This is a genomic window from Rhodococcus sp. MPR-R1B (assembly GCF_058793255.1).
The window spans coordinates 25,808-82,401 of sequence record NZ_JBXAFO010000010.1; the positions used below are offsets into that span (position 1 = coordinate 25,808).

A 56,594-nucleotide genomic window follows, 5' to 3' on the forward strand; every position below is an offset into this window, starting at 1 on the left:
AAAGGAGTCAGCCGGCGTTGTCTTGTGCTTTGGATGGACGGCCTGCTGTGTCAGCCGACGTTCCATTCCTGATGCTTCTCGGCTTCGGCCGCAGCGATCCGGCGTTGCTCCTCGGCGGCGAGCTGAATGTTGGTTCGTGTCCAGACCACCTTGAGCCAATGGAACGTCAAGAACACGACGGCAAACCATCCGATGATCAGCCCGATCGACGGTCCTGCCACATTGAAACCGGCGGGAATGGTCTGACGCGACCAGACGGCCATCATGCCGAGAGCGCTCGCCACGGCACTGCCGGCGAGTGCGACCCAGGCCAGACTCCAACGCCGCGTGACCAGCGCGAGCATCGAGAATCCGATGCCGAAGATGACGACGAACCACACGAACAAGCGTGAGAACAGTGCAATCCGTTCGGTTTCCGCGTCCTGGTTGTACGCGAGCACATCCCAGCCGTTCGCAACTCCCGCATGGGGCAGGGCAAGGGTGCCGACCAGCACGAGCACCGCAACCGCGACAACCATGGCGCGCACACCTGGATCGATTTCTCCCGCGACCTTGCGTTCCGCGTCGTCGAGATCCTTGCGGTAGCCCTCGAAGGCGTCGTCGCCCGGCTGTGGTGTCGTGTTCTCGTGTTGCGAGGTCATGCGTTGCATCCCATCTGGACGGGTTGTGGGGCCGGGGCACCGATCTTCGGTAGTCCGAGACCTACACCGATGGGCGGGGTCTTGGGTGTGATGCCCTTTTCGAACGAATCACCGGCGCGGGTCCGACGGTGCGTGAGCACTCCGTCATCTGCCACGAGGTGATGAGGGGCTCCGTGGGTGACGACGACCGTCACCACGTCACCGGGTCGGATTGTGCCGTCGAGGTTTCCCTCGGGGCGGAAATGCACCAGGCGGCCGTCTCGCGCGCGACCACTGAGTCGTTGAGTCGCCGCGTTCTTCCGACCCTCCCCTGCTGCCACCAAGAGTTCGACCTCGGTGCCGACGAGCTTGCGATTTTCCTCGATGTTCACTTCTTCCTGAACGGCGAGCAATCGCATGTAGCGTTCCTGGACAACCTCTTTGGGAAGCTGATCGGCCATCTCCGCCGCCGGCGTCCCCGGGCGCTTGGAGTACTGGAAGGTGTAGGCGTTGGAGAATCGCGCCTTACGCACGACGTCCAGCGTCTCCTCGAAATCCTCCTCCGTCTCCCCCGGGAACCCGACGATGATGTCCGTGGTGATGGCGGCGTGCGGCATTGCGGCGCGCACCTTCTCGATGATCCCGAGGTACTTCGACTTGCGGTACGAGCGCTTCATCGCTTTGAGAACCTTGTCCGAACCGGACTGCAACGGCATGTGCAGCTGCGGGCAGACGTTGGGAGTGGTTGCCATCGCTTCGATGACGTCGTCGGTGAATTCTGCCGGGTGCGGCGATGTGAACCTCACCCGTTCGAGGCCGTCGATGTGTCCACATGCCTTCAAGAGGGAGGCGAAGGCTCCGCGATCGCGCGGTTGTTCCGGATCGGCGAACGACACGCCGTAGGCATTGACGTTCTGTCCGAGCAGGGTTACTTCCGAGACACCCTCGTCGACGAGTGCCTGCACCTCGGCCAGGATGTCGCCGGGACGTCGATCCACTTCCTTGCCACGCAGGGCCGGAACGATGCAGAACGTACACGTGTTGTTGCAGCCCACCGATATGGAAACCCAACCTGCATAAGCAGATTCGCGTTTGGCTGGCAGTGTCGAGGGAAACGCCTCGAGCGCGTCGAGGATTTCGACCTCGGCGCGCTGATTGTGACGCGCACGATCGAGCAGCGCGGGAAGCGAGCCGATGTTGTGAGTGCCGAAGACGACGTCGACGAACGGCGCCTTCTTGACGACGGTGTCACGATCCTTCTGCGCCAGGCACCCGCCGACCGCGATCTGCATGTCGGGGTTCGCCTCCTTGTTCGGGGCGAGCTGGCTGAGGTTGCCGTACAACTTGTTGTCCGCGTTCTCGCGGACCGCACACGTGTTGAAGACGACAAGATCAGGATCGGTTCCGGTCTCCGCCTTCGAATACCCGGCGTCCTCGAGCAGACCGGACAGTCGCTCGGAATCGTGGACGTTCATCTGACATCCGTACGTCCGCACCTCGTAGGTGCGAACAGACTTCGCAGTCGGCTCCGGAACTGCAGTCGGCTCCGGAAGTGCAGGGGACATTTCGTCGATCAGTGACACGCTTCAGCCTAGCTCACGTCCACTACGACGTGTAATAACGCCCTGATAAACAGCCGAAACGCGACATAAACGTCGTCACAGTAAAATTTCCATTACATATGGCAAGAACCATGGCGAAATCACGGGCGTCGACGCAAACTACGCCTAAGGTTCTCGTTTATGACCCAAGCCGACGATGCGACGACGCCGACCACCTCCGGCGATTCCACATCCATGATTTCGATGACCTCGGTGAACAAACACTTCGGGGAACTTCACGTCCTGCAAGAGGTCAATCTCGAGGTACCCAAGGGCCAAGTGGTGATCGTCCTTGGTCCGTCGGGCTCCGGTAAGTCGACTCTGTGCCGCACCATCAATCGCCTGGAACCCATCGACTCGGGCACTATCGCCGTCGACGGCAAGACGCTCCCCGAGGAGGGCAAAGCACTTGCCGCACTTCGTGCCGACGTCGGGATGGTCTTTCAGTCCTTCAACCTGTTCGCACACAAGACGATCCTCGAGAACGTCATGCTCGCACCGATGAAGGTCCGCAAGGCGAAGAAGGACGAAGCCAAGAAGACGGCGCAGGCATTGCTCGAGCGCGTCGGTATCGCCAATCAGGCCGACAAGTACCCGGCGCAGCTTTCCGGCGGTCAGCAACAGCGTGTCGCGATTGCTCGCGCTCTTGCGATGCAGCCGAAGGTGATGTTGTTCGACGAGCCCACCTCCGCTCTCGACCCTGAGATGGTCAACGAAGTCCTCGACGTCATGACCTCCCTCGCGAAGGAAGGCATGACCATGCTCGTGGTCACGCACGAGATGGGATTCGCCCGCAAAGCCGGCGATCGTGTGCTGTTCATGGCTGACGGCCAGGTCGTCGAAGACACCACGCCCGAAGAGTTCTTCACCCATCCCAAGTCGGATCGGGCCAAGGACTTCCTCGGCAAGATCCTCACTCACTGATCACAGTCCCCTCCGACAGTCCTGTCCTCGTCCACAAGACAACTTGCTCGACTGCACCGTTCACCTCGGCTGCACCGTTCATCTCGACTGCACCGTTTGCATGTCGACAACTGAGAGGATCTTCATGAAGATCAATCGCTCCGTCCGTTTCGGAATCGGAATCATGGCTATCGCGTTCGCTGCCACGGCTTGTGGTGGAGGAGAAGAAAAGAGCGCATCGCAGAGTGCTGCCGACGGAACGCTCACCGTCGGTATCAAGTTCGATCAGCCCGGCCTCGGTCAGCGCAATCCGGACGGCACCTTCTCCGGCTTCGACGTCGAGGTAGCCCGGTACATCGCCAACGAACTCGGCGTGAAGCCCGAAGGAATCACCTTCAAGGAATCACCGTCAGCCCAACGCGAGACCCTGATCCAGAACGGCGAGGTCGACTACATTGTGGCCACCTACTCGATCACCGACGCACGCAAGGAAAAGGTCGGCTTTGCCGGTCCGTACTTCATCGCCGGCCAATCGCTGCTCGTTCGCTCCGACAACACCGACATCACCGGTCGCGATTCTCTCAGCGGCGGCAAGAAACTCTGCTCGGTGACTGGCTCCACTCCGGCTCAGAAGGTCAAGGACTCCGTACCTGACGTCCAACTTCAGGAGTTCGACACCTACTCTGCTTGTGTCGAAGCACTGCGCAACGGCGCTGTCGACGCAGTCACCACCGATGACATCATCCTCGCTGGTTTTGCCGCACAGTACCCCGGCCAGTTGAAGGTCGTCGGAGAACCGTTCACAACGGAAAACTACGGCGTCGGCCTGGCCAAGGACGATTCCGAGACCCGCGGCAAGATCAACGACGCCATCGAGAAGATGATCTCCACCGGCGCATGGGAAGAAGCCTTCAACAACACCGTTGGCGCTTCGGGCTACCCCATCCCGGCGCCGCCCACCGTTGATCGTTACTGACCTGCTTTTTTCACCGTCAATCTCGCTGCGGCTCCCACTTCGGGAGCCGCAGCGCGTGACGCCACCAACGGAGATCCCGTGATCTGGGGAGACGGCAAGTGAACCTTCTGAGCAAGTACGGCGACCAGCTTCTGGAAGCCTTCTGGACCACGATCCAGCTGACATTTTTCTCCGCGATCGGCGCTGTCATCATCGGTGTGCTGATCGCGGCGATGCGCGTGTCACCGGTCCCGGTCGCCCGATTCCTGGGCGCCGCGTACGTGACCGTGTTCCGCAATACCCCCCTCACACTGATTCTGTTTTTCTGTCTGTTCGGTCTTTCGCAGACGCTCGGAGTCAACCTCGCCAAGTCGGATTCGCCGACTTTTCTGGTGGACAACAACTTCCGACTCGCCGTACTCGGCCTCAGTGTCTACACCGCCGCGTTCGTGTGTGAGTCACTTCGATCGGGAATCAATACCGTTCCGGTCGGCCAGGCCGAAGCGGGCCGATCACTCGGTCTGTCGTTCGCACAAAATCTTCGGCTGATCGTCCTGCCTCAGGCATTTCGCGCGGTCACAGCACCGCTGGGTAGCGTGCTGATCGCACTGACCAAGAACTCGACCATCGCCGCGGTGATCGGCGTATCCGAAGCCTCAGCGCTGATGAAGAAGATGATCGAAAACGAAGCGGCGATCTTTGTCGTCGGTGGAATCTTCGCTGTCGGTTTCGTGATCCTGACACTTCCCATGGGCTTGATCTTCGGCAAGCTGAGCAAGCGATTCGAGGTTTCACGATGAGCAACCGCGCAACAGTCCTCTACGACGCGCCAGGTCCGAGAGCGCGAAATCTCTACCGATTCGCGTCCCTTGTCGTCGCTGCACTCATGGTCGCAATCGGTTACGTCATCTACCGCGCACTCGACGAAAAGGGCCAGCTGACAGCAGCGAAGTGGGATCCGTTCCTCGAATCCACGTCGTGGACAACGTATCTGATACCCGGCATCCGGGGAACGCTGATCGCGGCTGCGATGTCCATCGTCTTCGCGCTCATCCTCGGTTCTGCCCTGGGTATCGGTCGACTCTCCGAGCACAACATCATTCGGAAGATCTGCGGCGTCATCGTCGAATTGTTCCGCGCGGTACCGGTGCTGATTCTGATGATCTTCTCGTATCAGGTGTTTGCCGAATACGAAGTCTTCAAGTCGAAGTACCTCGCACTCGCCGCAGTCGTGGTGGGCTTGACCCTGTACAACGGTTCCGTGATCGCCGAGATCGTCCGCGCCGGAATCAACTCACTCCCCCGTGGGCAAAGTGAGGCCGCCAAGGCACTTGGCATGCGCAAGACGCAGATCATGGTGACAATCCTGCTCCCCCAAGCGGTTACCGCCATGCTCCCGGCCCTGATCTCGCAGATGGTCGTGGCGCTGAAGGACTCCGCCCTCGGTTACCTGATCGGGTATGTCGAGTTGGTGCGTCAGGCCCAACAGCTCGGCACCTTCTACGGAAACTTCTTGCCGGCGCTCATCGTGGTCGCAGCGATCATGATCGCTCTCAACTCGGCTCTGACCTTCCTGGCAACCAAGGTGGAGAAGCGCCTGCGTTCGGGAAAGCGAAAGGGCAAGGGCCCCATCGCGGCGCCGTCCGCCGACCCCGCCGTTTCGGTTCCGGGCATGGACTTGACCAAGCCGTGAGCTGATCGACCTGCTGTTGTACTGACACGAGGAGCGGGGTGCGTCACCGAATTCGGTGACACACCCCGCTCCTGGTATTAGTTGCCTACGGCATTGTTTGCCTACGACTCGGAGGCAGCCATCTCGGCCTTGACCACCTCGTACGACATCCCAGCTGAATATCCCTTGCGTGCCAGCATCGAGACCAGTCGACGCGTGGCCTTGTCGCGATCATCGACGGGCTTGTTCTTCAGCTTCCGCCGAACCAGCTCCGCTGCTCGCTCGCGTTCATCTTCCGGATCGATCTGTGACAACGCTTCGGAAGCGGTGTCCTGGTCGATTCCTTTGAGCCGCAACTCGACTGCAAGCGCACGCTTTCCCTTGCCCGAGTACGTATGCCGCGAATGAACCCACTGGTTCGCGAAGTCTGCGTCGTCGATCAACCCGATTTCTTGGAGTCGATCGAGGACCTTGGCAATGATCTCGGGCTCGAAGCCGCGCACGCTCAGCTTTGTTTCCAGCTCGGAACGACTGCGCGCCCGGTCGGTCAGGAGGCGTAGGCAAGCATCTTTGGCCTGCGCCTCCGTCCCACCTTCTGCGCGTTGCGACGGCTTCTCGGATCGTTGACGGGATCGACGCCGAGGAGCGCCGTACTCTTCACGAGCATTCTCGCCGTTGTCACCGTCGTCGAAGCTCATGACTGAACTCAGAAGTCGGCGGGAGCTTCGTCGGTTGCAGTGACGTCAGCACCGATACCGAGCTTTTCCTTGATCTTCTTCTCGATCTCGTCACGGATATCGGTGTTCTCCAGCAAGAACTTACGAGCATTTTCCTTGCCCTGACCCAACTGGTCGCCTTCGTAGGTGTACCAGGAGCCGGACTTGCGGATGAACCCGTGCTCGACACCCATGTCGATGAGCGAGCCTTCCTTGCTGATGCCCTGGCCGTAGAGAATGTCGAACTCGGCCTGCTTGAACGGCGGCGCGACCTTGTTCTTGACGACCTTGACGCGAGTGCGGTTACCCACTGCGTCGGTACCGTCCTTGAGAGTTTCGATACGACGGATGTCGAGGCGGACCGAAGCGTAGAACTTCAGTGCCTTACCACCGGTGGTGGTTTCGGGAGAACCGAACATCACACCGATCTTCTCGCGAAGCTGGTTGATGAAGATGACGGTGGTGCCCGAGTTGTTCATGGCACCGGTGATCTTGCGCAGCGCCTGGCTCATCAGTCGAGCCTGCAAACCGACGTGGCTGTCACCCATCTCGCCTTCGATCTCGGCGCGAGGAACAAGAGCGGCCACGGAGTCGATCACGACGATGTCGAGGGCGCCTGAACGGATCAGCATGTCGGTGATTTCGAGGGCCTGCTCACCCGTGTCCGGCTGCGAGACCAGGAGTGCATCGGTATCGACGCCCAGCTTGGCTGCATAGTCGGGATCGAGTGCGTGCTCCGCGTCGATGAACGCCGCGATGCCGCCGTTGGCCTGAGCATTGGCAACTGCGTGCAGTGCCACGGTGGTCTTACCCGAGGACTCCGGGCCGTAGATCTCGATGACGCGGCCACGCGGCAGTCCGCCGATACCCAGCGCGACGTCGAGCGCGATGGAACCGGTGGGAATGACGGCGATGGGCTGGCGGACACCCTCACCCAGGCGCATCACCGAACCCTTGCCGAAGTTCTTGTCGATCTGCGCCAACGCGAGGTCGAGTGCCTTGTCCCGATCAGGTGCCTGTGGTGCCATCGTGATCCCCATCCTTGTTTCAGTCTTCAGTGCCTGCCTGAGCAGACTCCGTCTCTTCAGCGCCTGCCTGAGCCGACCCTGTTGGTGTGTTGCGATCAGAGTAGATCCGGCCACCGACAGACTTTTCGATCTTGCTTTAGCGCTTGTCGATCACCGCGTTTGTAGGTCACCGCGTTTGTAGAACATCGAAAGTTCGCAGTTACCAAAGAAGCGTCACCACCGAACAGGTTCAGCATAGACGAACACGTGTTCGAACAGAAGATGGGAGACGTTCGACACGCCGAAGAATCAGCGGCGGGCGGGTGGTACGTCGAACTCCACACAGAGCGCACGCCACACCTCGCGAGGCTCCCAGCCTGCTTCGACGGCCTCCGCGGCAGTCATTCCGTCGAGACTCTGGAGTACATGGTCGATCAGCATCGAGTCGCCTCGTACCTGTCCGAACTCTTCGCGCACCATTTCATGAAATTCGGTCAACCGCACAGCCGCCACCGTAGTCCACAGAGCGGTGCACCTGCATTCAGGCGCAACGTGCTCACGCCGTCACACCTCCGTTGACCACCTGTCGGCACACCGCCACCGGATCGGTGACCTGCGACGCAGTCGCGGCAGCCGCTCTCGCAGCTTCCGCGAATCGTTTGTCGGAGAGCACCTGCAGTACGGCATCGCGAATCGAGCGGGCATCTGCGGGCCGCACGATCACCGACGTCCCTGCCCGCGCAGCGCGATTGGCCAACTCCCACTGGTCCCCGCCCCCGGGAACGACGACCGTCGGCACGCCGGCCAGCAGGGCCTTCGCCAACATGCCGTGCCCGCCGCCACATACCAACACCGACGCGTCACGCAGCATCGCGTCCTGGCGTCCGAGACCTGCACGAACCCAATCGGGATGCTCACCTTCGGCTCCGTCGAGCATCGACGCGATCAGCCGCACACCGGCTCCGCCGAGTCCTTCGACCGTGCCCTCGAACATTCCCACTGCGCCGGTGTGCGCCGTGGAGGGCGCCACCATAACCAGCGGTTCGTCACCTGGCGGTGGATCCAGAATCACCTCGGTCGGCTCCCACAGAAGCGGTCCGACGACGTGAGCGCGCTCCGGCCAGTCGGGGCGAGGCACTTCGAGTGCCGGAAGTGTTGCGATCAGCCGCGCTTGCGGACCGGGATCCAGAGCGGGCAGTCCGACACCGACACGGGCCTGGGATCGCTGGGCCAACCCTTGCTTGATCGAACGTCCCGTCGCTGCGCGCATCAGGGTATCGCGGAGTCGACCACGAATTCCGACGCCGGGAGCGAGCCCACTGCCGATCGGCGGCAACCCCCGTGAAGGTGAGTACAGCGGGTGAGGCGAGAGTTCCACCCAGGGGATGCCAAGTCTTTCGGCGGCCAATCCGCCTCCGGCAGTGAGGATGTCGGAAACGACGAGATCCGGGGAGACGGACTTCAGGTCGGGAAGCAGTTCGGTGGAAATATAGGCGGCGCGCGAATGAATCCGAGCACCTGCATCAAGATCGTCGTCTCCCGGCCGCGGGGCCAAGCCCTTGAGCGGCTCGGCTTCCACGCCGGCTGCTCGCGCTGCCTCGACCCACCGGGTCCCCGTGTACAGGATCGGTTCGTCGCCGGCCTGGATCAACGCCAGCGACAACGCTATTGCGGGAAAAGCATGACCCGGGTCCGGCCCGGCAACAACGGCTACACGCACCGGATCAGAGTGTCACACCGAGTGAAAGGCCTGTTCCGCCGCACCCAGTGCGCGTTCGCGATCCGAAGCCACCAATCCGATTCTCGTCCTGCGATCGAGGACGTCGTCGACGTCGAGGGCGCCTTCATGCGACACCGCGAAATCGAACTCGGCACCGCAGATCTCCAAGTCCGCAACCGACCGGAGACGATCGCCGCTCGCCGCGGCAACGACCTCGGCCTCGGTGCCGTATCGCGCCACCAATGACGCGGGTGCCTTGATCTTCTTCAATTCCGCCGGTGATGCAGCGCCTACCAGCGGCAACGCGCGTGTCCGACATGCCCCGGCGCTCAGCGACCCGACCTCGACCGCAGCGTCGACGGCGTCTTCGGCCATCTTGCGGTACGTCGTGAGTTTTCCGCCTACCACCGTGACCAAGCCCGAGTCCGAACGGACTACAGCGTGATTGCGCGAGAGGTCGGCCGTCGAGCCTTCACCGGTGTCCAGCAGCGGACGCAGACCCGCGAAGGTCCCCAAGACGTCCCCACGGGTCAGCGGAGCTTCCAACGCCGTGTTCACGGTGTCGAGCAGGAAGTCGATCTCGTCCTCGGACGCCGTCGGTACGTCTGGCACCGGCCCCGGCGCTGCTTCGTCGGTCAACCCGAGGTAGATCCGGCCGAGCTGCGCGGGCAGGGCGAAGACGAAACGGTTGGTCTCGCCGGGAATCGGCACGGTCAGTGCTGCCGTGGGGTTCCCCAATCGCGCTGCATCGAGCACCAGGTGCGTCCCGCGGCTTGGGCGCAGGGTGATGCTGGAGTCGACCTGATCAGCCCAGACACCGGTCGCATTGACCACGACGCGGGCACGCATCAAGAACTCGGATCCGGTCAACTCGTCGCGCAAGGTGGCCGACGTTCCGGATACGTCGTAAGCACCGACGCGCGTCAGGATTCGCGCGCCGTGCGACGCTGCGGTTCTGGCGATACCGACGACGAGGCGGGCGTCGTCGATGAGCTGCCCGTCGAACGCGGTCAAGGCGCCTCGTAGGTTTTCCCGCTTGACCGCGGGAGCCAATTCGCGCGCCCGCGCAGCGCTGACCGTCCGTGATCTGGGCAGCACCGAAGCCGGGGTTCGCGCCGACATGCGCAGAGCGTCACCGGCCAGGAAACCGGTACGCACCAGGGCCTTCCCGAAGAACGACGTTTCGGGCAACAGCGGTACGAGTTGAGGCATGGCGCGAACGAGGTGCGGCGCGGTGCGCGTCATGAGAATGCCGCGCTCGACCGCACTTTCACGCGCTATACCGACATTGCCGGAAGCCAGGTACCGAAGGCCGCCGTGTGCCAGTTTCGAACTCCAGCGGCTGGTGCCGAACGCGAGGTCGTGCTTTTCGACCAGCGCAACACTGAGTCCACGAGTCACGGCGTCGAGAGCGACACCGACACCGGTGATTCCGCCGCCGATCACCAGGACGTCGACCGAATCGCCGTTCGCCAACTGCTCGAGTTCACGAGTACGCCGTTGTGCGTTGAGCGCTGAATCGCTGCCTGCTGAATCTAGGGGGCTCACAGCTATTCTCCCGAATTCTTGACGGGTGCCAGATAAGCAGCGACCGCATATCGAAGTTGCTCGACCGACGCATCGGAGGAAAGCTCCGGCTCGAGAGTCGGCGCAGAAATGACGACGGACTGAGCCATCAGTAGAACCATCGCCGCGATCTCGTTGACGCTTCCCTCGCGAATCGAACCATCCTGTTGGCCGGTCGCGACAACGGACGTGATCAGCTCGAGAATCGACTTCTGGCTCGCGCCGAGCCGGTCCACGATGTAGGTCGTCAGCAATTCTTGATCAGCTTGCCGAATTTTCACGAAGAGCGGATGGTCGCGAATCTGGCCGACGACGTCACCGATCGCCTCCACGAGCAACGTGCCCGCAGACCCGTTGAAGGTCACCTCGGGCAGCACCGATCGGATCTCCCGGGTGAGCAGGTCCGCGACGACAGCTCGCGTGTCCGGCCATCGCCGGTAGACCGTCGGTCGGCTCACGCCGGCCCGACGCGAGATCTCGGCAAGTGTGGTTCGCTGCATTCCGAAATCGAGGACACACGACCTTGCTGCGTCGAGAATCACGTCGTCGATCTCGCGGCTGGGGATGCGCTGACCATCTGCCTTGCGAGGGGCAATTGAGTCATCTGCGTTACGGATTACCATCGTGTGTAACACAATACCGGACAAGTCACCGGTAATCCCGTCGGGACTTGCGATTTCTCTCGCTCAGAGATCATCAGAAATAGTACAACTCGAAACCAACTGCTCGCTCGGCGTCGAAACCAGGCTTCCGTCCGCTGACCATGTCGATCTGTGCACGCGCCTGTTCCCGGATCGGCGTGGAACTCAGCGCCGCCAGATATCGCGCATGTTCCGCGAGCGAATCCACGGCGCGATCGACCGTCGACGTCACGTCGACGCAGTGTGTGGGAGTCATCGTATTGACCGCAACCCATCGAACACCGGGCCACGGCGCCAGTCCCTGCGCCGTCAATGAGGGAAAGATCCATTCGTTTGCTGCGTCGGCAGTTGCGTCGAGGACGCTGATCCCGAGTGCACGGTGATCTGCGCTGTTCAGATAGCCGGGGCCCCAGGTGTGGGAGAAGTTCATCGTCACCACCAATTCCGGACGGTGGCGGCGAATTGCTGCGGCGAGAGTCGAGCGCAACTCCAAGCCTTCCACGAGACGACCGTCGGGCAGGCCGAGGAACTCCACCTCACCGACACCGACGATCGCGGCCGAGCGACGCTCTTCTTCCTCGCGGATCGGGCCGGACTCTTCGGGCGACAGACCGGCGATTCCGGCCTCGCCGCGCGTGGCCAGGACATATCGCACGTCTTTGCCGCGATCGGTCCACTGCGCCACTGCTGCGGCTGCGCCGTATTCGATGTCATCGGGATGCGCCACGATGACAATCGCGCGCTGCCAGTCCTCGGGGAAGTTTTCCATAGGGCAGATCTTGCCCGTCAGAACCGCGAAGCGGGCGAATTGTCGTCACTTCCCGACATCGCCTTCACCAGGAAGTAGATTCCGAAGCCGACAGCGCCGACCACCAGAACCCAGAAAAGCCCCTTGATCAGCGCACCGACCACCGCGAGTGCGACCCACACCAGTACGACGGCCAAAACGATCTTCCAAAACATGCTTACCTCCAACGTGCCGTTGAATAATCAGTCGAATCGGACAGGTGCTGCGTCGTCCGTAGAACCAGCCTGACAGGTCTGGCGTGACAAAGCAGCAGCTCAGCGGCAAGTTCAGGTAAAGATCAGGGTTCACCCCGAGACCGGCCCTCACGCAGGTCAGGTGTCCAACCCATGGGAGCTTGCTCCTGGCGTAAACTCGCGAAGTTCGATCCCGTATGCCGAAGGAGCACGTCCGCAGTGTCTACGACCCGTTTCCCCGCTCGCGATCTCGCGCATGTAGCTGTCTTCGCCGCACTCATCATCGCGCTGGGCCTACCCGGGTCGATCAACATCGGCATTTCCGGCGTGCCGATCACCCTTCAGTCCATGGGCGTCATGATGGCCGGCGCTCTACTCGGACCGCGCAAGGGTGTTCTCGCCGTCCTGACGGTCATTGCTCTGGGATTGGTCGGTCTACCGGTCCTTGCCGGCGGTCGCACCGCACTCGTGTCTCTCTCGAGCCCGACAGCCGGATTCCTCATCGGTTGGATCCCGACGGCGTTTGTCATCGGATGGCTGACCGCCAAGATGCTGCCCAAGTACCGGATCATCGCGGGCATCGGCATCAACCTTCTCGGCGGCGTCGTCGTTCTCTACGCGTTCGGCATCGTAGGAATGATGGTCCGCGGACACATGAGCTTCGTTGCCGCATGGTCAGCCAACGCCGCCTTCATCCCGCTCGACGCCGCAAAAGCGGTCGTCACCGCGTTGGTCGCGTCCCAGGTTCACCGGGCATACCCGGCACTACTGCGCGACTCGGTGATCTCGTCGAACAAGACCGTGGTGGCGAATTAATCTCCGATGAGTGAGATCGTCTTCGAGAACGTCGGACACAGCTTCGGTGAACGAACGGTCCTTCAGCAGATAGATCTGCGACTGAGCGAACAGCGAATCGGGATCGTGGGTGCGAACGGAAGCGGCAAGTCGACGCTCGCTCGCATGATCAACGGACTGGTCGTTCCAACGGAAGGACACGTCCACGTCAACGGCTTGGACACGGCGAAGAAGGGCCGCGACGTACGCAAGCAGGTCGGATTCGTCTTCACCGATCCCAACCACCAGATCGTGATGCCGACGGTTGCCGAGGACATCGAATTCTCGCTCCGACGTAGCGGATTGGGCAAAGCCGAGCGCGCCGCAAAGGTGGCCTCGGTGCTCGAACGCTACGGCCTCGCCGGGCACGCCGACCATCCCACCCACCAGCTTTCGGGCGGGCAGAAACAGCTCCTCGCGCTCGCGGCCATCATGGTGACGGAACCGAACGTACTCGTCGCCGACGAACCCACCACGCTCCTCGACCTTCGCAACTCTCGGCTGATCAGCTCGGTATTCGAGTCACTCGATCAGCAACTGATCGTCGTGACCCACCAACTCGATCTCCTCGAGTCCTTCGAACGGGTGTTGGTCGTCGACCAAGGCCGCGTCGTCGCTGACGGCTCCCCCGCCGACTCCATCGATCACTACCGGTCGTTGGTCTCGTGACCACTCTCGGCGTCTACCGTCCGGGCCGCTCACTCCTGCACCGGATGCCGACGGGGATCAAGCTCTTCGCCTTGGTCGTGGCCATCCTCGCCGTCTCGATCTTCGTGCGCGAGCCGTGGCAACTGGCAGCTCCCACGATCGTCGTTGTGGCCCTGTACGCGATTGCGCGCATTCCTCCGATGACTGCAATCCGGCAGCTGCGTCCGGCGCTGTGGATGTTGCTCTTCATCGGGGCGTTCCAGCTGGTAGTCGCGGGATGGCAGCGAGCGGCCGTCGTTTGCGGGGTTCTGATCATTTCGATCGCCTTCGCGGCGATCATGGGTCTGACCACACGGATCTCCGAGATGCTCGACGCGATCACCAGATTTCTGACACCCTTGCGACGCTTCGGCGTCAATCCCGAACGGATCGCCTTGCTCCTCGCAATGACGATCCGGTGTATCCCGCTGATGTTCGAGGTCATCACACAGGTGTCCGAGGCACGCAAGGCGCGAGGGCTCGGATTCTCGCTGCGATCCTTCGCAGTGCCGGTCATCGTCGGCACCCTGATGACCGCGGACGCAATGGGCGAAGCATTGGCGGCCCGCGGCGCCGACGACTGAGATGTCGAACAGTGTGCATCGATCAGGCGCGAGAGCCGATCAGTTGTACTTGCGGGTGATGTCGTCCACCTCGCCGATGGCGTCGGCAAGCGCCGAGAGCCGCTCGGCGGCCGCGTGCAGCGCCGAAAGCTCTCGGTTGAATCCCACGAGCGCCGACGGGCTGTGAGGCGCTGTCAGAGCAGCTGCCGAAGTCACCAGATCCTCGTACTGATCCAACCCCGACTGCAACTCACGGACTGCGCCGTCGATGGTGGGATCAAGAGGTTCGGTTACCTTCGGCGTCGCGGCCACAGCGCGTTCCATCGCGACGACATCCGAAGACACCGCGAACATCGCTCTCAGTGCCGAATCGGCGGTAACAGTGATTTCGTCCAACTCACCGGGGTCGATGGTGTCGGCGCGTCTGAGCACACTCAAGATCTCGAACAGCGAAGTCTCGGCGCCGATGAGGCGAGACATCGGGATGAACGCGCGAGACGACGACGGTGGCAAGCGCCGGCGAATCGGCGCCGACGGCGGTGGGCCGGAACTCATCGAACGGTAACGGCCGACCGCGATGACGGCGGGAACCGCGAACAGTGCCGCTCCCCCGCCTGCCACGACCACCGACCACTCGGGGGCCGACGCAACAGCAAGGCCGGCCGTGCCGACCACTGATCCGCCGGACATGAAACCCCAACGCTGAGCGCGTCGACGTGCACGGGCACGTTTGCGCTCGAATTTGGCGCGCGGGTCCTGCCACCGCCGAGCGGCATCCGCCGCAGACAGTCCGACCTCGCGCAATGTGTCCGCGGTGCGTCCCAACGCTCCGAAGGCGCCGGATACGGAAACGGGAACGGCCGACCGGGGCTCGCGCCCAGATCGACCGTCTCGTGAAGAAAACATCAGAGCATCACTGCCGACATCGAGGATTCGGCTACTGCCCGGTCTGACCGGCAGCCGGGGGCTGCTTCTCGACGGACGGAGTCGCAGGAGTGGCTGCTGCGCCGCCGGAAGGCAGTGCCTCGCCCTTCATGGAAGCACGAATCTGCTCGAGGCGACTGTGCCCTGCCATCTGGACCGAGGCCTGCTGGACCTCCATCATGCGGCCTTGAACGGAGTTCTGGGCGAGCTCGGCAGAGCCGAGTGCGTCGGCGTAACGCCGCTCGATCTTGTCGCGCACAGCATCGAGGCTGGGTGTGTTGCCGGGAGCCGACAGCGTGCTGTCCATGGACCGAAGGGACTCGCTCACGCGCTCCTGCATCTTGGCCTGCTCCAGCTGGCTGAGCAGCTTGGTGCGCTCGGCAACCTTTGCCTGCAGAGTCATCGCGTTCTGCTCGACAGCCTTCTTGGCCTGAGCGGCGGCCTGCAAGGACTGGTCGTGCAGTGCCTTCAGATCTTCGACGCCCTGCTCGGCCGTCACCAACTGGGCCGCAAAAGCTTCGGCAGCGTTGGTGTACTGGATCGCCTTGTCGTTGTCGCCGGCAGCAGCGGCCTGATCGGCGAGGTTGACGGCCTGGCGCGCGTTGGCGTTGAGCTTTTCGACCTCGTCGAGTTGACGGCTGAGCTTCATCTCGAGTTGACGCTGATTACCGATCACCGACGCAGCCTGCTGGGACAACGCCTGATGCTGGCGCTGTGCGTCCTCGATCGCCTGCTGAATCTGAACCTTTGGATCTGCCTTCTCATCGATCTTCGAATTGAAGAGCGCCATCAGGTACTTCCAGCCCTTGACGAAAGGATTAGCCATTGGTTTGATCCTGCCTCCATCTGATGCGCCGCGCCGAACGCGACCCGGAGCGCGACCGTCGCGCACCGAAACAAGGGCTGCGCCCTATCTGCTCTGACCCCACCTGCTGGAAACCGGCGGTTACGTACAAAATCTATCGGTTACGGCCGGTAGTGGCTACGCCGCCGCCAACCTTCGAGCGTTCGGTGCCGGAATCACGACGCGGGTGTCGCGTGCGATAGTCGGCGAACCAGAAGCCGAGACAGAGCCGGAAGCAGACACGGCAGGTTCGGCAACCTGCCGACCAGCTACCGGAGCGCTCTTCTTCGTGGCCAGGGTCTCGCTCACGTCGACCAGCACGTCGGACAGTGGGACTGCGAGCGCATCACAGATCGCCGCCAACAATTCGCTCGATGCTTCCTTACGCCCACGTTCCACTTCGGACAGATAGCCCAAGCTCACACGCGCGCTGTTCGACACCTCACGTAGCGTGCGGCTCTGCGAAACGCGCGTACGCCGGAGACTGTCACCGATTGCCTCACGCAATAGCAGCGCCATCTCGCTCCTCCTTCATCCGTGACCTCATCGTGCATGGTCGTACGTCTTCACAATCGTCAACGTCCGAACACATCCGATTGGTTCCCGAGCCTATCGTGCCGCACGCTCTGCGACACGATCACGTAACCGCGACACGGCAGTTGCGACTGCGGTTGTCCGAATCTCCCACCGTTCGCCGCCGAGCGCGAGCGGTACGCATTCGGTTCCGTCCGGGCCGGCGATACCGAGAAACACCGTTCCGACCGGGTGTCCGTCCTGCTCACTCGGACCGGCGACTCCGGTCAGTCCGATACCCCAGTCGGCGCCGCACCTCGTCCGGGCGCCGAGCGCCAAAGCCACGGCGGTGCTCTCGGACACGGGGCCGTCCGTTGCCAGACGCTCGGGATCCACGCCCGCCAGCGTCGCTTTCAAGTCGGTCGCATACACGACCAGGCCCCCACGCAGCACCGCGCTCGACCCCGGCACGGACGCGACCGCAGCCGTGAACAATCCAGCCGTCAGAGATTCGGCGGCGGCGACAGTCTGCCTCGCGGCGCCAAGGGCGTCGACGAGTTCGACCACTCCGAGTGCGAGCAGCGGGTCCGTCATGACTCGACTGCGCGAACTCCGGCGCGAAGCCTGATCGCCTGCACGATGTATTCGATTCCCGTCGCCACCGTCAGCACGACGGCAGCAGCCATCAGCAATCCGCTGACGATGTCCCAACTGCTCGGCAGCGGGCAGAGGTAGAACCCGATCGCGACGGCCTGCACGAGGGTCTTGAGCTTGCCGCCCTTGCCCGCCGGGATGACCGCGTGCCGCAGTACCGCGAACCGCAACAGCGTGATTCCGAGTTCTCTGGCGATGATCACTCCGGTCACCCACCACGACAGGTCACCGAGAACCGAAAGACCGATCAGCGCGGCGCCGATCAGTGCCTTGTCCGCGATCGGGTCCATGAGTTTGCCGAAATCGGTGACCAGACCGTACTTCCGAGCCAATTGGCCGTCGATCCGATCCGTGATCGCGGCGACGATGAACACGCCCATTGCCCCGAGACGCCACCACGTCGAGTGTCCGCCGTCGACGAACAGAACAACGAGAAAAACCGGAACGAGAACCATTCGGACCATCGTGAGAATGTTCGCGATGTTCAGCAACGGAACCGGGTTGTCCGCGACAGGTGTGCCGTCGGACGGGCCGACGGCGGCGCGATGGGCGTCGGTCTGATCGCGCGGGGTACTCATCGGATCACCGCACAGGCGGTGAGCCGAACCCGGGACAAAGCCGAGCGGCGCGGGAATTGCGTGGGGCGGACAGGCACGCGACTTAGAATATCGGTAGGGCCATTGACTAATGTGCACCACATGACTTCGACCGCGCCGACCTATACCGAGAGCCAGTTGATCGTGCGTCGCGCGCGAACGTCGGACATCCCCGAAATCAAGCGTCTGATCGACATCTACGCCGGCAAGATCCTCCTCGAGAAGAATCTCGTGACGCTGTACGAGGCAGTCCAGGAGTTCTGGGTCGCCGAGCGAGGCGGCCAGGTAATCGCTTGCGGCGCACTGCATGTGCTGTGGGCGGACCTGGGTGAGATCCGCACCGTCGCAGTCGATCCGACTGCCAAAGGCCAGGGCGCAGGTTTCCACGTCGTCGACAAACTCATCGAGGTCGCCAAGGAATTGGAGTTGGAACGGTTGTTCGTTTTGACGTTCGAGACCGAGTTCTTCCACCGTCACGGATTCGCAGAGATCGACGGCACCCCCGTCACCGCCGAGGTCTATGCGGAAATGTGTCGGTCCTACGACGCCGGCGTCGCCGAGTTCCTCGATCTGAGCTATGTGAAACCCAACACACTCGGCAATACTCGCATGCTCCTGACTCTCTGAACCGTTCAGACTCTTCACACACCACCATCTCGATCACCAGCCCCGAAAGCGGTTCACGATGTCGTTGTTCCTCGTCGAATACACCTACGCGCCCGAGAAGAACGCTCAGCGCGACGAAGTCCGTAGCGATCACCGCGCGTGGCTCGCGGATCTGGTTTCCCGCTCGATCGTCTTGTCATCCGGCCCGTTTGCAGATGGAAACGGCGCGCTGATCATCGTCGACGCCGCAGACGCCGACACCGTTTCCCTCCTCTTCACCCACGATCCGTTCGCGATCGCCGATTTGATCGAGAAGGTCCGGATCACCGAGTGGGTTCCGGTGTTGGGTCAGTTCAGCGCCTGAGAGCCCCGGCCCCGGCTTACTCCCCCGCCCGGGCGCGAGTCTTCAACAGGCTCGCGACCGTCGTCACCGCCAATACTCCGATGATCACTCCGAGTGAGAGTGCCGTGGAGATTTCCGGGACGGAGACGTGTTCACCTCCGTTGACGAACGAGAGGGTGTTCTCGTGCAACGCGTGAAGTACCAATTTCACACCGATGAACGCCAGGATTATCGAGAGCCCGTACGAGAGATAGACCAGCCGTTCGAGCAACCCACCGATCAGGAAGTACAGCTGCCGTAGACCCATCAGCGCGAAGGCGTTGGCGGTGAACACCAGATACGGTTCCTGGGTCAGACCGTAGATCGCCGGAATCGAATCGAGCGCGAAGAGCACGTCGGCAAACCCGATTGCGATGAGCGCCAACAACAACGGTGTCACGACGCGCTTGCCGTCGATCCGGGTGATCAGTTTGTCCCCGTCGTATTCCTCGGTTGTCGGCAGCACCCGCTTCACGAGTGAGATGATGCGACTGTCGCGCTTCTCCTCGGCTTCCTTCTCATGCCCGTGATCGCGGATCAGGGTGTACGCGGTGTAGATCAGGAACGCACCGAAGAGGTAGAACACCCAGCTGTACGCATTGATGGCGGCCGCACCGACTCCGATGAAGATTCCGCGCATCACCAATGCGAGGACGATACCGATCAGCAGGACTTTCTGCTGGAACTCTCGCGGGACGGCGAACGTCGACATGATGATCACGAAGACGAACAGATTGTCGACCGAGAGCGCCTTCTCCGTGACGTAGCCGGCGAAGTACTCACCGCCGTACGTGGTGCCCCAGATCCACATCACGACGAGGCCGAAGACGATGGCGATCGAAATGTAGACCGTCGACCAGAATGCGGACTCCCGGAAGGTCGGCGCATGCGGAGTGCGGACGTGGGCGAAGAAGTCGAAGACGAACAGGCCGAGGATCACCACGATCGTGATTCCCCAAGCCAACGGCGTCACATGCACGGGTTCCTCCGGTCGTCTGTCGACGGCTTCTCCGCCGAGGTGTCCCTACTCGTCTGCAGGTGCCTCATCCGGGTCGCCGCCGCGTATCGACCACAGCAGACCGTCGAGCTCCTCGGGCTTCATGAGCACCTCGCGTGCCTTCGAGCCCTCGCTGGGTCCGACGACGCCGCGGTTTTCCATGAGGTCCATCAGTCTGCCGGCCTTGGCGAACCCGACTCGTAGCTTGCGCTGCAACATCGACGTCGAACCGAATTGACTCGTGATGACCAATTCCACGGCCTGCAGGAGGACATCCATGTCGTCGCCGATGTCGGGGTCGACGTCTTTCTTCTCCCCTGCCTTCTGTGCGGTGACACCTTCGGTGTACTCGGGCTCGGCCTGGTTTTTCGCGAAGTCGACAACCGCCGAGATTTCCTCGTCGGTGATGAACGCGCCCTGCATACGGGTCGGCTTACCCGCGCCCATGGGCAGGAACAGGCCGTCACCCATACCGATGAGCTTCTCGGCGCCGGGCTGATCGAGGATGACTCGCGAGTCCGTCAGTGAAGACGTCGCGAACGCCAGACGCGAAGGCACGTTGGTCTTGATCAGGCCGGTGACGACGTCGACGGACGGGCGCTGCGTTGCCAGCACCAGGTGGATACCGGCAGCACGGGCTTTCTGCGTGATGCGGACGATTGCTTCTTCGACGTCGCGCGGCGCGGTCATCATGAGGTCTGCCAGCTCGTCCACGATCGCGAGGATGTAGGGGTACGGACGGTAGACGCGCTCGCTGCCCAGCGGGGCGGTGATTTCGCCGGACTTGACCTTGGAGTTGAAGTCGTCGATATGACGCACCCGGTTGGCCTGCATGTCCTGGTAGCGCTGTTCCATCTCCTCGACCAACCAGGCCAGCGCTGCCGCTGCCTTCTTCGGCTGAGTGATGATCGGCGTGATCAGGTGCGGGATACCTTCGTACGGCGTGAGCTCGACCATCTTGGGGTCGATGAGGATCATCCGTACTTCTTCCGGCGTTGCTCGGGTGAGCAACGAGACGAGCATCGAGTTCACGAAGCTCGACTTACCCGAGCCGGTCGAGCCTGCCACCAGAAGGTGGGGCATCTTCGCGAGGTTCGCACTGACGAAGTCACCTTCGATGTCCTTACCCAGACCGATCACCAGCGGATGGTGATCGCGTCGGGTGCTCGGCGCGTTCAAAACGTCGGCGAGGCGGACCATTTCGCGGTCGGAGTTCGGTACCTCGATACCCACCGCGGACTTACCCGGAATGGGGGCCAGGAGGCGGACGTTGTCGGTTGCCACGGCGTACGCGATGTTGCGGGCGAGCGCGGTGATCTTCTCGACCTTCACGCCTGGGCCGAGTTCGACCTCGTAGCGCGTCACCGTCGGTCCGCGGGTGAAACCGGTAACAGCGGCATCGATCTTGAACTGTTCGAGGACTTCGCTGATCGCCTCGATCATCGCGTCGTTCGCAGAACTGCGGAGCTTGGGTGGGTCTCCCTCGATCAGCAACGTCGTCGGCGGGAGGTTGTAGTCGCCGTCGGTGACCCGATCGGTGACGAAGTGTTCCTTCTCCTCCGGCTCCGGTTCGGGTTTCGGCACGGGCTTGGCGATGGGGACCGAACGCGCAGGCACCTTGGGGCGCGGTGCCGGCGTCTCCACGACGGGCGCTGCCGCAGCCGCGACGGGCTCGTCGGGTACTGCGGTGTCGTCGGCGTTCCACAGACCGAGGACTTCGGTCTTCTTGTCTCCGGATTCGAACTCGTCCGTCGGGTAGTTGTCGATCGGTGCGCGTCGGCTGGTCCGCTTGGCGGGCTTGAGCGGCGGCTCGGCGTAGGTGTCGACCGGGTAGCCGTCGGCGTCGAACAGTGAAGGATCGTAAGCAGATTCGCCGTAGTGGTGCTCACCGTCCTCGTCGAATTCGGATCCGTAGTCGCCGTATTCATCCGAGCGATACGAGGCGCCGAAGAAGGACTGGAACTTGCTCGGCACCTCACGCAGAGTCGTTCCGGTCAGAAGGAGGATTCCGAATCCGGCGGCGATGACCAGCAGCGGCGCAGACAGCCAGACGGTGAGCCCGTTGGTGAGCGGGCCGCCCACGACGTATCCGACAAACCCTGCGCCGTTGGAGCGACCGGTGGCGTCTGTCGGTGAACCCGAGATGATGTGCCAGAGGCCGAGCGCCGGCAGACCGACCAGCAAGGATCCCATGATCAGTCGGGGCCGGATCTCAGGTTTCGGTTCGGTGCGCATCAACAGGATCGCGAGGCCGACGCCGACGATGGGGAGCACGGCCGAGGCCGCGCCGAAGATCGCCCGCACGAGGGTGTCGATGCCGCCGCCGATCGGACCACCGGCCTTGAACCAGACGCCACCGGCGATGACGACGCTGAATGCGATCAGGCCGAGCGCTATTCCGTCGCGGCGGTGGCCGGCTTCGATCTCGCCGACCTTACTGACGGTGCGTGTGGTAGCGCCGACGCCGCGGGCAGCCAGGGACCACCCGGCTCCGATTCCCTTGCCCACAGCGGCCAACGGGCTGGCCCGCTGAGAGGTTTTCGATACCGGGCGGCGCGCGGCCGACGACGTACCGGACGCCTTCTTGGGCGCCGGCTTGGAGCCTTTGCCCGACGCGGGGCGCCCACCAGCCCTGGCCGAAGTCGTGACATTTCGAGGAGTCGATACGGTTCGCGTGGTGCGCGAGGCACGAGGTTTTGCGGTTGCGCGCGCGCTCGGAGTAGAGGCTGACGACCTGGTCGATGCCCTGGACGTAGACGTGCTTGTACTGGATCCCCGGGCGCTCGACTTACCTGCCATGGAGTTCAGGCTAGTCTGTGCGACCCCATCTGGACCATCCGCAACACCAGCAACACTGGTGGCGAGTGCGAAACGTGATCTTCACAACCCGTCTGTCGAGCTCGGCTCCGGCAGAAGGGGGCCATCAGAAACTGCGATCGAGCGCCATCACGGATTGAACGTCGGCCAGTTCACCTTTGGCTTCGATCTTCACCTCGTTGCGACCGAAAGCGTGCAGCAGCAACTCGGCGGGTTCACCCTGCAGGACAACACTGCGAGAGCCGGATTTGTGGACGACCGCACTCTCGCCGGACGGAAGTTCGAAAATGACCTCGACAGCGGCTTTGCGGTAACCCATCTTGCCGATCTGCCGGGCGTACTTCCACAGCTGAGCCTGCCGACCCTCCGACAACGGACGCGGCGCCCAGTTCAGATGTGCGCGTCGTACATCTTCGTGGTGGACGAACATTTCCGTGGTATTCACCTGCGCGTCGAGCCAGTACATCGGCGACCACCGAGGCGGCCCACTCCGAACGTCGTCGAGGATCTCCTCCCACGGACGCGCCGCTGCGGCCTTACGCACGCTCTCGGTGTGACCGGCAAGAGGGCTCAACATGATTCCGGGAGCGGCGTCGAGACGCCGCTCCCGGACTATCAGATGTGCTGCCAGGTCACGATTGGTCCACTCCCCACACAGTGTCGGAGCATCGGGGCCGAATTCGACCATGCTGTCCACCAGGGCGAGTCGTTCGTCATGAGCGAAGGTCACCTTCGCCAAAGTACTCGAACCGGACCGGGTTCGAGCGGAAGCGACCTGCTGTGCCGAATCTACGGAACCGCGATGACCGTCGGAATGATCATCGGACGGCGGCGGTACTTGTCCGCGACCCAGCGTCCGACGACGCGGCGCACCGACTGCGCGATGCGATGAGCGTCGATGACGCCTTCGCTCGCCAACCGGGCCAGGTCCGATTCCACGAGATCCGCGGCAGCCTTGAGCGCTGTCGGATCGTCGGAGAAGCCGCGACCGGACACCTCGGGGGTGCTGACCGCACGGCCCGTCGACTCGTTGATGACGATGGTGATCGCGATGAAGCCGCCCTCACCGAGCACGAGGCGATCGGACAGCGTCGGCTCACCGACGTCGCCGACGGACAGACCGTCGACGTAGACGTGTCCGACCGGTACGCGTCCGACGATCTCGGCGAGACCGTCCACCATGTCGACCACGACGCCGTCCTCGGCCAATACGATGCGCTCTTCCGGCACGCCGGTTGCCTTTGCCAGCGCGGCGTTGGCACGCAGGTGCCGCCATTCACCGTGGACGGGCATGGCATTGGTGGGCCGAACCGCGTTGTACAGGTAGAGCAACTCACCGGCGGACGCGTGGCCCGAGACGTGAACCTTGGCGCTCTGCTGGGTCACGACGGTGGCACCGCGCTTGGCCAAACCGTTGACCACGGCGAAAACGGAGTTCTCGTTGCCCGGGATCAGCGAAGACGCGAGAACGACAAGGTCGTTGGCGCGGATGTTGATCTGACGGTGTTCGCCGCGCGCCATCCGCGAGAGCGCTGCCAACGGCTCACCCTGCGAACCCGTCGAAATGAGCACCAGGCGATCGTCGGGAAGGGTGGCGGCGGTGTCGATGTCTACGACGAGGCCGTCGGGCACCGTCAGGTAGCCCAGATCCTGGGCGATCTGCATGTTGCGGACCATCGAGCGGCCGACGAAGACGATGCGGCGGTTGTACCGAGCGGCTACGTCGACGACCTGCTGGATGCGATGCACATGGCTGGCGAACGATGCCACGATGACACGCTGCTTCGCCTTGCCGATGACGTTGTCGAGCACTCCCCCGATTTCGCGCTCGGGCGTGACGAATCCCGGAACTTCGGCGTTCGTCGAGTCGACGAGGAACAGGTCGACGCCCTCGTCGCCCAGGCGGGAGAATCCGGCGAGGTCGGTCAGGCGGCCGTCGAGAGGCAGCTGATCGAGCTTGATGTCACCGGTGTGCAGTACGACGCCGGCGTCGGTGCGAATCGCGATCGCGAGAGCGTCGGGAATCGAGTGGTTGACCGCGAAGTACTCGCAGTCGAACGGGCCATGGGTGGTGGTGTTTCCCTCGACGACCTCGACCAGGTTCGGACGCAGGCGATGCTCGCGGCACTTGGCGGCAACGAGAGCGAGAGTGAACTTCGCGCCGATGACCGGAATGTCCGCGCGCAGACGCAGCAAGAACGGCAGAGCACCGATGTGGTCCTCGTGTCCGTGAGTCAAGATGACGGCTTCGACGTCGTCCATACGGTCTTCGATGTAGCGGAAGTCCGGGAGGATCAGGTCGACGCCAGGCTGCTGGTCCTCGGGGAACAGCACACCGCAGTCGACGATCAGCAACTTGCCACGGTGCTCGAACACCGTCATGTTGCGACCGATTTCGCCGATGCCGCCCAGCGCGACGATGCGCAGACCCGATGCCGGCGCCTTCGGGGGTGTTCCGAGGCGACCCGTGGGATCGACGGCCGGACGGTTCTCGGGGCGCTTGTTTCCGCGCCCGTTGCCCGACTTCGATGCTGCCGGTCGGTTACCGCCGGAAGATTTGCGCGGCGACCTGTCTTCGGTCGACTTCTTGGGTGCAGCAGATTTGGTGGCAGCGGACTTGGTTGCTGCAGATTTGGTTGCTGCGGCCTTCTTGGGCGGGGCGGCTGCGGCGGGGGCCGCTTCTGCCGCCGGCGCAGCTGGTGCCTCTACCGGTGCGGCTTTTGCGGCCGTTTCGGGAGCCGGAGGCGAAGGCGGACCGGCTTGACGACTGGCACTACGACGTCGGGGGGGACGGGTCATTTACAAAACTCCTGCCGCATGCAGATCGGCGGCAAGACCGTCGATCTGCTCTTTAGTGGGTGCAACCTGCGGAAGGCGTGGTTCTCCGACATCGATTCCGATGAGTCGCAGACCCGCCTTCGAAGCGCTGACACCGCCGAGGCGGGCAACGGAACGAATCACAGGGATCAAACTGAGGTTTATCTCGCGTGCGCGGGCGATGTCGCCGGACACGAACGCGGTGTGAAGGTCACGGAGACGACCCGGAACAAGATGGCCGATGACGCTGACGAAGCCGGTGGCGCCGACAGCGAGCCACGGCAGATTCAGCGGGTCGTCGCCGGAGAAGAACTGAAGCTCGGTGGTGCCGATCAACTCTGCGCCGGCGTTGAGGTCGCCCTTGGCGTCCTTGACGGCCTTGATTCGCGGGTGCTCGGCGAGTCGGCGGATCGTCTCGGTCTCGATGGGAACGACGGAGCGGGGCGGAATGTCGTACAACATGACGGGCAGGTCGGTCGCGTTGGCGACGGCGGTGAAGTGTGCAAACAGTCCGGCCTGGGGCGGACGTGAGTAATACGGGGTGACGACGAGCAGACCGTGCGCTCCGGCGCGAGCCGCGTCACGTGCGAGTTCGACGCTGTGAGCGGTGTCGTTGCTGCCGGCGCCTGCAACGATCTTCGCGCGGTTACCGACGGCGTCGATCACTGCGCGGAGCAGGTCGAGCTTCTCGGACTCGGTGGTGGTGGGAGATTCACCGGTGGTACCGGCAAGAACGAGGCCGTCACAGCCGTTGTCGACGAGATGGGCTGCGAGGCGCACTCCCGCGTCGACGTCCAACTTCCCGTCGGCAGTGAACGGGGTCACCATCGCAACGGAAATGGTGCCGAACGGACGCTCGACAAGAGAAGCGGAATCACCGTAGGTCATGGTCAGAAGGTTACCCGGTTCAGCTCTTACTTCTGCACACGAGTCACGACTCGGCCGCAAATGCGCTGACGGCAATTTCCGATCCGTCGCTTCCGCGAAGAATCTCGTAGTCCCCGAACACATTTGGCGCGACATCACGAAGCTGACGCAGGCACTCGACCGCGACTCGCCGGATCTCGACATCCGCATGTTCGGTGGCACGCATCTCGACGAAGTGCCGCCAGGCCCGATAGTTCCCGGTCACGACCAAGCGCGTCTCGGTGGCGTTGGGCAGCACCGAGCGCGCAGCCTGCCTGGCTTGCTTGCCCCGCATCGGGGCACCGGGCACCGATTGCAGTTTCCCTTCGAGGGCAGTCAGCAGTTCCCCGTAAGCGCGACGGCTTTCATCGGTGGCATTCAGAAACAGTGCTTCGAGCTCGGGATCACCTTCGACAGCAGGAGGCACGACGACGTTTGCATCGTTCTCACGGACGAATCGCTGCGAGAGTTGCGAGTACGAGAAGTGCCGGTGACGAATCAATTCGTGAGTGCACGAGCGCGAGATACCGGTGATGTAGAAGCTCACTGTCGCATGCTCGAGCACCGAAACGTGTCCGACCTCGAGCAGATGCCTCAGATAGCCGGCGTTGGTTGCGGTTCGCGGATTCGGCTTGGACCAACTCTGGTAGCAGGCTCGACCGGAGAACTCGACCAGCGCTTCGCCACCATCCGCGTCCGTCTCCCACGGAATGTCCTCGGGCGGGAAGAACTCGGACTTCGCCACCAACTGCACTTTCAGTGACACCGTGTTCGGCACAACCCACTCCTCGACAAGCACGAAACGACCAGCACGAAACCCGGGCGCCGTTCGCCTCAGGTGCTGGGCAACTCTATAGCGGTCGACCGCCCTCGATACCGAGTGACGTCATCACATCCTTGACTGACGTCACTTTTGACGCCACTGTGGTGTCATGGACATTTCGGAGTACACCGCAAAGCTGCAGAACGACCTCGCCACTGCAGCCGAACTCGGCGACGATCACACGCGCCGGATTGCGGCGTCGTTGTCCGCCGCCATCGAACCCTCGGTCCGCCTGGTCTTGTTGGCCGCGGCGACGGAACTGGCCAAGGAGATCGGGGCGAAGCTGGGCGACCGAGAGGTCAAGGTGAATCTCGACGGAAGCGAATTACTGGTCGACGTCGTTCGCCCGCCGAACTCGACCGGCGGCGAGGGTGCAAACGAGAAGGCAGACGACGAGAAGAAGGACTCAACCTACTCGTTCGACGACGTCAGCGGAGATATCAGCCGGGTGACGTTGAGGATGATGGAGCAGATCAAAGCCCGCGCCGAGGAGGCCGCCAATCAGAACGGAGTCTCCCTCAACTCGTGGGTTTCACAAGCCGTCCAGGGCGCATTGCGGGACCAGATGCGCAAGAACGGCATGGACTAGCTCGACGCCAACCCGATCACCGAATGATCTAATTGCGCAACTGCAGTAATCACGAACCGTTGCCGCAAGGCGAGAAGGAGCACGTTCATGGCCGTTTCGGGCGTCAAGGAATTCGAGATCAAGGCTGATCCGGAAACGGTGATGAAGGCCGTAGCAGCCGTCGATCGGCTGCCGGAGTGGTCGTCTGCACACAAGAAGATCACCATCGAGAGCACCCACGACGACGGTCGCCCCCATCGCGTTCGCATGGCCGTGTCCATTCTGGGAATCAACGACGAGCAGGTAGTCGACTACACCTTCGAGGGCGACGAGAAGGTGACCTGGACCCTCGTGGAGAGCGGTCAGCAGAACCAGCAGGACGGCTCGTACGTCTTGACTCCCACCGACGGTGGAACCAAAGTCACCTTCGAACTGACCATCGATCCCAAGATCCCGCTGCCGGGCTTCCTGGTGAAGAAGGCACAGAAGACGGCGCTGGAAACAGCGAGCAAGGGCCTGACGAAGTTCGTCGAAAACTTCTGAGCGCACACGCAATTCAGGCGGCCCTTACTTCCGGCGTTCATCGCCGGGTAGGGGCCGTTTGCCGTGAAGCCGAGCTGTGTTTTCGCGGAAGTCCCTGCCGATGTTGAAGATTCGCCGGTAGCCAGGGACCGCCCGGAGTAACGTCGGCCGCGTGTCCGCCGAGACCGCAGAGCCCAACTCCATGGCACCCGTGCGCATCCTCGTCTACAGCGACGACGCACACACGCGCGAGCAAGTTCGGCTCGCTCTCGGAGAGCGCCCACATCCGTCGATGCCCACCATCGACTACATCGAGGTCGCGACGGCACCGATCGTCGTAGCCAAGCTCGATGCCGGCGGAATCGACCTCGCCATTCTCGACGGCGAGGCGAGTCCGGCGGGCGGCATGGGCGTCGCGAAACAACTCAAGGACGAGATCGCCGACTGTCCACCGATCCTCGTACTGACCGGTCGACCCGACGATGCGTGGCTGGCGTCGTGGTCGAGAGCGGAAGCCTCAGAGCCGCAGCCGATAGATCCGATCGAACTTGCTTCCACCGTCATCGCGCTTCTGCGTCGACAACTGAGCCGGTGAGCACCCGTTGCAGCGGTGATTCGTTGCGGCGCCGACTACTTCGGACTTTCGAGAGCGAAACTCGGCACCCCGAAAACGAACCCAATGTCGGAGGCCTCCCCTAGTGTGGGTGTCGCAGGTCACATAAGTATCGAATTGCTGGCAGTATCGAAATCGAACGGCACCTTCGGGCTGGGCGGACATCCGCACAGCGGAGAGGAGTTCGGGTGACATGAACGCTTACATCCCCATTCTCGTCCTCGGGGTCATCGCGATGGCCTTCGCTGTGGTGTCGGTTGTTCTCGCGTCCGTGGTCGGCCCGAAGCGGTACAACAGGGCGAAACTCGAAGCCTACGAATGCGGAATCGAACCGGCACCCCGTACCGCCGGTGGCGGGCGGTTTCCCGTCAAGTTCTATCTGACGGCAATGCTGTTCATCATCTTCGACATCGAGATCGTTTTCCTCTACCCGTGGGCGGTGCATTTCGATTCGCTCGGCTTGTTCGGCCTCGCGGCGATGGGCCTTTTCATAGTCAACGTCTCGGTGGCATACGCATACGAATGGCGACGAGGCGGTCTCGGTTGGGACTAGGCCAGCGGACACAGGTACAGCACACATACGTCAGACAAAACCGGTCACACCGCAGCTGTTACGACTGAAAAGAGTCGGATATGGGTCTCGAAGAAAAGCTCCCCAGCGGATTTCTACTGACCACTGTCGAGGGCCTGGCAGGGTATGCCCGCAAAGGATCACTGTGGCCTGCCACCTTCGGGCTCGCGTGCTGCGCGATCGAGATGATGGCAACCACGTCAGGTCGCTTCGACCTGGCGCGGTTCGGCATGGAGGCATTCCGCGCGTCGCCGCGACAGGCAGACCTTCTGATCGTGGCCGGGCGGGTCAGTCAAAAGATGGGGCCGGTACTTCGTCAGGTCTACGACCAGATGGCCGAGCCGAAATGGGTTCTGGCCATGGGTGTGTGTGCGTCGTCCGGCGGTATGTTCAACAACTACGCAGTGGTACAGGGCGTCGACCACATCGTGCCGGTCGACATCTACTTGCCCGGCTGTCCGCCGCGGCCGGAGATGCTCCTGAACGCGATCATCGAACTGCACCGAAAGATCCAGGAGATGCCCCTCGGCGTGAACCGCGAAGAGGCACGCGCGGCAGCCGAGCGCGCCGCACTGGCATCCACCCCCACCATCGACATGAAGGGGCTTCTGCGATGACCGCGGGCAACAACGGATCGAGGGGGATGTTCGGGGTCCGCGGCAGTGGTGACACCTCGGGCTACAGCCGGCTCGCCCCGCCGATCTCAGTAGAGGACAAGGCCTCTCGACCGTTCGGTGGATACTTCGACGAAGTTGCGGACTCCTTGGATGCCGCATTGCGCAGCGCGGGCAGCACTTTCACCGATGCAATCGAGCGGGTAGTGATCTTTCGAGACGAGATGACGCTGCATGTCGAACGGTCTCACCTCCCGCAGGTCGCGCGCAGACTGCGCGACGAATCGGAACTACGCTTCGAACTTTGCCTGGGTGTCGATGGAGTCCACTATCCGCAGGACACCGGTCGCGAGCTCCACGCCGCATATCCATTTGCTTCGATCACGCACAACCGCCGGATCAGACTGGAAGTGTCCGTGCCGGACTCCGATCCACATATTCCGTCCATCGTCGGGATATACCCCACCAACGATTGGCACGAGCGTGAGACCTACGACTTCTTCGGGATCGTCTTCGACGGTCACCCGGCCCTGACCCGTATCGAGATGCCCGACGACTGGAAGGGCCACCCACAGCGCAAGGACTATCCGCTCGGCGGTATCCCGGTCGAGTACAAGGGCGCCCAGACTCCTCCACCCGACGAGCGTAGGTCGTACAACTGATGAACGAGACGACAGGAAGCAACTCCGGTGCCACGACGGAAACCGTCGTCACAGCATCGGGTCAGGACTGGGACGACATCGTCACCGCGGCCGCTCGCCAGCGAACCGGCGAGGCCGAACGGATCGTGGTCAACATGGGCCCGCAGCATCCGTCCACTCACGGCGTCTTGCGCCTCATTCTCGAAATCGAGGGTGAGACAGTCGTGGAAGCTCGGTGTGGAATCGGCTACCTGCACACCGGAATCGAAAAGAATCTCGAATACCGGAACTGGACGCAGGGCGTCACTTTCGTTACTCGAATGGACTACCTGTCACCGTTCTTCAACGAAACCGCGTACTGCCTCGGAGTCGAAAAACTTCTCGACATCACCGACGACATTCCCGAGCGAGCCACCGTCATTCGCGTGATGATGATGGAGCTCAATCGAATCTCGTCGCACCTTGTCGCCCTGGCAACCGGTGGAATGGAACTGGGCGCCGTGACGGCGATGCTGTTCGGATTCCGCGAACGCGAATTGATTCTGGACGTGTTCGAGACGATCACCGGACTGCGGATGAATCACGCCTACATCAGGCCTGGTGGTCTCGCTCAGGATCTACCCGACGGGTCGGTCGCGAAGGTACGAGAACTGTTGAAGGTCCTACCGAAACGGTTGCGTGACGTCGAACTGATGCTCAGCGACAACTCCATCTGGAAAGCCCGCACCCAGGGAATCGGATATCTCGATCTCACCGGCTGCATGGCGCTCGGCGTGACGGGGCCGGTCCTACGCGCCACGGGTCTCCCCCACGATCAGCGTCGAGCGCAGCCCTACTGCGGCTACGAGAACTACGAGTTCGACGTCGTGACGCACGACGGATCCGATTGCTACGGAAGGTACGTCATCCGTGTCGAGGAGATGAAGGAGTCCCTCAAGATCGTCGAGCAGTGCCTCGACAAGCTGCAACCGGGGCCGGTCATGGTGGACGACAAGAAGATCGCCTGGCCTGCCGATCTCGCTGTCGGACCGGATGGCCTCGGCAATTCGCAGAAGCACATCGCCAAGATCATGGAGTCGTCCATGGAGGGTCTGATTCACCATTTCAAACTGGTCACCGAAGGAATCCGCGTGCCGCCCGGCCAGGTGTACGTCGCCGTCGAGTCCCCGCGTGGCGAGTTGGGTGTGCACATGGTCAGCGACGGGGGAACCCGGCCGTACCGCGTCCATTTCCGGGATCCGTCATTCACCAACCTTCAAGCGGTAGCGGCGATGTGCGAGGGAGGCATGGTGTCCGACGTGATCGCCTCGGTTGCCAGTATCGATCCCGTCATGGGCGGAGTGGACCGATGACCGGCCCGAACGGCTCGTCACGGGTGTTCATCGAACTCGGGCCGCGCCCGGACGAGCCCACGCAACTGGTACGCCCTGGCGCACGATCGAGTTATCCGCCTGACGTACTCGCCCGACTCGACGCCGATGCCGAAACCGTCATCGCTCGTTACCGTGAGCCTGACGCCGCGGCGACCACCAGTCGATCAGCCCTCCTGCCGCTCCTTCATCTCGTGCAGTCCGAGGACGGGTACATCACCCCGGCCGGGATCGATTTCTGCAGTGCCAAGCTGGGTTTGACCGGCGCCGAGGTTGCCGCCGTTTCCACCTTCTACTCGATGTATCGCCGTGGTCCGACGGGTGAGTATCTGGTCGGAGTCTGCACCAACACGCTGTGCGCGATCATGGGCGGAGACGACATCCTCGCAGCACTCGAAGAGCATCTCGGGTCAGCAGGCTCCAGAGACGAAGGCGGACACTCCATCTCGACGTCCGACGGCAAGATCACCCTCGAACACATCGAGTGCAATGCGGCGTGCGACTACGCCCCCGTCATGATGATCAACTGGGAGTTCTTCGACAACCAGACTCCGGAATCGGCGCGCTCACTCGTCGATGCGCTCCGCGCCGGCGAGCGCGTGACACCCAGTCGCGGTGCCACACTGTGTTCGTTCCGACAGACCGCACGCACCTTGGCCGGGTTCCCGGATACACGAATCGAAGCAGCCGAAGCACAAACCATCGGCGGGGCAACTCTTGCCGGACTGCGTATCAGCCGATCTCACGACGACAACCCACCCGGCTCGGCCTCAGCAGCCGACGCTCCCGGCGAAGGGAAGTGACATGACACTCGCCCCCGTCCTGAGTCGCTACTGGGATCAACCGAACTCGTGGACTCTCGACAGCTACCTTCGTCACGACGGCTACCAAGCCCTACGCAAAGCGCTAGCCATGTCCCCCGACGCCGTGATCGAAACGGTCAAGGACGCTGGCCTTCGTGGGCGCGGTGGCGCCGGTTTCCCGACGGGCCTCAAGTGGAGTTTCATCCCACAGAGCACCGAAGACAAGCCAGGAGACGGCAAGCCTCACTATCTCGTCGTCAATGCCGACGAGTCCGAACCGGGCACATGCAAGGACATGCCGTTGATGATGGCGACCCCACACACGTTGGTCGAGGGAGTCATCATCGCGGCGTATGCAATTCGAGCGGCCAAGGCGTTCATCTACGTCCGGGGCGAGGTGGTCCCGGTCCTGCGACGTCTGCAGACCGCCGTGGCCGAGGCCTACGCGGCCGGATACCTGGGCCGCAACATCCTCGGTTCGGGATTCGACTTGGATCTCGTCGTGCACGCCGGAGCAGGCGCGTACATCTGTGGTGAGGAGACAGCCCTCCTCGATTCGTTGGAGGGACGACGCGGTCAGCCTCGACTGCGGCCGCCATTCCCCGCCGTCGCCGGCCTCTACGCCTGCCCGACCGTCGTCAACAACGTCGAGTCCATCGCGAGTGTGCCGTCGATCGTCCTGGGCGGCCCGGAGTGGTTCCGGTCGATGGGAAGCGAGAAGTCGCCGGGGTTCACGTTGTACTCGCTCTCTGGTCATGTCACCACTCCCGGCCAGTACGAGGCGCCGCTCGGCATCACGTTGCGAGAACTTCTCGACTACGCGGGCGGCGTTCGCACCGGGCACACCCTCAAGTTCTGGACTCCCGGCGGATCCTCGACTCCGATCTTCACCGACGAACATCTCGATGTCGCACTCGACTACGAGGGCGTCGGCGCGGCGGGATCGATGCTCGGCACCAAAGCACTGCAGATATTCGACGACACAACCTGCATCGTGCGTGCGGTGCTGCGGTGGACCGAGTTCTATGCCCACGAATCTTGCGGTAAATGCACGCCGTGCCGCGAAGGCACGTACTGGCTGGTGCAGATCCTGCGTCGGCTCGAAGGCGGAACAGGTACTGAAGCTGATCTCACCAAACTTCTCGACATCTCGGACACCATCCTCGGAAAATCCTTCTGCGCGTTGGGCGACGGAGCGACCAGCCCGATCATGTCCTCCCTGAAGTACTTCCGCGAGGAATACGTAGCGCATTTCGACAGCAACGGATGCCCGTTCGATCCTCGCCGATCCGTTCTCGCGACAGGAGCGTTCGTCTCATGACTGCAGCCGACGCTACCAAGAACGACGCCACCAAGACCGACACGGCACCGCCCACTGATCTGGTCGCCCTCACCATCGACGGCCGGGAACTCCAGGTACCCAAGGGCACGTTGATCATTCGCGCTGCAGAGATGATCGGCACACAGATTCCGCGGTTCTGCGATCATCCTCTTCTGGACCCGGTCGGGGCGTGCCGACAGTGCATCGTGGAGGTCGAAGGTCAACGCAAGCCGGTGGCGTCCTGCACGACACCGGTTGCGGACGGAATGGTCGTCACCACACAGCTCACGTCACCGGTGGCGGAGAAGGCGCAGCGCGGGGTGATGGAACTCCTGCTCATCAACCACCCGTTGGACTGCCCCGTGTGCGACAAGGGCGGCGAGTGCCCGCTCCAGAACCAGGCGATGTCGACCGGTCGCACCGAATCCCGGTTCGGTGAGGAGAAAAGGACCTACCCCAAGCCCATCCCACTCTCGTCCGAAATCCTGCTCGACCGCGAGCGTTGCGTCCTCTGCGCCAGATGCACACGGTTTTCGGGCCAGATCGCCGGCGACCCGTTCATCGATCTCCTCGAGCGCGGCGCGCTTCAACAGGTCGGGATCTACGCCAACGAGCCCTTCGAGTCCTACTTCTCGGGCAACACCATCCAGGTGTGCCCGGTCGGCGCGCTTACCAGTACGGCATACCGATTCCGGGCGCGACCGTTCGATCTGGTGTCCAGCCCCAGCGTGTGTGAACACTGCGCCGACGGATGTGCTCAGCGCACGGACCACCGTCGCGGAAAGGTTCTCCGCCGTCTCGCCGGGGACGACCCCGAAGTCAACGAGGAATGGAACTGCGACAAGGGCCGTTTCGCATTCACGTACACGACCCAAGGTGATCGGATCACCACTCCCCTGATCCGCAACGCTGACAGCGAATTGATTCCGGCGTCGTGGCCCATGGCACTCGACCTCGTTGCGCGATCCTTCGCGCAGGCCCGCGGTGACGCAGGCGTACTCGTCGGCGGACGCTCTACCTTGGAGGACGCCTACGCCTACGGCAAGTTCGCGCGAGTTGCTCTCGCTACCAACAACATCGACTTCCGAATCCGTGCTCATTCTGCCGAAGAGGCAGGTTTCCTCTCAGCACACGTCGCCGGCCGCACACTCGAAGAGTCGGTGACGTACCAGGACCTCGAGTCGGCCCCGGCCGCATTGCTGGTAGCTCTCGAGCCCGAGGAGGAGTCACCGATCATCTTCCTGCGGCTACGCAAGGCCGCACGTTTCGGCAAGACGACGGTGCTCTCCAGCGCGCCATTCGCTACGCGCGGCCTGCAGAAGATGGGCGGCTCTTTGCTTCGGACCGTACCCGGAAGTGAAGCAGCTCTGATGGATTCGTTGTCTCACCCCAGCAGCGAGGAGGGCCAGCTCCTCCGGCAGCCCGGTGCAGTGATCCTGTTGGGCGAACGACTCAGTGAGGTGGCGGGCGGCTTCGCCGCGGCGGTACGTCTCGCCGAAGCGACAGGAGCTTGTTTGGCTTGGGTCCCACGCCGCGCTGGTGATCGCGGCGCCGTCGAGGCCGGCGCACTACCGGGATTGCTTCCCGGCGGACGCCCCGTTGCGGACCCGGCAGCACGTCGGGAGGTGGAATCAGTGTGGGGGGCCTCCATCCCGGCATCCGACGGGCGCGACGCCGCGAGTCTGCTGGGTCCGGGGCAGACGACTGCTGCCCTTCTTGTCGGCGGCGTCGAATTGAGTGATCTCCCGAACCCGGCGAAGGCAAGGGCCGCGATCGAAGCAGCAGGTTTCGTGGTGAGTTTGGAGATCCGTCACAGCGGAGTCACCGAACTCGCCGACGTCGTCTTCCCGGTGGCACCGGTCGCCGAGAAGCCCGGAACCTTCCTCGATTGGGAAGGCCGCGAGCGCGTGTTCGACACTGCGTTGAGAACGACAGGAGTGATGCCGGATCAGCGCGTTCTCCACGCGATCGCAGCCGAGATGGGCATCGATCTGGGCCTACCCGACGCAGATTCCGCACGCTCGGAGATACATCGCCTCGGCGATTGGTACGGATCGCGCCCCACCTCGCCTCAGGTCCCGTCAGGCACCATGCCCACACCGGCACTGGGCGAGGCAGTGTTGTCGAGTTGGCGAATGCTGCTCGACAACGGCCGATTGCAAGACGGCGAGCCCAACCTGGCGGGTACGGCACGGCTCCCACTCGTGCGTTTGTCTGCCGAGACCGCTGCCGAGATCGGCGCCGACAACGGCGATCACGTTGCGGTGTCGACTGAATCCGGTTCCATCACATTACCGTTGGAGATCACCGAACTCCCGCCTCGAACAGTCTGGCTCCCGCTCAATTCACCGGGTAGCACGATCTACCAAACGCTCTGCGTTACCGCGGGTTCCGTGGTGAAGATTGCGAAGGCGGGAGCGCAATGACCACCCACGAGTACGGGACCGTGTCAGCTCCGGTCGACCTGTCGGCGTTCGGGCACGACCCGTGGTGGTTGGTGATCGGCAAGGCTCTCGCCATTTTCGTGTTCCTCGTACTCACACCGCTGGTGGCAATTTACGCGGAACGAAAGGTCATGGCACGCATGCAGATGCGTGTCGGACCGAACCGCGTCGGCCCCCGTGGAATGCTCCAGAGTCTCGCTGACGGAATCAAGCTCGCCCTCAAGGAGGGCATCACACCGACCGGCGCCGACAAACCGATTTATCTCCTCGCGCCCGTCATCGCAGTCGTGCCCGCGTTCATGGCCTTTGCCGTCATCCCGTTCGGTCCGCAGGTGTCGATCTTCGGAACCCTTTCACCCCTGCAACTGACCGATCTTCCGGTCGGAGTTCTCTACATCCTCGCCGTGACTTCAATCGGTGTGTACGGGATCGTGCTTGCCGGCTGGTCGTCCGGATCGACGTATCCACTACTGGGCGCACTTCGATCGACCGCGCAGGTCATCTCCTACGAGGTAGCAATGGGGCTGTCCTTCGCCGCAGTCTTCCTCTACGCCGGCACGATGTCCACGTCCGGCATCGTCAGCGCCCAACAAGGTGCCTGGTACGTCTTTCTCCTCCTGCCGTCCTTCCTGATCTACGTGACAGCCATGGTCGGCGAAACCAACAGGGCTCCCTTCGACCTTCCCGAGGCCGAGGGTGAACTGGTGGGTGGGTTCCACACCGAGTACTCCTCACTCAAGTTCGCGATGTTCATGCTGGCCGAGTACGTGAACATGGTGACGGTGTCCGCTCTGGCCACGACACTGTTCCTGGGCGGGTGGCACGCACCGTTCCCGTTCAACCTGTGGGACGGCGCCAATTCCGGTTGGTGGCCGGTGCTGTGGTTTGTCGCCAAGGTGTGGGGCTTCCTCTTCGTCTTCATCTGGTTGCGCAGCACGCTTCCTCGATTGCGCTACGACCAGTTCATGAATCTCGGATGGAAGATTCTCATCCCCGCTGCCTTGGTGTGGGTGATGGTGATCGCGACCGTTCGTGCGTTCCGCAACGAGGGTTACAACACCTGGGTCGTACTTCTTTGCGTCGCACTGGTTCTCGGAGCTGCGCTCCTGATCGTGTTGGCCGGGACTTACCGCAGCCGACGCCGAACCGCCGCGTTGGTGCCCGATTCGGGGACCCGGCCTTTCGATGCGATGTCGGGCGGCTTCCCGGTTCCACCCCTACCTGGTCAAACGCTGCCGACCCGAAAACTACCGGGTCAGAAGGTGCCACCGCCGCGGCGGACAGATGTTTCCGACACATCGGAGGACTCCCATGCCTGATTTCCTCGGACCTATCGCGGGTTTCGGAGTGACGCTCTCGACAATGTTCAAGAAGCCCGAGACCGAGTTCTATCCGGAGGAGAAGCGCCCCACCGCGCCCGGATACCACGGTCGCCATCAACTCAACCGGTATGCGGACGGACTCGAGAAGTGCATCGGTTGCGAACTGTGTGCCTGGGCCTGCCCCGCCGACGCGATCTATGTCGAGGGTGCTGACAACACCGAAGAAGAACGGTTCTCCCCCGGCGAGCGTTACGGGCGGGTGTATCAGATCAACTACCTGCGGTGCATCGGCTGTGGCCTCTGCGTCGAGGCTTGCCCCACTCGGGCTCTCACCATGACCAACGAGTACGAGATGACCGACGACAACCGAGCCGGATTGATCTACGAGAAGGACCGCCTTCTCGCGCCCCTGAAACCCGACATGGCAGCGCCACCACACGCGCTGCGTCCCGGCACAACTCAGGACGACTACTACCGCGGCGACATCACAGCAGCTCCCGAACAGCCAGCACCCGAGCAAGAGCCGAACCCGGAGACCGAGAAATGATCGCGTCGGTCACGACCACGATCCTGGCGGAGGGAACGATGACATCGACCTCCACCGGCGAGGCGGTGCAGTTCTGGATCCTCGGAACCCTTGCGGTGATCAGCGCTTTGGGCGTGGTCGCCGCCCCCAAGGCCGTCTACTCTGCGCTCTTCCTTGCAATGACGATGATCATCCTGGCCGTCTTCTACATCGTGCAGGGCGCACTGTTCCTGGGTGTCGTCCAGGTCGTCGTCTATACCGGCGCAGTGATGATGTTGTTCCTGTTCGTCCTGATGCTGGTCGGCGTGGATTCTTCGGACTCCTTGGTCGAAACGCTACGGGGACAACGCGTCAGCGCGATCGTGATCGGTGTCGGATTCGGACTGCTCCTCATCGGCGGACTCGGAAATGCGTCGATCTCGGGCTTCACCGGATTCACCGGACTCGACCAGGGCAACATCGACGCTCTCGCCGATCTCATCTTCATCCGCTACGTCTGGGCCTTCGAACTGACTGGCGCACTGCTGATCACGGCGACACTTGGTGCAATGATGCTCGCGCATCGGGAGAAGATCGGAGCCACACTCAGCCAACGCGAACTCTCGCAGCAACGATTCGCGTACCTGGGCAGCGATGAGAGTGATCCCGACAAGGGCTCGGCCACTCCCCTCCCCAGTCCCGGCGTGTACGCACGTCACAACGCAGTGGACATGCCGGCACTGTTGCCCGACGGAACGTTCTCGACGCTCTCCGTCAGCAGCGCACTCACTCCGCGTTCCCCGGATCCGAGTACCGGTGAGGAGTCTGCGCGATGAATCCCGAGAATTACCTGTATCTGTCGGTCCTGTTGTTCACCATCGGGGCTGCGGGAGTCCTCCTGCGACGCAACGCCATCGTGGTGTTCATGTGTATCGAATTGATGCTCAACGCCGCGAACCTGGCATTCGTGACCTTCGCGCGCATGCACGGCAATCTGGACGGCCAGATCTTCGCCTTCTTCACGATGGTGGTAGCTGCGGCCGAAGTAGTCGTCGGCTTGGCAATCATCATGATCATCTTCCGATCTCGGCGTTCTGTATCCGTCGACGACGCAGACCTGCTGAAGTACTGACATGTCAGGAGGAATCACGTCCGCCATCTGGTTGCTCCCCGCCCTGCCCCTGTGCGGCGCCGCTGTCCTGTTGCTGGCGGGTCGTCGCACGAACGCGTGGGGCCTCCTGTTCGCCTGCGTCATGGCACTCGCGTCGTTTGTCGTCGCAGTGGTGTTTTTCATCGCCATGCTCGGCCGCGACACCGCCGACCGCACCGTCACCGAGCACCTGTTCAGTTGGGTCCCGGTCGACAGTCTTCAGGTCGAGTTCGGACTGCAGCTTGATCAACTGTCGATGTGTTTCGTCCTGCTCATCACCGGTGTAGGTTCGCTGATCCACATCTACTCGGTCGGCTACATGGCGTACGACCCCGAGCGTCGTAAGTTCTTCGCGTACCTCAATCTTTTCCTCGCTGCAATGCTGCTTCTGGTGCTCGCCGACAACTTCCTCGGACTCTACGTCGGCTGGGAAGGTGTCGGTTTGGCGTCATACCTGCTGATCGGCTTCTGGCAGCACAAGCCGTCGGCGGCGACTGCTGCCAAGAAGGCTTTTGTCGTCAATCGGGTGGGCGACATCGGGTTGATGATCGCAATGATGTTGATGTTCAGCACATTCGGCTCGCTCTCGTTCAGCAATGTCTTCGGCGACGCGTCCGGCGCAAGCGAAGGTGTCCTGACGGCGATCGGTCTGATGCTCCTCCTCGCTGCGTGCGCGAAGTCGGCGCAAGTGCCGCTGCAGTCGTGGCTCGGCGACGCGATGGAGGGCCCTACCCCCGTTTCGGCTCTGATTCACGCGGCCACGATGGTCACCGCCGGCGTCTACCTGATCGTGCGCTCCAATCCGATCTTCGATCTCGCGCCCGACGCTCAACTCGTGGTTGTCATCGTCGGTGCCGTGACGCTCCTGTTCGGTGCGATCATCGGCTGCGCGAAGGACGACATCAAAAAAGCGCTCGCCGCATCGACCATGAGTCAGATCGGATACATGGTCCTGGCCGCGGGTCTCGGACCAGCCGGATACGCCTTCGCAATCCTTCATCTGATCACCCACGGATTCTTCAAGGCGGGCCTGTTCCTCGGCGCCGGCTCCGTGATGCACGCGATGAACGACGAAACCGACATGCGGCGCTACGGCGGACTCCGGGCGTTCATGCCACTGACTTTTGTCACGTTCGGGCTCGGATATCTTGCCATCATCGGTGTTCCGCCGTTTGCCGGGTTCTTCTCCAAGGACAAGATCATCGAGGTTGCAATCGGCGAGGGCGGCGTCAAGGGTGTTGTGCTGGGCATCGTCACGCTCTTGGGTGCGGCGCTCACTGCCTTCTACATGAGCCGCGTGATGCTGATGACCTTCTTCGGGAAGGCCCGCTGGGAGAACCAGAAACCTCACGAATCTCCGGCGGTGATGACGTCTCCGATGATCATTCTGGCGGTGGGATCCGTCGGGGCCGGCATGCTCCTGACCATCGGGTCCAGCTTGCAGAACTGGCTGGAACCGGTAGTCGGCTCCCATCACGTCGAACCGCCGATACCCGCATGGTCGATCACCGCGCTGGCGCTGCTCGCAGTCGCCGCCGGCGTCGCGATTGCGTATCGCGAGTACGCCACACGGGAGATTCCCGTGGTGGCACCGACTCCGGTTTCTCGGTTGACCGTTGCGGCTCGCCGTGATCTGTACGGTGACGCCTTCAACGAGGCGGTGTTCATGAAGCCGGGACAACAACTCACCAAGTCGCTGGAAGTGGTCGACACCAAGGGAATAGGCGGCGTCGTGGGTAGCTTTGCGGTGGTCGTCACCGGGTTGTCCACGCTCACGCGGAAGCTGCAGACCGGGTTCGTTCGTTCGTACGCGCTGGTGATGTTTGTCGGAGCAACACTCGTGGTCGCGACAATGATGGCGGTGACACTGTGGTGATCGAAGCGACGGTGAGCGACTCTGTGACCAATGCCGGCTTCCCTGCGCTGACGGCGCTCTGGCTGCTTCCGCTCATCGGAGCGGGTGTTGTCCTCGCTCTGCCTGCACGGTCGTACCAATTTGCCAAATCTCTCGCGCTGGCAGTGTCCGTGGCAGTCCTGGTGATCGCCGCCGGTCTCGGAGTTGCGTTCGACCGCGGCGGCGAGCAGTTTCAGTTCGTCGAAAGCCACAGCTGGATACCGGCTTTCGGTACCAGCTACACACTCGGACTTGACGGCATCGCACTCGTTCTGGTTCTTCTCACCGCAGTGCTGGTGCCATTACTACTGATCGCGGGCTGGAACGACGTCCCCGCGGACCCGGCATCACCCAAGCGGATGCCGCACACCTATTTCGCGCTGATCCTTGTTGTCGAGTCCATGGTGATGATTTCGTTCAGCGCCTTGGATATTCTCCTGTTCTATATTTTCTTCGAGGCAATGCTGATACCGATGTATTTCCTCATCGGCGGGTTCGGTGGAGTTGGCCGATCGCGGGCCGCCGTGAAGTTTCTGCTCTACAACCTCCTCGGCGGCCTGGTTATGCTCGCTGCGGTCATCGGCCTGTACGTGGTCACCACGCGCGACGAGAGTCCCTTCACCAGCGGCACTTTCGACTTCCGAGCGATCGCGTCCGCGGCGAGCAGCGGTGAACTCGGCGTCGGACCCGGGGCGCTCAACGCCTTGTTCCTCGGATTCATGTTCGCGTTCGCGGTCAAGGCACCGCTCTGGCCGCTGCACAGTTGGTTGCCGGACTCCGCGGTGGAATCGACTCCGTCGACAGCAGTGTTGATGATGGCGGTCGTGGACAAGGTAGGCACCTTCGCGATGATTCGCTACTGCCTGCAACTGTTCCCGGAGTCGTCGTCGACTTTTGCACCGTGGATCATCACGCTCGCCGTGATCGGGATCGTCTACGGCGCAATACTGGCGATCGCGCAGACAGACGTCATGCGACTGATCGCCTACACGTCGATTTCACACTTCGGCTTCATCATTCTCGGAATCTTCGCGATGACCAGCCAGAGCCAGGCAGGTTCCGCGCTGTACATGGTCAATCACGGAATCTCCACTGCCGCGCTGTTCTTGATCGCGGGATTCCTCGTCTCGCAGCGAGGTACACGATCTATCTCGGCGTACGGCGGCGTTCAGAAAGTCGCACCCGTCCTGGCCGGCACATTCCTCGTTGCGGGGTTGGCAACGCTGTCGCTGCCGGGTCTGGCTCCGTTCATCAGTGAATTCCTGGTGCTGATCGGAACGTACTCGCGCTACCACGTGGCCGCTATCGCGGCGACTGTCGCGCTTGTACTGTCCGCGATCTACATACTCTGGCTCTATCAGCGCATGATGGGCGGACCGGTGAAGGAAGGGCAGGGAACGATCCGCGACCTCGCGCGACGCGAACTCGTGGTGGTCGCCCCTCTGATCGCACTCCTCCTGCTCCTCGGCATCTACCCCAAGCCTGCCTTGGACGTCATCACTCCTGCAGTGAGCCACACCGTCGTCTACGAGGCACCGACGCCGCTCGTCGCCGACCACGAAGGAGGTGTCCACAAATGAGTTCCTTCAATGACGTGACCATCCTCGGCTCGGCCGACGCGGCATCACCCAGTATCGAGTACAGCCTGCTCGCACCGATGTTGATCGTGTTCGGTGTTGCGGTGGTCGGGGTACTCATCGAAGCCTTTGCACCCCGGCGTATTCGGTACCCAGTGCAACTCGTCCTCGGTGTCGGAGGTTTGGCGGCCGCGTTCGTGGCAGTGCTTCTGCTCGCCGGCACGCGGTCGACGGCGATGATGGGTTCTGTTGCGGTCGACGGACCGACGCTGTTCTTGCAGGCCACGATCCTTCTTGTGTCGATCCCGGCGGTACTGCTGATTGCCGAGCGAGGCTCGGGCAACACCGCCGAAGTGATTGCGCAACATGACGCGCTCGGCAGTTTCACCCCTCAAGCGTCGAGCGTCCCGGGAAGTGTTGCGGAGCAAGAAGCAGTGAAGGTCGGTATCGCCCAGACCGAAGTCTTTCCGCTCACGCTCTTTGCGGTCGGCGGTATGTTGCTGTTTCCGGCTTCGAACGATCTACTGACGATGTTCGTTGCGCTCGAAGTGTTCTCACTGCCTCTGTATCTCCTGTGCGGTCTGGCACGCAGACGTCGCCTGCTCTCCCAGGAAGCTGCGCTCAAGTACTTTCTGCTCGGGGCATTTTCGTCGGCTTTCTTCGTTTTCGGAATTGCGTTGCTGTACGGCTATGCCGGGACGGTCACGCTCTCCGGTATCGCCGACGCAGCACGCATCGGGTCGGGCACCGACGCCTTCCTCTGGCTCGGAACGGCCCTGGTGGCAGTGGGGTTGCTGTTCAAAGTCGGTGCAGTGCCGTTTCATTCGTGGATTCCCGACGTCTATCAAGGGGCGCCGACGCCGATCACCAGTTTCATGGCGACTGCGACCAAGATCGCCGCGTTCGGCGCCATCCTTCGCGTCTTCTACGTGGCCCTGCCCAATGAATACGTGAACTGGCGCCCGCTGATGTGGGCGGTCGCGATTCTCACGATGGTTGTCGGATCGATCGTTGCAGTGACGCAGACCGATATGAAGCGAATGCTGGCCTATTCGGCTATCGCGCACACCGGATTCATTCTGACCGCCGTGGTGGCGGACTCGGATGCCGGCCTCGCCTCGGCGATGTTCTATCTTCTGGCTTACGGATTCAGCACCGTGGGTGCGTTCGCCGTCGTCAGTGTGGTCCGGGACGCTGACGGTGAGGTCGCTGCGCTGTCGCGCTGGGCCGGATTGGGCAGACGCTCACCACTGGTCGGCGTTGTGTTTGCACTGTTCCTGTTGGCTTTCGCCGGGATTCCGTTGACCAGTGGGTTCATCGGAAAGTTCGCGGTGTTCAGCGCGGCCGCCGAGGGTGGGGCGGCGCCTCTCGTGATCGTCGGCGTCCTGTGCAGCGCGATCGCCGCCTACTTCTACGTGCGAGTGATCGTGTTGATGTTCTTCACCGAATCGGCGGAAGACGCACCGACCGTCGTGGTGCCAAGTGCATTGACCAGCAGTGTGATCGGCCTCGGCGCCGGTGTAACGCTCATCCTCGGCATACTCCCCCAGCCGGCGCTCGATCTCGCCGAGCGTGCAGCGGACTTCGTGCACTGAGCCGATGCGTGAATCTGTTCGCGACGCCGGACTGCCGAGTACCTTCCGGTCGCCATGGTTTGTCGGGTTTTCCGCGGTGGCGATTCTTCATCTGATCCTGAATGCCGCTGATGCTGCGCCCTGGGACGGGATCACCAAGGTCATGCTCGCGCCGATTCTGGCTGCCTGGGTTGTCGACCAAGGCGGACCGAGGATTGTTGCTGCTGCGCTGATTGCCTGCGCTTTCGGAGACCTGTTCCTGATCTGGGACTCCACGTTTGTCATCGGGATGGCCGCCTTCGCGATCGGTCACGTCTGTTTCATCCGATTCTTTCTCTCGCACGGCGCTCTTCGGGAGATACGAAGGCGGCCATGGTTTTTGTGCGCGTACGCCGTTGCCGGAATTGCCCTTGTGTCGTACGCCTGGACCGGTCTCGAACCGGCACTTCGGATTGCCGTCCCTGTGTACGCCGCAATCCTGGTGGGAACCGCGTCCACCGCACTGGCCTACAACACGATCACCGGTATCGGCGGCGCACTGTTCCTCACCTCTGACGCCCTGATCCTGCTCGGTCAGGCGAACAAGTGGCAGCCTGCCGCTGCCGGCATCTGGATCATGACGCCGTACATCCTTGCGTTGTTGCTCCTGACCGTCGGAATCCTCGGCCGGAGTAACACGGCAAACCGTCCATTGGCGCCCACGCTGTAAGGATCAGCAACCAGCCGGACATCTCTTCTTATGACGCCGAAATCCGAGGACGGGCCACCACCGAGCGACGAAGAGCGTTTCACCGTCCTGTGGGACGCCTACGCCGGTCGGGTGTTCGCCTATACCTGCCGCCACGTCGATCATCACAGCGCACAGGAAGTTGTCTCCGAGACGTTCCTCGTTGCCTGGCGACGCTTGGACGACGTGCCCGAACAGGCACTTCCATGGCTGTTGGTGGTGGCTCGAAACACCGTGAACAACAACCGTCGAAGCGTTCGGCGCCACGATGCGTTGACCGAGAAGATGCGACGAATCGAGCAGATCGCGGCATCGACGCCGGGCGCCGACGTCACTGTCCCCGACCGCACAGAACTGCTCGAAGCACTGACAACACTCACCGTCACCGAGCGTGAAGCCCTACTCCTGACTGCCTGGGACGGATTGACCGCCACCGAAGCAGCGCGGGTCGCCGGGTGTTCGGTTCCAGCCATGCATGTTCGACTCTTTCGCGCTCGGCGTCGATTGAGCACCGGGTTGGCTTCAGAACCTGACACCGCGATCCCGATGAACACCGCCCGACCTTGCGCTGCCGCCGAACACGGGAGTACTCCATGAGCAAAGATCTGCTGACCACCCTCGAGAAGCTGCGGCCGACCGATTCTCTTTCCGCCGAACTCTGGCCCGAGAACGTCCAGGTTGCCGCTCGCATCCGAATCATCGCTGACGAAAACAACATTGGAACACCCAGAGTTCCACGCCGCCGGGTAGGCGCCGTAGCTCTCGTCGCGATGCTCTGTGCAGCGGGAATGGTGGGCTGCGCCGCTGCCACGGCGATGATGCCAAAACCGTTTACGGATATGTACTCGGGTTGGCAGACCATGCCGGGAACCAACGGCGGAATAGATCCGTCCACCGCCGATCGGGTCGGGTCCATCCCCGGACCTGACGGAACCCGGTTCAGCGTCTTCGTTGCCCACGGCGCTGATGGCTGGAGGTGCGTCGCCCCGGTTTTCGAGACGTCAGCCGAGACCGACAAGGTTGGTCCGTCAAAATTCATCAGCCTCGGCCACGGCTGCAGATCGAACGACGACTTGTACGGCGCAGATTCATTCGGAGGCGGAGCCGGGATCATGGTTGCTGGTCCGCACGAGGCGACCTACGACGCAGGGGCAGGAGGCGCCGTTCGGGCCGAACTTCACACCGCAGACGGCCAAATCTATCCAACAGTTCTTGCCGAAGACCGCTTCTACGGATGGATTCCCCTCTCACTCACCTCCCCTCGTCCAACCCTCGTCGGATATGCCGCAGACGGGACGGTCGTCGGCACCCGGTGAACTGTCGGTACCCTCGAAAGATGACTGCACAGGCCCCGAACGAGCGCATCCCCAGCCAGTGGGAAGAGATCACTGCAGCCGACTCGACGCATTCCACACGATATGTCGAGCGTTTCCGTTCCATGAGAGCGGACGGCAAGGACATTGTCGGGGAAGCACGTTTGATCGACGCGATGCTCGGACGCGGTGGCCGGGTTCTCGATGCAGGGTGCGGGCCGGGCCGACTCGGCGGTTATCTGCACGACGTCGGGCATGTGGTTGTCGGAGTCGACGTTGACCCGGTTCTCATCGCTGCCGCGGAGGAGGACCACCCCGGCCCTACGTGGCTTGTCGGCGATCTCTCCGAACTCGATCTACCGGCCCGCGGTGTCGAGGCGAATTTCGACGTCATCGTGTCGGCAGGCAACGTGATGGCGTTTCTCGCTCCGTCAACCAGGCAAGCAGTATTGTCAGGATTTGCTCGTCATCTCGCTCCGAGCGGCCGAGTGGTCATCGGATTCGGTGCCGGCCGTGGCTACGAGTTCCCCGAGTTTCTCGCCGACGCGGCCGCGAGTGGCCTCGAGGCTGATCTGCTGCTGTCCACGTGGGACCTGCGCCCGTTCAAGGACAATTCCGAATTCCTGGTCGCGGTGTTCTCCCGCGACTAGCCCGCCAGTACACCGCCTTCCCCACAATCCGTCACATGGCGATCAATTCACCCTGATCACAATCCTGGCGACTGTTGTTCACTACGAACATAATTGGATCAATGCGGGTGTGGCCGAGCGGCAAGGCAGCGGTCTGCAAAACCGTCCACGCAGGTTCGACTCCTGCCATCCGCTCAGCTTGCGAACCAGCGACTCATGCCGCGACCAACCACCTACCAATGACATTCGGTGCACGCAGCCTGCATCGCTCCGCTCTGTCTCCGCGCACAGGGCTCCGGACAGTTACCCTCGATCGATGCACCCTCTCCCCGAGACAGGCCAGTTGCCTCCCGGACCGATGGCCTTACAGGTGGAACACCTCTGCATGGCGTTCGGCGCGAAAGTTGCTGTGAACGACCTTTCCCTCGCGGTGCCCTCAGGTTCGTTGTTCGGCCTGGTGGGCCCTAACGGTGCGGGAAAAACGACCACACTGTCGATGGCTGTCGGATTGCTTCGCCCGCACTACGGTCGCAGCCTGGTGTACGGCTACGACGTGTGGAACGACCCTGTCGCAGCGAAGAGTCTGCTCGGCGTTCTACCCGACGGTCTGGCGCTACCCGCCCAGTTCACCGGCCATGAACTACTCACCTATTTCGGACGCCTGCGCGGCATGCCAGAGGACGTCATCGCGTCACGACGCGACGAACTGTTGGCCGCGCTCGATCTCGCCGATGCAGGTGGAACGGTCATCGCCGACTATTCAGCGGGCATGACGAAGAAAATCGGGTTGGCCTCGGCCTTGTTGCACGGCCCTCGCTTACTGGTACTGGATGAGCCGTTCGAAGCTGTCGACCCCATTTCTTCGGCCGGAATTCGGAGCATTCTGCTCTCGTTCGTCCACTCAGGTGGCTCGGTCATTCTTTCCAGTCACGTGATGGCCCTTGTCGAACAACTGTGTACTCACATCGGAGTCATCGCAGACGGGCGCGTCGTGGCTTCAGGAACGGTCGACGAGGTGCGCGCAGGCAACACACTCGACGAGGCATTCGTTCGCCTTGTCGGCAGCCGCAGTCCCAATCCCGACGGACTGTCATGGATGCGCGCATGACCACCACCAGCTTTTCACCGACACACTGGAACACGTCGGACTCTGTGTGGCGCACGGTCCTTCGAATGCGCATGACCCTCTACAAACGTCAATTCACCGGCGGCAGAGCCGTCATCAAAGTCGTGGCAGCACTCTTCGGCGTTCTGGGGGCGGCTCTGCTGTGCCTGCAAGCCTCGGGGACGAGCGCGGGCTCTTCCGAACTCGTCAGCGGCACAACCAGTCTCGCACTGTCGGCTATCGGCGTGATGTGGATCTTGATGCCGATCATGTCTGGTCTGTCAGATCACAATCTTCACCCCAGACATTTCCAACTACTCCCCCTGGAACCCGTCCGACTCGCCAGAGCACTGTTCTCGACGTCGCTGGTCGGTATGACCGTTCCGATCACCGCGTTGGCTGCCGCAGCGATACCGATCTATGCAGCAACCCACCATGCTGCCGCGTTGCCTCTGGCGATCGTTGCGTGGCCCACAACGGTCCTGCTCATTGTCGGCACCTCACGGGTCGCGATGCTGGCGATGTCGCAGCTCCTGCGGAGTCGTCGCAGCCGCGAACTGGGACTGTTGGTATTCGGCACGTTCTTCGGCGGACTGTATCTGCTGCAATTTCCGCTGCAGAGTCGCCTCGGCACGGTCGTGGACGGCGACGTCACGTGGCCGCTCACGGTCGCGCATTCGATACCGTTCGCGTGGGGAATCACCAGTGTCGACGCAGCAGCAGGAGGCGCCTGGCTCCTCGCCGCCGGAGCAGTCCTCGCGCTGGTGCTGGTCGATCTCGCACTGCTGTGGTCATGGCAACGCCTGGTCGTTCGCTACTTCAACGGGAAGGTCGCAGAATCAGCGGGCGCCACTTCCGTGCAATTGAAGAACCAGGGCCGCGACATTCGAACCGGTTGGCGCGCATCCCGACTGGGCACCGTCATCTCTCGCGAGCTTTCGCTCTGGCACGGAGACATGCGCCGACGAACACAACTGCTCTCCGTTGCCATCATGACCTTGGTCTCCGGCTTCGGACCGCTGATCTCGTCATCGATCCCCTTCTCCGCCGCATGGGGTGCCTGGTTCCTGATCTACCTGGCAATGGCAGCCGGATCGAATCTGTACGGATTCGACGGCGCATCGATCTGGCATCTGGTGATGATCCCCGAAGCCGCTGCCGCTGACGTCCGGGGCCGACAAATCGCGTGGGCAATCGTGATGACACCCTTCGTGGTCGTCGCAACAGCTGCTGTACGGATCTTCGGGGACCTCGGGACCGACCGACTGGCCGTGCCGATCGCCGTCGGCATTTCGATGATGGGAGTCGGTGCAGGATTGGTAGTGGCGATATCCGCCAAAGCGCCCTACCCGGTTCCGGAGATGAAGAAGACGTTCTCCTTCAACACCCGCGGGTCCTTCAACGGCTCGTCCTTCGGACTGATCATCCTCGCCATCGTCATCTTCGCCGCGACAACGGCGCCCGGCGTTCTACTCGGGGCGCTGCTACCGAACCCGGTGAACTATTTCGCCATCCCTGTCGCTGTTGCGATTGGTGCACTTGGTGCTTGGATCGGGGGCCGCGTCGCGATCACCCGTATGCAACGCGAGCCGGATCGGATTCTGTTCGCGGTTACCACCACATGATCGTTGCCCAGATAGTCCGAGAATTTCTGGGCGTCAGCGCAGTAGCCGCAGCTTGCACCAAAAAAACTCAGTCTGGGCAATCGGATTATCAGGTATCCAGGTAGCCAGGTAGCCAGGTAGCGCCGCCTCAACGCGTTCGGTCCTCGCATATCGCCGCCGGCGCTTTCGTGACATAGCTTCCGCTCGAGCCGAACCATTGCCCTGGAATCATCGCACCACCAAGATGTTTGGCATGCCCCCGGAGCACCACGGTTCCGTACGTGTCGCCGAACGTCCCGGCCGATGCGGGAACTGCGCGCACCCGGCCCCTTCGCTCGAGCGCGGCTGGATCGAGCGCTGCCTCAGGTTCGCACCGCAGCCCGCTCGGTGTGCAGAAATCCTGGTGATGGACCACTACACCGGAGCGATGGAATTCTGCCGGTGCCGACATCCGTTCCACGGGTCCTGATCGCGCCGGATCCTCGAGATCCGCTGCCGAGCCGAGTCCCTCGGCGCCCCGGCTCGACAGCGAAATCACACCTGAATCAGCTCAGCGAACTCAGCAGCGGCTCGAGCAGCTTGTAGAGCTCGAAGATGCCGATGATCGTTGAAATAGAACCCATGATGATCCTCCGTGATTCGTGAACTTTCCGTGACGTCGCGTCACAGGCAGAAAGCTAACAAACCCGGCATTCAAACGGGGACCTTGGATGTGTCCGGCAGATGAACTCCCTGCTGGCAGAGCCCTTTTGGTGACCAGCGTCATGTTCGACGAGAAATACGCCTCATCGTCACATCACCTGACCCTGACCGACCACAACAGCGAAAGTCTGCCGGTTGTGGTCTCGCGATACTTCGCGCCAATTCCGCCCCATCCGGCTCTTGCTTTGTGCGCTGAATCCGATTACATTTCTCCACAATAACGGTACGCGTAACGAAATAACAAGACGCTCTACCGCACTGATCTATATACCCAGTGCCACAACCCTTCCGGACTCTTGCTGGGGCGGCGCTTCGTCGTGTCCAGAAGCCCCTCACTCCCCGATCGAAAGAGAGCACGATGACCACAGAGAGCATCTCCGGAAATCAGCCGCGACCGGTAGCAACTATCGCAAGCCTGACCCTGCTGATCGCTGCCGTCGCCGCGCTCGAAAGCATCATCGTCCCCGCACTCCCCCTGATACAGAGAGACTTCGGAGTGACGGCCGACGTCGGAGCGCTCGCATCCGTCGCTCTGACGTTGAGCACTGTTCTCGTCACACCGATGGCCGGGCGAATAGCCGACGTGTACGGCGCCCGCCCCACCTTGCTCGCGATCACGACAATCGTCGTCCTGGGCGGCAGCGTGTCCGCTCTTGCAACGATCTTCCCGCTGTTCGTCCTCGGCCAGTTTCTCCAGGGATTCGGGCTCGGGTTGCTTCCCGTGAGCTTCGTGGTCCTACGACGCACTTTGTCCTCGGACCGACTCAAGACGGCCACGGGTTTGCTCGGGGCTGTCGTCGTGGCCGGCGGCGCTCTGGGAGTCGTATTGGCCGGGCCCGTCGCGGAAAACGTCTCACGCAGCGCGATGTATGCAGTTCCGACCGCGTTCGTTTTGCTCGGGGCAATTGCTTTTGCCGTGAGCGCACCACGAGATCACATGTCGAACGTCGGCGGCCGCCTCGATTGGCCGGGAGCGGGCGGATTGGCGCTGGGGTTGTTGACGCTGACGGCGTGGCTGGCGAGCGCATCGAGCAACGGGTGGGGCGCACCGACGTCGATGCTGCTGCTTCTCGCTTCCGCTGCCGTGTTCACGATCTGGGCCAGGTATCAGAGCCGGACAACCGAGCCGATGGTCGACCTGACGATGATGCGGCATCGTTCGATGTGGAGCGCCGTGGTCGTCGGCGTGGTTTTCGGGTTCACCTACGGCGCTGTTGTCTATCTACTTCCGCAGCAACTCGCCGTGCCGGCAGAGAGCGGATTCGGCCGCGGTGCGTCGACCAGCGCCATCGGCTTCATGCTGTGCGTCGGCTACGGCGCAGCGGTGATCGCGTCGGTGATCTCCGGAAAGCTCGCACAACGGGTAGGCACGAAAGCCATTGCGGTAGCGGGAGTTGCCTTTCTCGGCCTCAGCGGCGCCGTCGGGGTCTTTGCAACCACGATGTGGCAGATCGTTGTGGTGCTGATCCTTGCGGGTACCGGCGTTGCCGCCGCGTCGACGGCAGTGTTCGTCATCTCCGCCGACAGCGCACCGGCAGACCGCGTAGGAGTCACGACGGCAATAGTCACGATCGCCAGATCGCTGGGTTCTGCTGTGGGAACCCAAATTGCCGCCGGGATCATCGCGAGCGCGACTTCATCCGGCGGCCTTCCCCAGCACTCGGCATTCGCCACGGCTTTCGGAGTAGCGGCAATCGTTGCGATTGTCGGACTCGTTGTCGCGGTGACGATGCCGAAACCGGCGTCAACCGATGTTCAGTGGTCGTCGTCGTCCTCGTCGAAGTCTGCGACTCCGCGCTTCCAGTAGCCCGTGATCAGGTGGTCGCCCGAACTCAGGCCGAGTTCGTCGCGTACGAATCTGCGAATCGGCTTGAGACTGGTGGCCTCACCGGAGATCCAGGCGTAGACGCGCTCACCTTCGGGCACGGTGACCGTCCGGACTGCCTGCTCGAGCAGATCCGAGTGACCGGCTGGGACGTCACCGCGGTGCAACCATCGCACCTCGACTCCTTCCGGAACAGTGAGTTCGATTTCCTGTGAAGGGTCGGTGATCTCGACGAACACCCACCCGGCGGCAGCAGCGGGCATCATCTCGAGCCAACGAGCAATGGCAGGAAGGGCGGTGATGTCACCGGCCAGCAGATAGCGGTCGTACGTCCATGGAACTACGACGCCGCCGGGCGGACCTGCCACGTGCACCCGAGTGCCGACGGTGGCCGCCTGAGCCCAATCAGAGGCGTATCCACCTTCGTGGAGCGCGAAGTCGAGGTCCAGCTCCCCCGCCTCGGCGTCGTATCGACGGACGGTGTACTCACGCGAGATCGGCAATGGACGAGGCCACTTCAGGCTGAATCCGTCGCGTTCGGGTAGACGCAAAGTTCCGTCTGCATCCGGGTAGACCAGGCGGACATGCTCGTCGGGAGCGTGCGATTCGAAGCCCGCCAACTCCGGTCCACCCAAGGTCAGACGCAACAGTCCGGTTCCGACCATTTCGCTGCGAACAACTTCGAGTTCGCGAATGCCGATGGGGTACGGCACTTTTGCGCCGGTGGTTCCCGCCAGAACTTCGGCGATGGTCGCGAGGTGGTCTCCTCGGTTCATGAACTACCTTCCTTTTCCGGCGGAGCATTCCCCACCGGCACAGTGTTTTCGGAGTGATCGACTTCGTTGATCTCCGAAGTTACCCGGCGCACCGAACCCAATGCTGTCAGGAGCACCAGGCCCAGTGTCACACCTGCGAGCCCCAAGGCCAGCAGCGCAGCGCCAGGCTCGAGCCACTGCCCGAGGAACCCGGCTGCCATCGAACCGATCGCCGTACCCGTGACGGCTTGCACCATCCAGAGACTGGACACGCGTCCGCGCAATTCGTCCGGCGTGTTCTGTTGAAGGACTGCAAATCTCAGAATGTCGTTGAGTGCGCGGCCGAGGCCGAATCCGGCCAGGCCCAGGAACGCGACAATCGCTGCTCCCGACGCACCCAGTACCACCAGGCCGAGAGGCATCAGCGCAACAGAGATCAACATCGCGGCGCCGTTGCGGTGGACTCGTCCCGTCCACCCGCTGGTGAGTGAACCGATCACAGCGCCGACAGCGGGGGCGCCGTAGAGCAGACCGAGCATGGTGGGTCCGCCGCCGAGAACCTGGTCGACGAAGGCAGGCAGCAACACCATCGGCCCGCTGACGAACATGACCAACAGACCGCTGATCAGGATGCCGCGAATGACTGTGTGCGTGCCGGCGAATTTCACGCCGGTCACCAGTGCGCGCATCGGGCTTTCGTGATTCGTGCCCGGTGCAGGGGAAGGGCCGATGGCTTGGAACAACGTGACAGTTGCTGCGGTGGCCACCGCAGCAACAAAGTATGTCGCGGGGATGCCGCCGGAGGCGATGATCACGCCGGCGATTGCCGGCGAGATCATCGTCCCGATGTCGGTGGTCAGCGCTACCAAAGCGCCGGCCGCAGCCATCTTGTTGCGCGGCAACAACGTCGGCATCAAAGCCATCAAGGCCGAGCTGCTGACACCGCCGGCCAAGCCGTCGACAGCTGCCGCGACGTAGATGACCCACATCGACGGGTGTGGCAAGAGCGCATTGCACCCGAGAATGACAAAGCCGAGACCCGCAGCACTGCGGGCCAACTGGATGGTGCGTCGCCGGTCGTAACGATCAGCGAGCACACCGCCGAACAGGCTGCCGAAGAACATGGCGATGGCCATCGCCGTGGACACTCCGGCAACCTGCAAGGTCGACCCGGTGAGCTGGTACGTCTGCGCGGGAACGGCTACGACGAGCAGTCCGATCCCGAGCAGCGAGATCAATCGCGCGGAAAACGCGTACCTGAATGGACGGCTGGTCCGCAACGGTGAAACATCGATCACCAGCCCACCGAATCGAGTCATGCGAAGGTCTGGCCGATCAGGTCGAGCGTAGCCATTGCGCCGTCGTAGTCAGGACGGTAGCTGGTGGCGGGGAGCTCGAACGTCGTGCCTGCCTTGAAGGACGGCAGCTGCGAGTAGAGCGGATCGGTGGCAAGTTCGGCCATCGGGCGACCGGACACCGGAATCACAAAGGCGACAGGAGCATCGGCGACCTGCGAGAGCAGTTCCGGGCTGACCTCGAACGAGTCACCCGAGCCGAAGAGCTGCGGGTTGCCGGCCTTGGCCATGACGTCGTCGGCCTTGAAACCGAGCTCGGCGAGCATTGCGGGGAGCGCTGCCGTCGGCGGCACGAGGTACGGCTTGTTGTTGGCGAGCGAGAGAATGTAGACGACGTTGCCCTCGGGAACCTTGATCTTGCCCTTGACCTCTTTGACCTTGTCGTCGTACGCGCTGATCAGTGCCGGAACCTTGTCCGAACGACCTGCGGCATCGGCGACGATCTCGAGCTGCTTGTCCCAGTTGGCAACCGTCTTGGGGACCAACACGGTGGGTGCGATAGCAGTCAGCTGGTCGTAGAGTTCCTCGGCCTGAACCGAGGTGATGCCCTGTCCACCGCCGATGATCAGGTCGGGTTCAGCCGCCGCGACGGCTTCGATGTTGAGCTGCTCGCCGGCCGGCAATTCCTTGGTGCCCTGCGCCTTTGCGGCATCCGACCATGCCGGCGGGAATCCACCGTCGAGGTTCGTGACACCGAGGACGCGGGTATCGGTGGCAACCACCGGTGCGTCCAGGGCGTACAGGTATCCGGCGAGACCGCCGCTCAGAACCACGATGCGCTCCGCCGACGCGGGCACGGTGACCGAGCCCTTTTCGGTTTCGATCACGCGGGTCGTGGGCTCTGCGGCCTTGGTCGGTTCGTCGTTCGAATCGCTACTGCAACCGATCATCGCCACGAGTGCGACGATCAGCAACCCTGCGATGGCGACGAATCGTCGCCAACTCCGTATCGCGAGGGGCGGTGTGGACTTCATCATTGAGCTCCCATTGTGTTTCAACTGTGTGGTTTTCAAACTATGTGGCCGTGCGTTTCGACAAATGGCTGTCGAGCAGCGGGGCAATTGCCGCCCACCCGGCTGGGGTCACCAATCCGGCGTGGTCGTACGGCAGATGGTGTACTGCCATGTCCCGGTCCCCGCGGACTCTGCGCCAGCGATCGGCCAGCAGCTGTCCGGACGCCTCGGCGTCGGCGGTGATCAGAGTAACCGGTCCGTCGTAGGTTGTGTCAGTCGAGCGGGCCACGAGCAAACGAGTGGCATCAAAACCCGCCCGAACATCCTCGACCAGTCCCGGTGCCTGAGTGAGGATCTCGGGTGGCAGGGCGGCGGCCAGATCTCGGTCGTCGGCATCGTCGCGACCGCGATCGTCACGATCTCCCAGTGGATGAGTATCGATCAGACCGGCGAACTCCACCGTCTCGCCGATACCGACCAGCTGAGCCGCCATCGCGGCAACGACGTTGCCACCGAACGAGTAGCCGAGCAGGTGGTACGGCCCGCTCGGCTGAACGCCCCGAATCGTGTCGACGTACATCGCTGCCAGTTGGTCCACGTTCGTCGGTTCGAGTGGCTCACCGGCAACTGTGGGCAGCTGCAGGCCGAACAGTGGACGGTCAGCCTCGAGAACACCGGTCAAAGGCGCAAAGGGCCAAGCCAATCCACCGGCCGGATGCACGCAGAACAGTGGTTCTTCGCTGCCTTCGGCTCGGAGTGTCAGAAGGCGATCGCGACTTAAATCGATGTCGG

At 62.5% G+C, this 56,594-nt stretch carries 59 protein-coding genes and 1 tRNA gene (1 of these 60 cut by a window edge); 34 read left to right on the forward strand and 26 right to left on the reverse strand.

Annotated elements, in window-relative coordinates; genetic code table 11:
* Positions 1-50 precede the first annotated feature (50 nt).
* Together AC1Q61_RS15755 and miaB are read right to left on the reverse strand one after the other, a co-directional pair.
* The gene (locus AC1Q61_RS15755) at positions 51-641 is read right to left on the reverse strand and encodes an Rv2732c family membrane protein (RefSeq protein WP_003942155.1); all 591 of its coding nucleotides are present in this window, start codon (positions 639-641) and stop codon (positions 51-53) included.
* A complete protein-coding gene (miaB, locus tag AC1Q61_RS15760; protein WP_047271495.1) occupies positions 638-2,185 on the reverse strand; it encodes a tRNA (N6-isopentenyl adenosine(37)-C2)-methylthiotransferase MiaB in 1,548 nt (515 codons plus the stop codon). Before miaB ends, AC1Q61_RS15755 begins: the two co-directional genes overlap by 4 nt.
* Before the next feature lie 231 nt (positions 2,186-2,416).
* On the opposite strand from miaB, the gene gluA reads away from it, so the two are divergent.
* From gluA to AC1Q61_RS15780, 4 genes are all read left to right on the forward strand, one after another.
* Entirely contained in the window at positions 2,417-3,145 is a 729-nt protein-coding gene (gene gluA / locus AC1Q61_RS15765; RefSeq protein WP_007735175.1) for a glutamate ABC transporter ATP-binding protein GluA, read from the forward strand.
* A 124-nt stretch (positions 3,146-3,269) separates the two neighbouring features.
* Positions 3,270-4,100, forward strand: a complete 831-nt coding sequence (locus AC1Q61_RS15770; protein ID WP_003942146.1) for a glutamate ABC transporter substrate-binding protein — start codon at positions 3,270-3,272, stop codon at positions 4,098-4,100.
* A 98-nt stretch (positions 4,101-4,198) separates the two neighbouring features.
* Positions 4,199-4,879 carry an amino acid ABC transporter permease gene (locus tag AC1Q61_RS15775; RefSeq protein WP_492651063.1) on the forward strand — a complete coding sequence of 227 codons (681 nt, stop codon included), beginning with the start codon at positions 4,199-4,201 and terminating at the stop codon, positions 4,877-4,879.
* The gene (locus AC1Q61_RS15780; RefSeq protein ID WP_007735172.1) at positions 4,876-5,772 is read left to right on the forward strand and encodes an amino acid ABC transporter permease; all 897 of its coding nucleotides are present in this window, start codon (positions 4,876-4,878) and stop codon (positions 5,770-5,772) included. Before AC1Q61_RS15775 ends, AC1Q61_RS15780 begins: the two co-directional genes overlap by 4 nt.
* Before the next feature lie 101 nt (positions 5,773-5,873).
* Here AC1Q61_RS15780 and recX read toward each other — a convergent pair whose 3' ends face one another.
* The 8 genes from recX to AC1Q61_RS15820 form a co-directional block, all read right to left on the reverse strand.
* Entirely contained in the window at positions 5,874-6,449 is a 576-nt protein-coding gene (gene recX, locus AC1Q61_RS15785; RefSeq protein ID WP_042922632.1) for a recombination regulator RecX, read from the reverse strand.
* A gap of 8 nt (positions 6,450-6,457) precedes the next feature.
* The gene (gene recA / locus AC1Q61_RS15790; protein WP_007735170.1) at positions 6,458-7,495 is read right to left on the reverse strand and encodes a recombinase RecA; all 1,038 of its coding nucleotides are present in this window, start codon (positions 7,493-7,495) and stop codon (positions 6,458-6,460) included.
* A 288-nt stretch (positions 7,496-7,783) separates the two neighbouring features.
* Positions 7,784-7,978, reverse strand: coding sequence for a DUF3046 domain-containing protein (locus AC1Q61_RS15795; protein WP_003942185.1), 195 nt, complete (start codon positions 7,976-7,978; stop codon positions 7,784-7,786).
* A 52-nt stretch (positions 7,979-8,030) separates the two neighbouring features.
* Positions 8,031-9,194: a glycosyltransferase gene (locus tag AC1Q61_RS15800; RefSeq protein ID WP_042922631.1), complete on the reverse strand. Its 1,164-nt coding sequence runs from the start codon at positions 9,192-9,194 to the stop codon at positions 8,031-8,033.
* A gap of 12 nt (positions 9,195-9,206) precedes the next feature.
* A complete protein-coding gene (locus AC1Q61_RS15805; RefSeq protein WP_042922630.1) occupies positions 9,207-10,742 on the reverse strand; it encodes a glycerol-3-phosphate dehydrogenase/oxidase in 1,536 nt (511 codons plus the stop codon).
* 2 nt (positions 10,743-10,744) lie between these two features.
* Complete coding sequence (locus AC1Q61_RS15810; protein ID WP_042922629.1) at positions 10,745-11,383, reverse strand: TetR/AcrR family transcriptional regulator; 639 nt, start codon at positions 11,381-11,383, stop codon at positions 10,745-10,747.
* A gap of 73 nt (positions 11,384-11,456) precedes the next feature.
* Entirely contained in the window at positions 11,457-12,170 is a 714-nt protein-coding gene (locus tag AC1Q61_RS15815; protein ID WP_492651064.1) for a PIG-L deacetylase family protein, read from the reverse strand.
* Between the two features lie 17 nt (positions 12,171-12,187).
* On the reverse strand, positions 12,188-12,376 hold the full coding sequence (locus tag AC1Q61_RS15820; RefSeq protein ID WP_020907519.1) for a hypothetical protein: 189 nt from the start codon (positions 12,374-12,376) through the stop codon (positions 12,188-12,190).
* Positions 12,377-12,601: 225 nt separating this feature from the next.
* Here AC1Q61_RS15820 and AC1Q61_RS15825 point away from each other — a divergent pair, with 225 nt between their 5' ends.
* From AC1Q61_RS15825 to AC1Q61_RS15835, 3 genes are read left to right on the forward strand one after another with little or no spacing between them, the layout of a single operon-like run.
* Positions 12,602-13,198 (forward strand): biotin transporter BioY, encoded by a 597-nt coding sequence (locus AC1Q61_RS15825; RefSeq protein ID WP_007735162.1) that lies wholly within the window; start codon positions 12,602-12,604, stop codon positions 13,196-13,198.
* Between the two features lie 6 nt (positions 13,199-13,204).
* Entirely contained in the window at positions 13,205-13,885 is a 681-nt protein-coding gene (locus tag AC1Q61_RS15830; protein WP_007735161.1) for an energy-coupling factor ABC transporter ATP-binding protein, read from the forward strand.
* On the forward strand, positions 13,882-14,487 hold the full coding sequence (locus AC1Q61_RS15835; RefSeq protein WP_042922628.1) for an energy-coupling factor transporter transmembrane component T family protein: 606 nt from the start codon (positions 13,882-13,884) through the stop codon (positions 14,485-14,487). The genes AC1Q61_RS15830 and AC1Q61_RS15835 overlap by 4 nt, the downstream gene beginning before the upstream one ends.
* Positions 14,488-14,526: 39 nt before the next feature.
* On the opposite strand, the gene pspM is transcribed toward AC1Q61_RS15835, so the two are convergent.
* The 5 genes from pspM to pgsA all read right to left on the reverse strand — a co-directional run bounded on the left by pspM (position 14,527) and on the right by pgsA (position 17,979).
* Positions 14,527-15,372: a phage shock envelope stress response protein PspM gene (pspM, locus tag AC1Q61_RS15840; protein ID WP_020907518.1), complete on the reverse strand. Its 846-nt coding sequence runs from the start codon at positions 15,370-15,372 to the stop codon at positions 14,527-14,529.
* 31 nt (positions 15,373-15,403) lie between these two features.
* A complete protein-coding gene (pspA, locus tag AC1Q61_RS15845) occupies positions 15,404-16,216 on the reverse strand; it encodes a phage shock protein PspA (RefSeq protein ID WP_003942098.1) in 813 nt (270 codons plus the stop codon).
* A 156-nt stretch (positions 16,217-16,372) separates the two neighbouring features.
* The gene (locus tag AC1Q61_RS15850; RefSeq protein WP_003942191.1) at positions 16,373-16,753 is read right to left on the reverse strand and encodes a helix-turn-helix domain-containing protein; all 381 of its coding nucleotides are present in this window, start codon (positions 16,751-16,753) and stop codon (positions 16,373-16,375) included.
* Between the two features lie 90 nt (positions 16,754-16,843).
* Entirely contained in the window at positions 16,844-17,341 is a 498-nt protein-coding gene (locus tag AC1Q61_RS15855) for a CinA family protein (RefSeq protein ID WP_003942100.1), read from the reverse strand.
* A complete protein-coding gene (pgsA, locus tag AC1Q61_RS15860; RefSeq protein WP_003942125.1) occupies positions 17,338-17,979 on the reverse strand; it encodes a CDP-diacylglycerol--glycerol-3-phosphate 3-phosphatidyltransferase in 642 nt (213 codons plus the stop codon). The genes AC1Q61_RS15855 and pgsA overlap by 4 nt, the downstream gene beginning before the upstream one ends.
* A gap of 120 nt (positions 17,980-18,099) precedes the next feature.
* On the opposite strand from pgsA, the gene AC1Q61_RS15865 reads away from it, so the two are divergent.
* Both AC1Q61_RS15865 and AC1Q61_RS15870 read left to right on the forward strand, forming a co-directional pair.
* Positions 18,100-18,624, forward strand: coding sequence for an amino-acid N-acetyltransferase (locus tag AC1Q61_RS15865; RefSeq protein WP_007735157.1), 525 nt, complete (start codon positions 18,100-18,102; stop codon positions 18,622-18,624).
* Positions 18,625-18,682: 58 nt separating this feature from the next.
* On the forward strand, positions 18,683-18,967 hold the full coding sequence (locus tag AC1Q61_RS15870; RefSeq protein ID WP_003942124.1) for a YciI family protein: 285 nt from the start codon (positions 18,683-18,685) through the stop codon (positions 18,965-18,967).
* 16 nt (positions 18,968-18,983) lie between these two features.
* Here AC1Q61_RS15870 and AC1Q61_RS15875 read toward each other — a convergent pair whose 3' ends face one another.
* From AC1Q61_RS15875 to thyX, 6 genes are all read right to left on the reverse strand, one after another.
* Positions 18,984-19,964, reverse strand: a complete 981-nt coding sequence (locus AC1Q61_RS15875; protein ID WP_492654892.1) for a TerC family protein — start codon at positions 19,962-19,964, stop codon at positions 18,984-18,986.
* A gap of 45 nt (positions 19,965-20,009) precedes the next feature.
* Positions 20,010-22,781, reverse strand: coding sequence for a DNA translocase FtsK (locus AC1Q61_RS15880; RefSeq protein ID WP_030535561.1), 2,772 nt, complete (start codon positions 22,779-22,781; stop codon positions 20,010-20,012).
* A 124-nt stretch (positions 22,782-22,905) separates the two neighbouring features.
* Complete coding sequence (locus AC1Q61_RS15885) at positions 22,906-23,529, reverse strand: TIGR03085 family metal-binding protein (protein ID WP_003942175.1); 624 nt, start codon at positions 23,527-23,529, stop codon at positions 22,906-22,908.
* Positions 23,530-23,588: 59 nt separating this feature from the next.
* Positions 23,589-25,598: a ribonuclease J gene (locus tag AC1Q61_RS15890; protein WP_003942231.1), complete on the reverse strand. Its 2,010-nt coding sequence runs from the start codon at positions 25,596-25,598 to the stop codon at positions 23,589-23,591.
* Positions 25,599-26,504 carry a 4-hydroxy-tetrahydrodipicolinate synthase gene (gene dapA, locus AC1Q61_RS15895; RefSeq protein WP_003942142.1) on the reverse strand — a complete coding sequence of 302 codons (906 nt, stop codon included), beginning with the start codon at positions 26,502-26,504 and terminating at the stop codon, positions 25,599-25,601.
* 43 nt (positions 26,505-26,547) lie between these two features.
* On the reverse strand, positions 26,548-27,300 hold the full coding sequence (thyX, locus tag AC1Q61_RS15900) for an FAD-dependent thymidylate synthase (protein WP_003942250.1): 753 nt from the start codon (positions 27,298-27,300) through the stop codon (positions 26,548-26,550).
* Between the two features lie 154 nt (positions 27,301-27,454).
* Between thyX and AC1Q61_RS15905 the strand changes: the two genes are divergently transcribed.
* From AC1Q61_RS15905 to AC1Q61_RS16020, 24 genes are all read left to right on the forward strand, one after another.
* The gene (locus AC1Q61_RS15905; protein WP_003942206.1) at positions 27,455-27,934 is read left to right on the forward strand and encodes a toxin-antitoxin system HicB family antitoxin; all 480 of its coding nucleotides are present in this window, start codon (positions 27,455-27,457) and stop codon (positions 27,932-27,934) included.
* Between the two features lie 87 nt (positions 27,935-28,021).
* Complete coding sequence (locus AC1Q61_RS15910; protein ID WP_003942203.1) at positions 28,022-28,456, forward strand: SRPBCC family protein; 435 nt, start codon at positions 28,022-28,024, stop codon at positions 28,454-28,456.
* A 181-nt stretch (positions 28,457-28,637) separates the two neighbouring features.
* Entirely contained in the window at positions 28,638-29,030 is a 393-nt protein-coding gene (locus tag AC1Q61_RS15915; protein ID WP_051649612.1) for an Rv3143 family two-component system response regulator, read from the forward strand.
* 211 nt (positions 29,031-29,241) lie between these two features.
* A complete protein-coding gene (locus AC1Q61_RS15920; protein WP_003942165.1) occupies positions 29,242-29,601 on the forward strand; it encodes an NADH-quinone oxidoreductase subunit A in 360 nt (119 codons plus the stop codon).
* Positions 29,602-29,681: 80 nt separating this feature from the next.
* Positions 29,682-30,236: a NuoB/complex I 20 kDa subunit family protein gene (locus AC1Q61_RS15925; RefSeq protein WP_003942234.1), complete on the forward strand. Its 555-nt coding sequence runs from the start codon at positions 29,682-29,684 to the stop codon at positions 30,234-30,236.
* The gene (locus AC1Q61_RS15930; RefSeq protein WP_042922617.1) at positions 30,233-30,895 is read left to right on the forward strand and encodes an NADH-quinone oxidoreductase subunit C; all 663 of its coding nucleotides are present in this window, start codon (positions 30,233-30,235) and stop codon (positions 30,893-30,895) included. The genes AC1Q61_RS15925 and AC1Q61_RS15930 overlap by 4 nt, the downstream gene beginning before the upstream one ends.
* On the forward strand, positions 30,895-32,226 hold the full coding sequence (nuoD, locus tag AC1Q61_RS15935; RefSeq protein WP_003942229.1) for an NADH dehydrogenase (quinone) subunit D: 1,332 nt from the start codon (positions 30,895-30,897) through the stop codon (positions 32,224-32,226). Before AC1Q61_RS15930 ends, nuoD begins: the two co-directional genes overlap by 1 nt.
* Positions 32,223-33,047, forward strand: a complete 825-nt coding sequence (gene nuoE, locus AC1Q61_RS15940; RefSeq protein WP_003942123.1) for an NADH-quinone oxidoreductase subunit NuoE — start codon at positions 32,223-32,225, stop codon at positions 33,045-33,047. The genes nuoD and nuoE overlap by 4 nt, the downstream gene beginning before the upstream one ends.
* 1 nt (position 33,048) lies before the next feature.
* Complete coding sequence (gene nuoF / locus AC1Q61_RS15945; RefSeq protein ID WP_215515876.1) at positions 33,049-34,368, forward strand: NADH-quinone oxidoreductase subunit NuoF; 1,320 nt, start codon at positions 33,049-33,051, stop codon at positions 34,366-34,368.
* Positions 34,365-36,794 carry an NADH-quinone oxidoreductase subunit G gene (locus tag AC1Q61_RS15950; protein WP_215515875.1) on the forward strand — a complete coding sequence of 810 codons (2,430 nt, stop codon included), beginning with the start codon at positions 34,365-34,367 and terminating at the stop codon, positions 36,792-36,794. The genes nuoF and AC1Q61_RS15950 overlap by 4 nt, the downstream gene beginning before the upstream one ends.
* The gene (gene nuoH / locus AC1Q61_RS15955) at positions 36,791-38,131 is read left to right on the forward strand and encodes an NADH-quinone oxidoreductase subunit NuoH (RefSeq protein WP_007735147.1); all 1,341 of its coding nucleotides are present in this window, start codon (positions 36,791-36,793) and stop codon (positions 38,129-38,131) included. The genes AC1Q61_RS15950 and nuoH overlap by 4 nt, the downstream gene beginning before the upstream one ends.
* Positions 38,124-38,681, forward strand: coding sequence for an NADH-quinone oxidoreductase subunit NuoI (nuoI, locus tag AC1Q61_RS15960; protein WP_007735146.1), 558 nt, complete (start codon positions 38,124-38,126; stop codon positions 38,679-38,681). The genes nuoH and nuoI overlap by 8 nt, the downstream gene beginning before the upstream one ends.
* Positions 38,678-39,475, forward strand: a complete 798-nt coding sequence (locus AC1Q61_RS15965) for an NADH-quinone oxidoreductase subunit J (protein WP_050655785.1) — start codon at positions 38,678-38,680, stop codon at positions 39,473-39,475. Before nuoI ends, AC1Q61_RS15965 begins: the two co-directional genes overlap by 4 nt.
* Positions 39,472-39,771, forward strand: a complete 300-nt coding sequence (gene nuoK, locus AC1Q61_RS15970) for an NADH-quinone oxidoreductase subunit NuoK (protein ID WP_003942238.1) — start codon at positions 39,472-39,474, stop codon at positions 39,769-39,771. Before AC1Q61_RS15965 ends, nuoK begins: the two co-directional genes overlap by 4 nt.
* 1 nt (position 39,772) lies before the next feature.
* On the forward strand, positions 39,773-41,665 hold the full coding sequence (nuoL, locus tag AC1Q61_RS15975; RefSeq protein WP_492651065.1) for an NADH-quinone oxidoreductase subunit L: 1,893 nt from the start codon (positions 39,773-39,775) through the stop codon (positions 41,663-41,665).
* The gene (locus AC1Q61_RS15980; protein ID WP_492651066.1) at positions 41,659-43,263 is read left to right on the forward strand and encodes an NADH-quinone oxidoreductase subunit M; all 1,605 of its coding nucleotides are present in this window, start codon (positions 41,659-41,661) and stop codon (positions 43,261-43,263) included. Before nuoL ends, AC1Q61_RS15980 begins: the two co-directional genes overlap by 7 nt.
* Positions 43,260-44,855 (forward strand): NADH-quinone oxidoreductase subunit NuoN, encoded by a 1,596-nt coding sequence (gene nuoN / locus AC1Q61_RS15985; protein WP_029255227.1) that lies wholly within the window; start codon positions 43,260-43,262, stop codon positions 44,853-44,855. The genes AC1Q61_RS15980 and nuoN overlap by 4 nt, the downstream gene beginning before the upstream one ends.
* Before the next feature lie 4 nt (positions 44,856-44,859).
* Positions 44,860-45,543, forward strand: a complete 684-nt coding sequence (locus tag AC1Q61_RS15990; RefSeq protein WP_492651067.1) for a lysoplasmalogenase — start codon at positions 44,860-44,862, stop codon at positions 45,541-45,543.
* A 30-nt stretch (positions 45,544-45,573) separates the two neighbouring features.
* Positions 45,574-46,158: an RNA polymerase sigma factor gene (locus AC1Q61_RS15995; protein WP_378666355.1), complete on the forward strand. Its 585-nt coding sequence runs from the start codon at positions 45,574-45,576 to the stop codon at positions 46,156-46,158.
* Entirely contained in the window at positions 46,155-46,877 is a 723-nt protein-coding gene (locus AC1Q61_RS16000; RefSeq protein WP_492651068.1) for a hypothetical protein, read from the forward strand. The genes AC1Q61_RS15995 and AC1Q61_RS16000 overlap by 4 nt, the downstream gene beginning before the upstream one ends.
* A gap of 20 nt (positions 46,878-46,897) precedes the next feature.
* On the forward strand, positions 46,898-47,524 hold the full coding sequence (locus AC1Q61_RS16005; RefSeq protein WP_492651069.1) for a class I SAM-dependent methyltransferase: 627 nt from the start codon (positions 46,898-46,900) through the stop codon (positions 47,522-47,524).
* Between the two features lie 103 nt (positions 47,525-47,627).
* Positions 47,628-47,698: transfer RNA gene (locus AC1Q61_RS16010), tRNA-Cys, on the forward strand.
* A gap of 121 nt (positions 47,699-47,819) precedes the next feature.
* The gene (locus AC1Q61_RS16015) at positions 47,820-48,611 is read left to right on the forward strand and encodes an ABC transporter ATP-binding protein (RefSeq protein WP_019748159.1); all 792 of its coding nucleotides are present in this window, start codon (positions 47,820-47,822) and stop codon (positions 48,609-48,611) included.
* On the forward strand, positions 48,608-50,233 hold the full coding sequence (locus AC1Q61_RS16020) for an ABC transporter permease (RefSeq protein WP_492651070.1): 1,626 nt from the start codon (positions 48,608-48,610) through the stop codon (positions 50,231-50,233). The genes AC1Q61_RS16015 and AC1Q61_RS16020 overlap by 4 nt, the downstream gene beginning before the upstream one ends.
* Positions 50,234-50,360: 127 nt before the next feature.
* Here the strand turns inward: AC1Q61_RS16020 and AC1Q61_RS16025 are convergent, their stop codons facing one another.
* On the reverse strand, positions 50,361-50,750 hold the full coding sequence (locus AC1Q61_RS16025; protein WP_029255220.1) for a hypothetical protein: 390 nt from the start codon (positions 50,748-50,750) through the stop codon (positions 50,361-50,363).
* A 522-nt stretch (positions 50,751-51,272) separates the two neighbouring features.
* Between AC1Q61_RS16025 and AC1Q61_RS16030 the strand changes: the two genes are divergently transcribed.
* Entirely contained in the window at positions 51,273-52,721 is a 1,449-nt protein-coding gene (locus AC1Q61_RS16030) for an MFS transporter (protein WP_492651071.1), read from the forward strand.
* Here the strand turns inward: AC1Q61_RS16030 and AC1Q61_RS16035 are convergent.
* The 4 genes in view from AC1Q61_RS16035 to AC1Q61_RS16050 are tightly spaced (at most 40 nt apart) and all read right to left on the reverse strand, a layout consistent with a single transcriptional unit that may run on beyond the window.
* Positions 52,670-53,515, reverse strand: coding sequence for a siderophore-interacting protein (locus tag AC1Q61_RS16035; RefSeq protein WP_047271424.1), 846 nt, complete (start codon positions 53,513-53,515; stop codon positions 52,670-52,672). The genes AC1Q61_RS16030 and AC1Q61_RS16035 overlap by 52 nt on opposite strands.
* Positions 53,512-54,813 (reverse strand): enterobactin transporter EntS, encoded by a 1,302-nt coding sequence (entS, locus tag AC1Q61_RS16040; RefSeq protein ID WP_195791209.1) that lies wholly within the window; start codon positions 54,811-54,813, stop codon positions 53,512-53,514. The genes AC1Q61_RS16035 and entS overlap by 4 nt, the downstream gene beginning before the upstream one ends.
* Complete coding sequence (locus AC1Q61_RS16045) at positions 54,810-55,823, reverse strand: Fe2+-enterobactin ABC transporter substrate-binding protein (RefSeq protein WP_029538034.1); 1,014 nt, start codon at positions 55,821-55,823, stop codon at positions 54,810-54,812. The genes entS and AC1Q61_RS16045 overlap by 4 nt, the downstream gene beginning before the upstream one ends.
* Before the next feature lie 40 nt (positions 55,824-55,863).
* Positions 55,864-56,594, reverse strand: the end of a protein-coding gene (locus tag AC1Q61_RS16050) for an amino acid adenylation domain-containing protein (protein ID WP_492654893.1). 11,731 nt of this gene lie beyond the right edge of the window; the window shows 731 of its 12,462 coding nt (coding positions 11,732-12,462); its start codon lies off the right edge, out of view; it ends in the stop codon at positions 55,864-55,866.

Coding starts and splice junctions, on each gene's coding strand:
- AC1Q61_RS16020 (WP_492651070.1), top strand. CDS start 48,608: ATGACCACCACCAGCTTTTCACCGACACACTGGAACACGTCGGACTCT.
- AC1Q61_RS15905 (WP_003942206.1), top strand. CDS start 27,455: ATGGACATTTCGGAGTACACCGCAAAGCTGCAGAACGACCTCGCCACT.
- AC1Q61_RS15865 (WP_007735157.1), top strand. CDS start 18,100: ATGACTTCGACCGCGCCGACCTATACCGAGAGCCAGTTGATCGTGCGT.
- AC1Q61_RS16005 (WP_492651069.1), top strand. CDS start 46,898: ATGACTGCACAGGCCCCGAACGAGCGCATCCCCAGCCAGTGGGAAGAG.
- AC1Q61_RS15930 (WP_042922617.1), top strand. CDS start 30,233: ATGACCGCGGGCAACAACGGATCGAGGGGGATGTTCGGGGTCCGCGGC.
- nuoH (WP_007735147.1), top strand. CDS start 36,791: ATGACCACCCACGAGTACGGGACCGTGTCAGCTCCGGTCGACCTGTCG.
- AC1Q61_RS15965 (WP_050655785.1), top strand. CDS start 38,678: ATGATCGCGTCGGTCACGACCACGATCCTGGCGGAGGGAACGATGACA.
- AC1Q61_RS15780 (WP_007735172.1), top strand. CDS start 4,876: ATGAGCAACCGCGCAACAGTCCTCTACGACGCGCCAGGTCCGAGAGCG.
- nuoE (WP_003942123.1), top strand. CDS start 32,223: ATGACCGGCCCGAACGGCTCGTCACGGGTGTTCATCGAACTCGGGCCG.
- AC1Q61_RS15925 (WP_003942234.1), top strand. CDS start 29,682: ATGGGTCTCGAAGAAAAGCTCCCCAGCGGATTTCTACTGACCACTGTC.
- AC1Q61_RS16035 (WP_047271424.1), bottom strand. CDS start 53,515: ATGAACCGAGGAGACCACCTCGCGACCATCGCCGAAGTTCTGGCGGGA.
- AC1Q61_RS15770 (WP_003942146.1), top strand. CDS start 3,270: ATGAAGATCAATCGCTCCGTCCGTTTCGGAATCGGAATCATGGCTATC.
- AC1Q61_RS15920 (WP_003942165.1), top strand. CDS start 29,242: ATGAACGCTTACATCCCCATTCTCGTCCTCGGGGTCATCGCGATGGCC.
- AC1Q61_RS15855 (WP_003942100.1), bottom strand. CDS start 17,341: ATGACGGACCCGCTGCTCGCACTCGGAGTGGTCGAACTCGTCGACGCC.
- nuoF (WP_215515876.1), top strand. CDS start 33,049: ATGACACTCGCCCCCGTCCTGAGTCGCTACTGGGATCAACCGAACTCG.
- AC1Q61_RS15755 (WP_003942155.1), bottom strand. CDS start 641: ATGACCTCGCAACACGAGAACACGACACCACAGCCGGGCGACGACGCC.
- nuoI (WP_007735146.1), top strand. CDS start 38,124: ATGCCTGATTTCCTCGGACCTATCGCGGGTTTCGGAGTGACGCTCTCG.
- recX (WP_042922632.1), bottom strand. CDS start 6,449: ATGAGCTTCGACGACGGTGACAACGGCGAGAATGCTCGTGAAGAGTAC.
- AC1Q61_RS15815 (WP_492651064.1), bottom strand. CDS start 12,170: ATGGAAAACTTCCCCGAGGACTGGCAGCGCGCGATTGTCATCGTGGCG.
- AC1Q61_RS16045 (WP_029538034.1), bottom strand. CDS start 55,823: ATGAAGTCCACACCGCCCCTCGCGATACGGAGTTGGCGACGATTCGTC.
- miaB (WP_047271495.1), bottom strand. CDS start 2,185: ATGTCCCCTGCACTTCCGGAGCCGACTGCAGTTCCGGAGCCGACTGCG.
- nuoD (WP_003942229.1), top strand. CDS start 30,895: ATGAACGAGACGACAGGAAGCAACTCCGGTGCCACGACGGAAACCGTC.
- nuoK (WP_003942238.1), top strand. CDS start 39,472: ATGAATCCCGAGAATTACCTGTATCTGTCGGTCCTGTTGTTCACCATC.
- dapA (WP_003942142.1), bottom strand. CDS start 26,504: ATGACCTACGGTGATTCCGCTTCTCTTGTCGAGCGTCCGTTCGGCACC.
- AC1Q61_RS15990 (WP_492651067.1), top strand. CDS start 44,860: ATGCGTGAATCTGTTCGCGACGCCGGACTGCCGAGTACCTTCCGGTCG.
- AC1Q61_RS15995 (WP_378666355.1), top strand. CDS start 45,574: ATGACGCCGAAATCCGAGGACGGGCCACCACCGAGCGACGAAGAGCGT.
- AC1Q61_RS15915 (WP_051649612.1), top strand. CDS start 28,638: ATGGCACCCGTGCGCATCCTCGTCTACAGCGACGACGCACACACGCGC.
- nuoN (WP_029255227.1), top strand. CDS start 43,260: ATGAGTTCCTTCAATGACGTGACCATCCTCGGCTCGGCCGACGCGGCA.
- pspM (WP_020907518.1), bottom strand. CDS start 15,372: ATGTTTTCTTCACGAGACGGTCGATCTGGGCGCGAGCCCCGGTCGGCC.
- recA (WP_007735170.1), bottom strand. CDS start 7,495: ATGGCACCACAGGCACCTGATCGGGACAAGGCACTCGACCTCGCGTTG.
- AC1Q61_RS15850 (WP_003942191.1), bottom strand. CDS start 16,753: ATGGCGCTGCTATTGCGTGAGGCAATCGGTGACAGTCTCCGGCGTACG.
- gluA (WP_007735175.1), top strand. CDS start 2,417: ATGATTTCGATGACCTCGGTGAACAAACACTTCGGGGAACTTCACGTC.
- AC1Q61_RS16030 (WP_492651071.1), top strand. CDS start 51,273: ATGACCACAGAGAGCATCTCCGGAAATCAGCCGCGACCGGTAGCAACT.
- AC1Q61_RS16000 (WP_492651068.1), top strand. CDS start 46,155: ATGAGCAAAGATCTGCTGACCACCCTCGAGAAGCTGCGGCCGACCGAT.
- nuoL (WP_492651065.1), top strand. CDS start 39,773: ATGTCAGGAGGAATCACGTCCGCCATCTGGTTGCTCCCCGCCCTGCCC.
- AC1Q61_RS15810 (WP_042922629.1), bottom strand. CDS start 11,383: ATGGTAATCCGTAACGCAGATGACTCAATTGCCCCTCGCAAGGCAGAT.
- AC1Q61_RS15870 (WP_003942124.1), top strand. CDS start 18,683: ATGTCGTTGTTCCTCGTCGAATACACCTACGCGCCCGAGAAGAACGCT.
- AC1Q61_RS15950 (WP_215515875.1), top strand. CDS start 34,365: ATGACTGCAGCCGACGCTACCAAGAACGACGCCACCAAGACCGACACG.
- AC1Q61_RS15830 (WP_007735161.1), top strand. CDS start 13,205: ATGAGTGAGATCGTCTTCGAGAACGTCGGACACAGCTTCGGTGAACGA.
- pgsA (WP_003942125.1), bottom strand. CDS start 17,979: ATGAGTACCCCGCGCGATCAGACCGACGCCCATCGCGCCGCCGTCGGC.
- entS (WP_195791209.1), bottom strand. CDS start 54,813: ATGACTCGATTCGGTGGGCTGGTGATCGATGTTTCACCGTTGCGGACC.
- AC1Q61_RS15880 (WP_030535561.1), bottom strand. CDS start 22,781: ATGGCAGGTAAGTCGAGCGCCCGGGGATCCAGTACAAGCACGTCTACG.
- AC1Q61_RS15910 (WP_003942203.1), top strand. CDS start 28,022: ATGGCCGTTTCGGGCGTCAAGGAATTCGAGATCAAGGCTGATCCGGAA.
- AC1Q61_RS15890 (WP_003942231.1), bottom strand. CDS start 25,598: ATGACCCGTCCCCCCCGACGTCGTAGTGCCAGTCGTCAAGCCGGTCCG.
- AC1Q61_RS16015 (WP_019748159.1), top strand. CDS start 47,820: ATGCACCCTCTCCCCGAGACAGGCCAGTTGCCTCCCGGACCGATGGCC.
- pspA (WP_003942098.1), bottom strand. CDS start 16,216: ATGGCTAATCCTTTCGTCAAGGGCTGGAAGTACCTGATGGCGCTCTTC.